Here is a 57,671-nt window from a genome sequence, read left to right on the forward strand (position 1 = left end):
GGAGCTGGGCGACGTGGTGCGCCCGCGCCTCGACGGCGCCCCGGTGCCGGCGAACGGATTCGTCCCGGCGAGCGAGCCCGCCTTCCTGGCGAGCCGCCGTGCCGTGCTGGCCACCGCCCCGGACATCACCGTGGTGGTCTGCACCCGGGAGCGGCCCGGCGCGCTGGCCCGCTGCCTGGACAGCCTGCTCACCCAGCACTACATGCCGGCCCGGATCCTGGTGGTGGACAACGCCCCGGTGACCGACGCGACCGCCGAGGTGGCCCGGTCGGCGGCCCGCCGCGGCCCGGTCGACTACCTGCTGGAGCCGAAGCCGGGCCTGTCGTTCGCCCGCAACACGGCCGAGGCCGCGACCCGGGGCGAGATCGTCGCCTGGATCGACGACGACGAGCTGGCCGACCGGTACTGGCTGGCCGAGGTGGCCCGGGCGCTGGTCGAGAACCCGGAGGCCGACGTGGTCTCCGGCGTGATCGTCCCGGCCGAGCTGGAGACCCGCGCGCAGATCTGGTTCGAGCAGTTCGGCGGGCACAGCAAGGGCCGCGGTTTCCGGCCGGACGTCTTCGGCCCGCACACCGCGCACCGGCAGAGCCCGCTCTACCCGCTGCCGCCGTTCGGCACCGGGGCGAACATGACCTTCCGGCCCGGTGTGATCGAGCGGATCGGCGGCTGGGACAACGCGCTCGGCGCCGGGACCCCGGCCATGGGGTCGGAGGACACCCTGGCGTTCACCCAGGTGCTGCTGGCCGGCGGGACGATCGTCTACCAGCCCACCGCGGTGACCCACCACTACCACCGGCGGGACTTCGAGGGCCTGCACAAGCAGATGGTCGGGTACGGCACGGGGCTGACCGCCGCGTACACCGGCCTGCTCCTCGGCCGCCCGGGACTGCTCTGGTCGCTGATCAGGCTGGCGCCCACCGCGCTGCGCGACCTGACCGGCTCGGACAGCCTGCGGGTGTCGACTCTGCAGGACGATTTCCCGCGAGAGCTGCTGACGGCCAACCGGCGAGGCATGATTGCCGGACCGCGTGCGTACCTCCGGGGCCGGCGCGCCGCCCGGCAGAAGCTCCGGGGAACCCGCTAACGATCAACGCGGCGTAGGCTTCCGTGGCCCCTGACCTGGGGCGACGGAAGCCTCGTCAACACTGTGGAGGCTCTTTACATGGGGGACCAGCCGACGTCCGACCGGAAACGGGCGCCGGAGGAAGCGACCGCGAAGACCGCGGAATCGCGACCCGACGAGACCGTCGTGATCACCCGGCTCGCGCCGGAGGAACGTGACGGGAGTGAAGAGGCCACCCAGAAGCTCGCGGAACCGGCGAAATCGTCGGGCGACGAGACCGTCGTGATCAGGCCGCCCAAGACGCCCTCCGCCGACGACACCGTGGTGATCCGCGCCACCGGGCCGTCGAAGAAGCGGCCGGCCGGCGACGACACCGTGATCATCCGGCTGCCGCAGGCGCCGAAGAGGCCCACCGCCACCGGCGGCGCCCGGAAGCGGCCGGCCGGCGACGACACGGTCGTCATCCGGCTGCCCGGCGGGCCCAAGCCGAGGACCCCCGGCCCGAACGCGCTGAGCACCGCCCGCAAGCGGGCGGCCGGCGACGACACCGTCATCATCCGGCTGCCGCAGGCGCCGAAGAAGAAGGTCGCCGGCCGGGTCGTCGTCGACAAGAAGGTCGCCCACGACGAGACGGTCATCATCCGGCTCCCGGCCGAGGCGAAACCCGAACCGCGTACCGCCCTCGACTTCGGCTGGGCCCCCTGGGTCATCGCCGTCTCCACCCTCGGTGTGGTGCTGATGGCCCTGGCGTACGCCGGTGGCCGGGCCGTTGCCCCCTGGGCCATGTCCGCCTACTGGGCGGGCCAGATCATCGTCTTCTCCCCGGTCGTGTTCCGGCTGCTCAGCCGGCTGGCCGGGGTCGCCGAGTCGTTCGTCCTGGTGATGGGCCTGGCGCTGAACCAGTACATGCTGAAGTGGATGTACAGCCCGGACCAGTTCCGCTTCCCCGACGAGTTGCAGCACTGGCTGGCCACCACCCTGATCACCGAGTCCGGTGACCTGTTCCGGCAGAACAACGCGCTGCCACCGGCCGTGCACTTCCCCGGCCTGGCCGAGATGGGCGCCGGGCTGGCGCTGCTCACCGGCCTGCCGGTGACCGCGGCCGGCACCATCGTGGCCGGCGTCGCCCACCTGATCTTCGTGGGCCTGCTCTTCGCCACGGTGCTGCGCGCCAGCAACTCGCCGGCGATGGCCGGTGTGGCCTGCGTGACCTACGCGACGGCCATGCACTACCTGTTCTTCAACTCGATGTTCCTGTACCAGACGGCCGCGCTGCCGTTCTTCATGCTGGCGGTCTGGGCGTACCGTCGCTGGCGCACCGGCGGCGGCCGCAAATTCTTCGCGCTCGCCGTGGTGGGCATCGCGATGACCACGGTGAGCCACCACGTCACCGCGTTCGCCCTGGTCGCGACGCTGCTACTGCTCGCGCTCGCCGAGCTGGCGCTGGAGCGGCCGCGGCCCTGGGAGACGCTGATCCTGCCGGCCGTCGCGCTGGCGGTGGTGTGCTGCTGGATCGGCTTCGTCGCGCAGGACGTCATCGCCTACCTGGAAGCGCCGGTGGAGCGGCTCGCCGCCTCGCTGAACCAGATGTTCGGCGGCGCCGCCAGCGAGGAGGCCGGTGCCACCAAACCGGTGCCACTGGTGCAGCTCGCCGTACAGGGAATGGGTCTGCTCGGTCTGCTCGTGCTCTTCCTGGCGGTGGCCCGGGACATGATCCTGCGCAAGGACCGGGACACCTGGCGGTGGGCCGCGCTGGCCGGCGGCGCGGTGTTCTTCGCCGGCAACGGCGCCCGGTTCCTCGGCACCAACGGCCCGGAGATCGCCGGCCGGCTCTCCACCTTCACCTACATCCCGATGTCGATCATCGCGGCCATCGCGATCGTGTACGCCGTGCAGATCATCCCGGCCAAGGACGCCGACGGCCGCCGCTGGCTGTCGGTGCCGCCGCCGGGTGTCGCGGTCACCACCGGCCGCCGGCTGGCCGGTCAGGTGTACATCGGCACGGCGCTGATCACGCTGCTGATGATCGGCGCGCGGACCGGCGGGTGGCCCCCGGTGTCCGCGCTGCTGCCGGGTCCGTACCTGGCCGCCGCGTACGAGCGGTCGGTCGACTCGTTCGGCGTGGACGCGGCCCGCTGGCAGGAGCGCACGCTGCCCCGGGAGGCCCGGGTCGGCGGCGACATCACGGCGGTGGCGCTCTCCTCGACGTACGGGCGGATCGACCCGGTCCGTGAGGTGGGCGAGCTGTTCTACGCCACGTCGTGGACCTCGGCCGAGGACCAGCGGGCGCAGGAGCTGGCGGTGAACTACCTGGTCGTCGACGAGCGGCTGGGCGACATGCTGCCGTCGAACGACGCGTACTTCCAGGACGACCCGATGGCCGGCCGGATCACCGAGCCGCTGAGCGAGACCCAGCTCGGCAAGTTCGACCAGGTCAACTCGATCTCCCGGCTCTACGACAACGGCACCGTACGGATCTATCAGATGGGACCCTCGTGAACCCGGTACGCGCCGGTGTCCTCGCCGGCCTGACGGTCGTGTCCGCGCTCGCCGTCGAGTTCGGCCCGCTCGCCCTCTCCGTGCCGGGCGGCCTGCTGCTCGCCTTCGTGCTGCCCGGCCTGGCGATCAACGACGCCCTGTTCCGGCCCGGCCGCCGGGACATCGGCGTCGTCGAGCGGACCATCCTGGTGCCGGCGCTGAGCCTGGCCGTGCTGGTGCTCGGCGGCCTGCTGCTGTGGGGCGCCGGCGGCAACCTGAACCGGACGAGCTGGATGCTGGTGTGCGCGATGGGCACGCTGATCGCCATCGGCGTGGCGGTCTACCGCACCCACACCGGCGCGACCGTGGCGGCGTCCCCCGGCAAGGCCGGCGGTGAGCGGCGGGCGGTCTCGAAGCAGCGCCTGATCCGGGACGTGCTGCCGCTGGCCCTGGCCGCCGTGATGCTGGCCGGCGTCGGGATCTGGTCGTTCGCCGACTCGGAGCAGACCTACGACATCGCGGTCACCTCGCTGTCGGCGGCCCCGCCCGGGGCGGTGGACCCGGCCGGCAACCGGCCGGTGCAGGTCACCGCGGCCGGGCTGAGCGCCTCCGCCGGGCCGTACACCATGGTCGTGACCGGCACCTCCGGCGAGGAGCTCAGCAGGCACGACATCACCCCGGACACCGACGGCGACTGGACCGGGCGCCTCACCGTCCCGGCCGACGAGCGGGTCACGGTCAACCTCTTCCGCGGCGGCGAGACGGCCGCCTTCCGTACGCTGATCATCGCCGCCGCCGCTTAGGACTCGCCTGCATGCCGGACGTTCCCCCCACCGCGCCCCGGCGCGGCCGCCTCTGGCTGGCCGCGGCCGGGGTGGCCGTTCTCGCCCTCACGATCATCATGAAGGTCGATCCGGAAAGCTCGGCGACTCCGGCGCCCGCGAAGAGCCCGGCCCCGCACGGGATCGACGCCGACCCCCGCTCGGCCCGGGCCCAGATCGCCCTGCCCCGCGAGCCGGGCGCCTGGCCCGGGCCCTACGGCCTGTCCGGCGTCAACGGCTTCCCGGTTCTGAACAGCGCCTCGGTCCGGGAGTTCTGCTCCAGCCGGGGCCGCGACTGCAAGGTGGCGCACACCTACACCGACCGGACCAGCTACGACTCGATGACCAGCGGCTCGGGCTGGACCTTCGAGTACTTCGCCGACTTCGACGGCGTCCTGGTGATCTCCCAGGCGCTGGTGCCGGACCGGGGCGAGAACCTGGCCGCCGACTGCGCGGCCGGAAAACACGACCAGAACTGGCGGGACTTCGGCGCGCTCATGGTGCGGCACGGCCGGGGCGACTCGATCGTCCGCCTGGGCTGGGAGATGAACGAGCCGACGATGGCCTGGCGGGGCCTGAACGCGACCGACTACATCGCCTGCTACCGCAAGGCCGCCGGCGCGCTGCGCTCGGCCAACCCCCAGGTCGTGCTGGACTGGACGATCAACGCGCACAACACCCCGGCGGACCTGTGCGGCGGGCTGAGCACCAACTGCTACCCGGGTGACGAGTACGTCGACATCATCGGCATCGACAACTACGACCACCACCCGTGGTCGCCCACGAAGGCCGACTTCGACCGGACCGCGGCCGCGCCGGAGGGCCTGAACTGGCTCTTCGACTTCGCCCGCGAGCACGGCAAGCTGTTCTCGGTGGGCGAGTGGGGCGTCATGCCGACCGCCGACGCCGGTAAGGACAATCCGGAGTTCATCCGGTGGATGCACGCCTGGTTCGCCGAGCACGCCCCGTACCTGGCGTACGAGGCGTACTTCCAGCGCTGCGACGGCGACTTCTCCCAGTCGGCGATCCTGCGCCCGGACGACCCGAAGTGCCTGCCGAACACCGGGTCGTCGGAGCTCTACACGGAGCTGTTCAAGCGCTGAACCGAGGGCTGGTGGCCATCGCCCGGTACGCCGCCGCCGACTGCGGATCGGTGTCGAACCGCCACGCCTCCGGGTAGTTGGGGTGGGTGTCGGTGTCGAACCACACCGACGCGCCGATCGCCGGGCGCTGGGCCACGTACTCGGAGAAGTCGGTGATCCAGTCGGCCTTGCTGGTGCCGCCGTGGTCCTTCGCGCCGATCTCGGTGATCATCAGCGGTTTGCGGGGCGCGTACCGCTGGTAGACGGGGTCGAAGAGGGTGGCCGGGCTCTCCTGTTGGAGGTTGTAGCCGGAGACGCCCACCCAGTCGACGAAATCGTCGCCCGGGTAGTACGCCTCCATCCGGTTCCAGTCCTCGTCCGGGCTGGAGTTCCAGTTCGGGCTCCACACCCAGGAGACGTTGCCGGCGCCCTGGTCGTCGAAGATCTCCCGCAGGTAGCGGAAGCACTTGACGTACCCCTCGGGGTTCCGCTTGTTCTGGAAGCCGCCCCACTCGTACCAGCGGCCGTTCATCTCCCAGCCCCAGCGCAGCAGGGTCGGCCGGTCCAGCTCCTTGATGCGGCGGGCGGCGGCGGCGATCAGGTCGTCGGAGTCACCGCTGAGGATCTTGTCGTACTTGGGGCCGCGCCAGGACACCATCGGGATGGCCTTCTTCGGCATGCCCTCGATCGAGGTGGGAAGCCGGTCCGGCCAGGCGTAGAAGACGTGCGCGATCCGGTGGTCGCGGCCGAGCTGCTTGCGGCGGTACCTGACCGCCTCGGGGTAGCTCATTCCCTTCAGGCCCAGGTACGACCCGAGCAGCGCCTTCCCGGCCGTGAACGGGACCGCGCCGCCCAGCTTCGTGAGGTTGCCGGCGGCCGCGAACGGGCTCGGCGTGGCGGACGGCGGCGCCGGTTCGACCGGGCCGGTGGCCGTCGGCGTACCGGAGACGGTGTTCGTGGCCCCACCGGAGGCGGCCTTCCACATGCCGACGGCGCCGGCCGCGGACACGGCGCCGAGGGCGCCCAGCCCGAGCAGGCCCCGGCGGGTCAGGCCCTGCTCCCCCTGGCTGCGGTGCCCGGCCGTCACGTCAGGTTCCGGCCGGCCTTGCGGGCCATCCTGCGCACCAGCCGCCAGCCCGGCTGGGCCAGCTGCTTGATCTGCGAGACCAGCCTGGGGCCACCACCCTCGACCAGGGCGACCAGGTCGGCGCCGGTGTGGTCGGGGGTGGGCTGGAAGCGGGGCACGGCGAACCGTCGCTCCGACGGGGTGTGCAGACGGCGGCCCACCTCGGTGGCGTTGTCGTGCCCGGACGACTCGACCACCCGGCGGACCCGGTCGCTGTTGTAGCCGTGCGGGTAGGCGAACGACCGCACCTTCCGCTGCAACCGCTGTTCGAGCTGGTCGTGGCTGCTGACCACCTCCTCACGCAGCTGCGCCCCGGAGAGCACGTCGAGCGGGTGGTGGATGAGGCTGTGGTTGCCGATCTCGATGCCGGTGGAGGCGACCTCCTCCAGCTCGGACCAGGTGAGCATCGGGCCGAAGTCGGGCGACCACTGGCCCAGCCAGCCGGCGTGACCGCCGAGGTGGCCGACCGACGCGTACAGGGTGGCGCCGGCGCCGGCGGCCTGCAGGGCGGGCACGCCCGCGGTGAGGAAGTCCCGGTAGCCGTCGTCGAAGGTGACCGCCACCATCTTCTCGGTGCTGCCGGCGGCCAGCTCGTCGAGCGCCTCGGTGAGGCCGACCAGCCGGTACCCTGCGGCGCTGAGCGCGGCCAGCTGCTCGGCCAGCCGCTCCGGCGGCACCGCGAGGTCGCGCAGCGGACCACCGACGGCGGAGACCGAGTGGTACATCAGCGCGGGCAGCGTGGTCCAGGCCTGGGCCACCGAAGCGGTCACCGCATCTCCCCCAATTACTTCCAGACAGTCCGGCCGGGAACCTTACCAATGTGCGGGATCTTCCCCACTCCCCCGTTCGCACAGTGCCTGGTCACTAGCCATCCAACACTACAGCGAGTAACCTTCGAGGCCTTCCGATCCGGTAGCCAGCGCGAACACAGTCACCTATCGGCTACGCACAGTGACAGGTGAACCTTTGTCGCACCGGAGACGTATCGGAGGACGACACCGAAACCGCTCTAACCCCGGGAGCGCGCACCATGTTCCGCCTCATTCAGCTGCACACCGAGAGCGGTGTGCCACGCATCGGCGTCGAACCCGACGGCTACGTCAGCGCCCGCGCCGCACTGGCCCACTACCGCACCGCCCCGGCGACCTACTTCGCCGTCGGCCGATTCGACAACGAGGGCACCCTCACCGAGGTGATCCTCGACCCGATCTGCGGGCTCGACGGAGCCTGCCAGCGCCCGGCTTCGGTCATCCACTCCACCACCTACGAACGCCTCTGCGAGCGGTGCGCCTCCGGCCTCGACGTGCTCACCGTGCCCCAGCTGGCCCGCCGCCTCGGCATCGCCTGCCGGCTCGCTCCCCCGGTCGCCCGCTTCCGGCAGACCGGGATCGCCGGGCTGCGCGCGCCCTCCGGCAACCGGATCGCCCGGGAATTCCCCGACCACATCCACGACCCGTCCTGGCGCCGAGAGCTCTGCGACGACCTCGCCCGCAGCACCACCGCCCTGAACGGCCTGCTCATCGGTGTCGGCGCGCTCAGCCACCGGCAGGTGCTCGACCTCTTCCCGGCGCTCTGCGCGCTCGGCGACGAGCTCCCGGCCGGCATCCGCTCCGACCTGGCCCGGGCCACGGCACGGCCGCTTTCCCCGGCCGGCGTCACCGGCCTCCGCCTGGGCCTCAACCAGCTTTCTTAAGACCATTCCTTCGTACGCTCACCGTCGCGATCTCCTGCCCCCTCCGGCCTTTGCCGCGAGCGCCGGGCGGAGATCGGTGGCCCGGGCCTACAGCCGGATACGGAGGACAGCGCCGGTGCCGCCGCACGTGGCGCAGGTGGACACATAGGCGTCGCGGCCACGTAGTGCCAGACCGCCCGGGGCGGTCAGGCCGGCCGTTACCACCGTCCGCGTTCCCCGCCTGCCCAGGCGCAGCAGGTCGGTGCCGTCCAGGACGTACAGGTCCCCGGACGGCGACCAGGCCAGGTCGACGACGCCGCGGAGGCCGGAGGCGTACATCCGCGGGTCCCGGCCGGGCTCGATCCGCCAGATGCGGCCGGCCCGCTCACCGACGTAGTAGGCACCGTCCGGTCCCTCCGCCACCGAGGTGGCCTCGGTGGCCGGTGTGCGCTGCGGCAACGTGGCGATCGTCTGCACCCGGCCCCGCCGGCCGACCCGGATCAGGGCGTCGCCGGCGGCGTCCACGACCAGGTAGCCCTGCGCGGTGGCGAGCACCGCGACCGGATCGCCCGGGGTCTCCTGGGCGCCGAGGTCGGCCAGCACCGCCCCGCGCCGGTTGACCTGCGCCATCCCGGCCCGCGGCGCCGGGCCGCCGTCCCGCCGGACGGTGTGCACCGGGTCGCCCTCCGCCGTGACCGTGACGTCCGAGGGGCCGAGCGCGTACGCCCCGGCCGGGGAGGCCACCGACGGCAGTCCCGCCTCCACCCGCCACTGCCGCCCGAACCCGGCCACAGTGATGGCCCCGGATCTCCCGGAACACGTTCGTCCCCGGGCATCGGCACGGCAGGGCCCGGGGCCGCCGCGACCGCCCTCCGCGATGTAGAGCTCACCCCGCGGCCCGAACGCCAGGCCCCGCGGATTGTCCAGCCCATGGGCGACGACCTCCACCCCCGGGCGCACCGGCGCCGTCGGCCCCGGCTCGGCGGCCCGGATCAGACTTCCGCCGGACAACAGCCCGACAACGGCCACGACGACAGCCTGACGGGACCGGAACATGATCAACTAAACCCCCGTGTAGTCGTTTTGTCCCTCCGACACACTCTCCGGCAGGGAGGTCCACCGGGGCGGCTCAGTCGGAGATCCGACCAGAAGACCGACCGGTACGGTCGGGCCATGACGCTGACCTTCCCCGCCCTCGTGGAACGGGCCCGGAGCCTGGCCGGTGACGGGCGGCGCGCGGTCCTGGGCATCACCGGGCCGCCGGCCGCCGGCAAGACCACCCTCGCCTCCGAGCTGGTCGCGGCCCTGGCGGCCCCCGGGTGGGTGGCGCACGTGCCGATGGACGGCTTCCACCTCGCCGACGTGGAGCTGGACCGGCTCGGCCTGCGCGATCGCAAGGGCGCCCCGGACACCTTCGACGCGTACGGCTACGCCGGCCTGCTGCGGCGCCTGCACGAGGACCGGGACGAGATGATCTACGCGCCCGGGTTCGAGAGGGTCCTGGAGCAGCCGATCGCCGGCAGCATCGGCGTCCCCCGGTCCGCCCGCCTGATCGTGACCGAGGGCAACTACCTGCTGCTCGACGAGCCCCGCTGGGCGCCGGTGCGGACCCTGCTGACCGAGGTCTGGTACACCGACCTGGACGATCGCGTTCGCCTGCGCCGGCTGATCGACCGGCACATCCGGTTCGGCAAGACCCCGGACGCGGCGGAGGCGTGGGCGACCGGCACCGACGAGCGCAACGCTCGCCTGATCGCGGCGACCCGGGACCGGGCCGACCTGATCGTCGACCTCGCCTGAGCCTGTTCTCAGGTCCTGTCGTACCCGGGTGGCATGCTTGCCCTCATGTCGGTGGATGAGGCGGTCGAGACCGAGCCGCGCAGGCGTGGCCCACGGGTCGCCCGGTTCGGCGTGATCCTGTTCGTGGTGCTGGGGCTGCTGTTCGGCGTCCCGCTGGTGACCCTGTTCTGGTCCGGCAACGACTGGCCCGGTGTGGTCGCCGCGGCCGGCACGATGCTGTTCGTGGCCGTCGTCGCGCTGTTCCCGTGGCTGATGTTCCGGGGTCACGGCGGTCACGACGACCGGGCCGCGCGGATCGCCGACACGCTGCTCGGCGTGATCTGGGTGCTGTTCACCTGGTCGGCGCTCGGGCAGCTGTTCGAGCTGGCCCTGCTCGCCGCCGGGGTCGCCGACCCGCTGCGCTCCCGGGTGGTCACCGGCCTGGTGCTGGTGATCTCCACCGGTCTGCTGCTCTGGGGCCACCGCGAGGCGATGCGGGTCTCCCGGGTGCGCGAGGTCGAGGTGACGCTGCCCCGGCTGGGCCGCGGCCTCGACGGGCTGCGCGTGGTGCTGATCACCGACACCCACTACGGGCCGATCGACCGGGCCGCCTGGTCCCGCGGCGTCACCGAGGTGATCAACTCGCTGGACGCGGACATCGTGGCGCACACCGGCGACATCGCCGACGGCACCGTCGAGCAGCGGCTCGAGATGGCCGCCCCGCTGGCCGACGTCCGCGCCCGCCACGCGCGGGTCTACGTGACCGGCAACCACGAGTACCACAGCGGCGCCCTGGGCTGGGTCGAGCACATGGAGAACCTGGGCTGGGAGACCCTGCACAACCGGCACGTCGTGGTCACCCGGGACGGCGACTCGCTGGTCGTGGCGGGCGTCGACGACCGCACGGCCGGCGGCTCCGGCCTGCCCGGCCACCGCACCGACCACGAGGCCGCCCTGGCCGGCGCCGACCCGTCGCTGCCCGTCCTGCTGCTGGCCCACCAGCCGCAGCAGATCAAGGACGCGGTCGCCCACGGCATCGACCTCCAGCTGTCCGGCCACACCCACGGCGGCCAGATGTGGCCGTTCCACTACCTCGTCCGCACCGACCAGCCGGCCCTGCAGGGCCTGTCGCGTCACTCCGAGCGGACCCAGCTCTACACCAGCCGGGGCACCGGCTTCTGGGGCCCGCCGTTCCGCGTCTTCGCCCCCAGCGAGATCACCCTGCTGACCCTGCGGTCCGCGTCGTGAGGCCGTCCTCCTTCGACGAATTCGAACGCTCCATGTGGTCGGGCCAGGCCGAGATCTTCAACGAGACCATGGCCCACCTGTGCGGCCACACCGCCCCCGCCCTCCTGTCCGCCGCCGGTGACCGTGACCTGGCCGGGCTCCGGCTGCTGGACGTGGGCACCGGTTCGGGGACGGTCGCCGGGCTGGCCGACGCGCGCGGGGCGCGGGTCACCGCCGTCGACGCCGAGCCGAGCATGGTGGAGCTGACGGCGAAACGGGTGCCCGGCGCCGAGGTCCGGCAGGCGATCCTGCCCGAGCTGCCGTTCGCGGACGCCACGTTCGACGCCGCGGTCGCCAACTTCGTGATCAACCACGTCGGCGACCCGGCGGCCGCCATCGCCGGGATGCGGCGTGTGGTGCGTCCCGGCGGCCGGATCGCCGTGACGATCTGGCCGCACCCGAAGCCGGAGGCCCAGCGCCTCTGGGACGAGATCTTCGACGCCGCCGGGGCGGTCCGCCCGGCCGATCTGCCCCGCCTCGACCCGGCTCTGGACTTCCGCCGCGACCAGGCGGGCCTGACCGCCCTGCTGGCGGGAGCCGGCCTGACCGGCGTGACCGGCACGACGATCTCCTGGACCATGCGCATCGACGCCGCCGCCTGGTGGTCCGGCCCGGCCGCCGGCATCGGTTTGACCGGCCTGATCCTGGCCGCCCAGGACGAGCCGACCGCCATCCGCGTCCGCCAGGAGTTCGAGCGGCGCACCGCCCCCTACCGCGGCCCCGACGGCATCCTCGCCGTCCCGACCGCGGCCCTGCTCGCCGCCGGCACCGTCTGACCCCGGCCGGCTCCCACGGCTGTCTCAACGGCCGTGGGACAGCGCTCAGGACCAGCCGGAGTGTCCTGACTCGACCGTGACGGCGCGGGCGGAATGCCGGGAATAAACCCGTTGAGCCACCGTCTCCCCGCCGAGCAGGATGGGAGCACCGCCGCCTACCCCTATCGTTCCGAGGACTCTTCATGCGCCTGCTCCGCGACCTGTGGGCCACAAGCCGAAGTCGCACCGCTCTCGTCGGCTTCCTGATCGTGCTCGGCGCGTCCGGTTCGGCCTGTGCGTTAGCCCTGGCCGGCCCGGTCCTCGTCGACCGGTCCGGCCCGCTCTTCACCGTGTTGGCCGCCGCGCTCGTCGCCTCGGTGTTCAGCGACGTCATCGTCGGCCTGCTGGCGGCCCGCCTGACCGCCGACTGGGCGGCCCGCGCCCGCCGCCGCCTTAACCGGGTCGCCTTCGGCCAGGACATCCCCACCCTGGAGAACACCCCGGTCGGCGAGCTGCTCGACCGCATCGACTCGGACGTCTACCAGGTCGGCGCCGAGCTGCGCGGCAGCGGTGTGCGCCTGGCCCAGTCCGTGGCGGTGGCCTCCCTCTCGGTGCTGACCACGTTCTTCGTCTGGTGGCCGGCCGCGATCGCGATGATCCTGGTCAGCCTGCTGCTGTTCACGGTGATGAACAAGCCGATCCAGCGGATCGGCCCGGTCCGCATCGCCGAGGAGGAGGCCTGGTCCGATCTGGCCGCGGTGATGGAGGAGGCCATCCACGGGCAGGACGACGTGCGCACCAGCCTGGCCGCGCCGTACGTGCTGCGCCTCTTCGCCCAGCGCTCGGCCGAGGTGCTGCGCCGCGGCCGCCGGGTGTGGCGGTCCTCCGCCCGGGTCACCATGGCGGCCGGCTCGATCACCCGCTCGCTGATCGCCTTCCTGGTGGTGGCCGGCGCCTGGGCGCTGTACGCGGGACAGATCGACGCCGCCCGCCTGACCGCGGTGTGGCTGCTGGCGCTCGGTTTCGGCGGCACCCTGGAGCACCTGACCCGGATGGTCCCCGAGATGCAGAACGCGCTCGGCGCCTGGGGCCGGGTGCAGCTGCTGACCCAGGTGCCGCAGGAGCCGGTCGAGGGTGTCCCGCCGGTCGAGGGCGACCTGGTCGTCCGCAACCTCACCTTCCGGTACGGCGAGGCCGACAGCGGCCGGCCCCCGGCGTTGCGCGATGTGAGCGTCACCTTCGCCCGCGGCCGGTCGTACGCGCTGATCGGTCGCACCGGCTCCGGCAAGTCCACCCTGGCCAAGGTGCTGACCCGGGCCGTGGACGTGCCCCGCGGCACGGTCTTCCTGGGCGGCGTCGACATCAACGACATCGGCGTGGAGGGTCTGCGCCGGTGGACCGCGATCGTCCCGCAGCGCACCGAGATCCTGGCCGGCACCCTGGCGGAGAACATCGCCCTGTTCGACCGGGAGCTGCTGCCCCGGGCCGGCGCGGCGCTGGACGAGCTGGGCCTGACCGCCTGGGCCGAGGGGTTGCCCGACGGGCTGGACACCAAGCTGGGCGAGGGCGGCTACAAGCTCTCGGCCGGCCAGGAGCAGCTGGTGGCGTTCGCCCGGATCCTGGTCCGCGACCCGCAGGTGGTGATCCTCGACGAGGCCACCGCCCGGATGGACCCGGTCACCGAGTCCTGGGTGCAGCGGGCCACCGACCGGCTGTTGCAGGGCCGGATCGGTGTGATCGTGGCGCACCGGCTCTCCTCGGTGCAGCGGTGCGACGAGGTGGTGGTGCTCGCCGACGGTCAGGTCATGGAGGCCGGGCCGCTGCGCGAGTCACGCCGTTTCGCCGAGCTGATGGCCAGCAGCAACCTGTCGGTCCCGGCGGCCCAGCCGGCCGCCGGCGGGGTGCTGCTCGCCGAACGCGACTGGGACGCCGCGATGCGGGAGGAGCTCGGCCCGGACGCCCTGGCCAATCCGCTGCCCACGGTGGATCCGCCGGCGCTGCCCGAGCCGCCGCCCATCCGCACCATGCGGGAGATCGTCCGGCTGGCGCTGAACGACAAACGCTACGGGCTGGCCGCGTGCGGCTTCTTCGTGTTCCTGGTGCTGCTCGGGTTCGACGGGGCGATCCTGCCGCTGTTGTGGTCCAACGTGGTCGACGGTGTCGGCAACCCGCTCTACCCGGCGTTCGGGCTCGCGGCGGCGCTGCTGGTGCTGATCCCGACGCTCTACTACACCGGGGCCTGGTTCCCGGAGTGGTGGGTGCGGCAGATGCTGCGGATCAGCCTGCGCCTGGTGCACGGCCAGATCGGCCCGCGCCGGGTCAGCAAGCACACCCCGGCCGAGGTGGTGGCCCAGGGCGGCGACACCGAGCGGGTGGTCATGCTCGCCGACAACGTGATCGACAACTCGGTGGCGATCTTCGCGCTGGTGTCGATGACGGTGTTCTCCCAGTCGTTCGTGCCGGGGCTGCTCTTCGCCGGGACGATGATCCTCTCCGGGCTGGCCGCGACCCTGTTCGGGCCACGGCTGGAGCGGGCGGCCCGCCGGACCGTGGCGGCACGGGCGGCGTTCGCCACCTCGCTGGTGTCGTCGCTGTCCGCGGCGCGCACGGTCAAGCTGGCCGGCGCGACCGAGCCGGTGCTCACGCACCTGGCCGGGCTCGACGAGGTTCGCAGCGACCTGCAGCGGCGGGAGATCGCGATTCAGGTGTGGGCGCGGTCCACGCCGTCGGTCGCGAGCGGTCTGCTGCCGATCGCGGCGTGGGCGCTCTACCTGAACGGCCACATCACCGCGGCGGCGGCGCTGATCGCGGTGTCGGTGCTCGGCGCGGCCCGCTGGTTCGCGTGGACCACGGCGTCGCTGGTGTCGCACTACCCGTCGGCGAAGGTGTGGACCCGGCGAACCGCCGCCATGACCGGCGTCTCCGAGTACACGGCGGAGGTCCCCGGGGTGGACATCTCCGCCGGGACGGCGCCGGCGCCCCCGACGGCGCCGCGCAACCCGCTGCGCACGCTGGAGCTGTCCGGCTTCAGTGCGGTGCACGAGAACGGCGCCTTGGGCGTACGGGATGTCGATCTGACCGTGCGCCGCGGCGAGCTGGTGCTGGTGGTCGGCCCGGTCGGCTCCGGCAAGTCGTCGCTGCTGCGGGCCCTGGCCGGGATCGTGCACCACACCGGCGAGCTGCGGTGGAACGACGAGCCGGTCGGTGAGCCGCACGTGTTCCTGCGGCCCAACCAGGTGGGCTACGTGGCCCAGCTGCCGCGGGTGCTGTCCGGGACGGTGGCCGACAACATCCAGCTCGGGCACGAGGTGGACGCGGCCGACGCGGTGTCGGTGGCGCAGCTGGAGCACGACCTGGCGGCCGCCGGTGGTGGCCTCCAGCTGCTGATCGGGCACAAGGGCACCCGGCTCTCCGGTGGTCAGCTGCAACGGCTGGCCCTGGCCCGGGCCCTGGCGCCACGGACCGAGCTGCTGATCGCCGACGACGTCTCGTCCGCGCTGGACGTGACGACGGAGCTCGCGCTGTGGGAGGCGCTGCGCTCGCACGGGGTGACCGTGGTCGGCTCGACGTCGAAGCGGGCGGCGCTGGCCCAGGCCGACCGGGTGGTCGTGCTGATCGGCGGTCAGGTCGAGGACCAGGGCGCCTGGGACGAGCTGGCCGACCGCTGGGGTCACCTGGCCGGCTGAGCCGCGAATGTGGGTTCCGGATCCCTCCGGAACCCACATTGCGCCGGTTCCCTAGGGTTTACCTGGTGGATCACCCCAGGGCCTTTCTGCTGCTCAAGCCGGACTGTCTGCGGCTCGGGCTGAGCGGGCCGGTGGAGCGGGCGATCACCCGGGCGGGGCTGCGGATCGTCTGCCGCCACCGGGTCACGCTGTCGCCCGCCGACGTCCGCTGCCTGTGGCCGGAGTACCACGACGCCGGCCACCCCCTGGCCCTCGCCTTCCTGGACCGCTATCTGACCGGCGCACCGTCCGAGGTTCTGCACCTCCGCGGGCCGGACGCGTTCGAGGCGGCCCGCCGGGTCAAGCGGGAGGTGCGGTCGCGGCACGCCGACGGCCCGTTCGCCAACGTGGTGCACGGCGCGGAGCGGCGCGGCGAGATGGCCCGGCAGGCCGATCACCTGCTCGGCCGCTGTGACGCCTGCGCGGAGCCGTTCCGCTCGGACGAGCCGCCGCTCGTCCCGGCACGGCCGCCGGGCCGGGACTTCCGGGATGACGCCGACCTCACCGCCCTGGTGGACGAGCTGTGGCCGCTCGTCCAGGGCGTGCCGACCCCGACCTACCCCGGCCCGGTGCGCCTGGAAGGCGACGACACCGGGCAGGCGGTCTATCTGGGGTCGGACCGGGAGAACACCCTCGACTCGACGGTCACCGCGCTGTGGCACGCGCTGCCCGGGATCGAGCTGCGCCACGCGGTGCTGCTCGCGCTGCACGCCGGCTGGTCCGGCGGCACCCCGATCGCGGTCGGCGGCCGCCGGGCCCTCGACGACTGCCTACGGTCGCTGCGCGCACACGGCGTCCACGCCTGCGGGCAGGGGATCACCTGAGCAGGCGGTTCGCCAGCCACTCGACGGCCATCGGGTAGCGGAAGTCGATGCCGCCGTGCTTGGCCGGGAACAGCTCGAACGCGATCTTCTCCTCGGGTACGCCGATCCGCCGCAGACCGTCCCGGAACGCCTCGGCGCCCAGGTCCAGGAACCATTCGTCGCGGGTGCCGGCGTCGATCCAGACGGCGCGCAGGGAACGCAGTTCGTCGGCGTACCGGTCGATCATCCGGATCGGGTCCCACGCCAGCCAGCGCTCCCACAGCTCCGGTTTGATCTGCCCGGTCCGGGAGTCGAACGGCAGCCGCGGGGTGCCGTCCGGGTCGGCGGAGAACGCCGCGGTGCAGCCCAGCAGGAGGCAGAGCGACATGTCCTCCTCCTTGGTGAACGACACCCGCGACTGGAAGTCCTTCCACCAGGCGAGGATGTCGCCGTCGTAGTCGCGCAGGTAGCGGACGCTCTTGCCGAAATCGGGGAGGTAGCAGTACTCGTACAGGGCGTCGCCGGCGTGGGTGGCCAGGGCGCCGAACAGGTCGGGCCGCAGCATCGGGGTGATCATCGCGCCGAAGCCGCCGGACGACTTGCCGGTGATGGCCCGCGACTCACGGTTCTGGAGGGTCCGGTAGTGGGCGTCTACGTACGGCACCACCTCGTCGCACAGGTAGGAGTGGTACTTCCCGGTGCCGGGCGAGTCGACGAACTGTGAGCCGCCGTACGCCGTCCACGCATCCACATAGACGAGGATGCATCCCGGCGCGCGCCCCTCGGCGAACACCCGGTCGGCGGTCTCGATGAACGGCTCCCGGAACGGCTGCCGGTTGCCCCACATGGTGACCTGGCCCGAGTAGCCCTGGATCACGTAGATGCTGGGATACCGCTGGTCACCCTGCTCGTAGCCGGGCGGGGTGTAGACCCACAGCGGCCGCACGTACGGATCGCCGAGCGGGTTGTCCCGCAGCAGCCGCGACTCGATCGTGTCGTGACGCAGGCTGCCGGCGAGTTCACTGCTCCAAATCGACATGCTGGTCAGTCAACTATCTTTTCCCGATGACCGCACCAAGGTTGGCGTGGCTCGACGGGCTGCGCGCCGTCGCCGTACTGCTGGTGGTCTATGCGCATCTGACCCGCTTCGTCTTCACCGATCTGCGCGCGGTCACCGGTGAGTGGCTGCACGCCGGCACCGCCGGGGTGATGCTGTTCTTCCTGGTCAGCGGCTACATCATTCCGGCCTCGCTGGAGCGGCACGGCGACCTGCGCGCGTTCTGGCTGAGCCGGGCCCGCCGTCTGCTGCCGCTCTACCTGGCCGTGCTCGGGGTCCTGGTGATCGCCCACCCGCCCGCGGACGCCTTCTCCACGGCCGTGGGTCACGCGACCATGCTGCCGTTCCTCCTGGGTGTGCCGCTGGTCACGCCGGTGTTCTGGACGCTCTCCTTCGAGATGGCCTTCTACCTTCTCGTGACAACCCTTTTCACGGTACGGGCGCAGCGTTCCCTCCTCCCCCCGGTGATCCTGGCCGTACTCGGCGCGGCGACGGCCCCGCTGGTCCCGCTGCGGCTGGGCGAGATCCCGGTGGCCGGCGCGGTGCTCCTGGCGGCCGGGCTGGCCGGGGTGCTGTCCCGCCGCCGCCGGGCGCAGGTCGCGGGCGGCCTGCTGCTGGGCGCGCTGGCGCTCGGCCTGCTGCTGTTCGACATGGACCCGGCGCACGCCCGCGACGGCCTGCTGATCGTGGCCGTGATGTTCGCCGGCTCGGTGATCCACCGCGCCGACCACGGCCGCACGTCGTGGCGGCGGGCGACCGTGGTGATCGCCGTGGTGGCGGCCGCGCTGCTGACCGTCTGGCTCGGCGAGCTGGCCGCCCTGCACGCGCTCACCCCGCGTTACGTGACCCGCTCGGTGCTCACCCTCCTGACCTTCGCCGGCGCCTTCGCCGCGGGCAGGCTGCTACGACATCGGCGTACGCCCCACTGGCTGGCCCGGATCGGCGTGCTCAGCTATTCGGTCTACCTGGTGCACTTCGTGGTGCTCGACCTGGCCGGCCCGGTCCTCCGCTCCCGTGTGCCCGATCCCCTGCTCGCGATCGGCTACCTGACCGTGGTCCTGGGGATCTCGTGGCTCACCCACCGCTACATCGAGGTCCCCAGCCAGCGTCTCGGGCCGCGCCACACCCGCCACCGTCCCTCCCTGGAACCCAGCCGACGGTGAAAGGTCCAAATTCCACTTCCAGCCCATTCCGGTACGCCTGACCCCGCCCCGCATCATTCAGGGCAGTCCCGCCCTGCCACGCGGGCTTCTGCCCACTCCGGCCCGTGCCGCGCCCGCCGGGCGTAGATCGGTGGCCCGGCAGGCCAGGCTCGGTGCCCATCAAGCCCATCTCCGCCGGTCACCCACGACATCAGGGACGCCGCCCCGGTGCCGACGGCTGCGCTGGCCGGTGGCCGCGGTCGTGCTCGCCAGACTCCCGGCCTGCTCACTCCGGACGGTAACGCCGCTCAAGATCCGTCTTGGTCCGCCTCGCAGTGCGCTCGAAGCCGGCGCCTCGCTCACCCAACCCGATGATCAAGAACGGCCGGTTCCATCATGGACGGACGCACACGGTCCGGATTCACCATGGGCAGGCGCACACGGTCCGGATTCGTCGCCGGCAGGCGCACACGGTCAGGCGATCGAAGGCGTGGTGGCCGCACACGGAGGACGCCGCGTGCGTGGCCGCCACGGCCATATGCCTCGTAGGCGACCACGACACCGCCACCGTGTGCACCCATCCACTCGCGCGGAACCGCACCCACCCGCCCGGGCGACCGGCGTCACGGCTGGGAGCGGGCAGCGCGAGTGCCCGGCAAGCAGGACCGCGACCACCCGCCCAGCCCGGCCGAAAGCAGGGGCGGCGAGTCGACCGTGACCGGCGACACACGAGGAAGTGGTGGCCGGGCCCGGCCTGCCCGAGCACCGATCTACGCCCGGCGGGCGCGGCACAGGCCGGAGTCGGCAGAGAGGTCGCGGGGCGGGGCGGGACTGTCCTGAAAGGAACGGGACGGCCCCACCCGTACCAGAAAGGGGCCTGGAAGTTGATCTTGAAGGTTTCTAGAGGTGTTCGCCGAGCCAGGTGAAGGCGTCGTCCTGCATCTCGGCGGTGAAGATGTGGCCGAGGCCGGGCCATGTCCTCGTGCGCAGGCGGGATCCGGCGCGCTGGGAGGACCAGACGGCGGCCATCTTGGCGTAGGCGACGGCGATGCCCTCGGGGGTGAAGAGGGGGTCGAGTTCGCCGTCGGTCAGGTACATCGGGCGCGGGGCGGCGAGGCTGGCCACGTCGGGGATGTCGAGGTGGCGACAGAGGCCGGGATGCAGCATGTAGAACGCCGATTGGCCACGCAGCGTGTTGTTGCCGGGCACCATCATCTCCCTCAGGCCGGTCATCCAGCAGGCGGAGACGGTCGCCGCGATGTGGTCGGAGAGGGCGGCCACCTGCCACGCGCGGTAACCGCCCATGGAGAAGCCGACCGCGGCGATCCGGCGCGGGTCGACCTCGGGCAGGGTGGCCAGCAGGGCGGCGGCACGGACGTCCTCGCGGGCCATCAGACCGGCCGGCGACGAGCCGAGGTTGTAGAGGTTGCTCGCCAGCGCCTGCTGGCCCTCGTAGGTGAGGCCGCCGCGGTCGCCCCAGCCGAGGGCGTCGATGGCGAGGACGGCGTAGCCGCGGGAGGCGAGGTGGTCGCCGACGAAGCGGCCGCTGAAGTAGCGGTCGGCCCAGGCCTGGGCGGCGGCCCGGCGGGTGTCGTCGTACCAGGGTTCGATCAGCTTCTCCTTGCCGATGTCGAACCTCGCGCCGTGGTCGTGCAGCAGCAGAGCGGCCGGGAACGGGCCGTCGCCGTCGGGGATCAGCATGGTGGCGCGGACGCGACTGTTCCGGGTGACGTTGAAGATCAGCTGGCGGCGGCGGTACCCGGTCGCGGGCTGCTCGTCGACGACCTCGGGCCGGAACGGGGTGTGGTCGGCGGGTTCGCAGAGCAGCGTCTCGAACTGGGCGCGGGCGCGGCGTTTCCAGGACCGGAAGTCGTGATGGCGGGTGCGGGACCAGGCGAGGGGGAAGGTGAGCTCGTCCCTGAGGCGCTCGTGGAAGACCGGAAGGTTGCCGGTGATCACGGACGGGCCCTCGAAACCGGCCGCCGCCCGCGCCTCGGCGACATGCGGGGCGGCGAGCGCCACAGCGGGTAGGGAGATCACGGAACGCCGCTTCATCGGATTCCTCCTTGTCGATGGAATCCGAACGCTAGAAAGCCCTTTCCCGCATGTCAACAATATGGTGCCACCCTTCCCGGGGACGGCCCGGGAAGGGTGGCGGAGGGGGTCAGCGACCCTGGAGAGCCTTGACGTTGTCGCCGAAGGTCCAGCCCTTCGACCCATCCCAGTTGATCGACCAGGTCATCAGGCCCTTGAGGCCCGGGACGCTGTTGTACGCCTGCGACACCAGGGCCGGGGTCATGTAACCGCCACCGGCGCCGGTCTGGGCGGGCAGCCCGGGGACCTGCTTGTCGACCGGGATCCGGATGGTCGTGCCCTGGATGGTGAGGCCGTTGGCGAGGCACTGGGTCTGGACGGTGAAGCCCTGCACGGTGCCGGCCGAGTAGGAGTCACCGGCGCAGCCGTACATGCTGCCGTTGTAGTACTGCATGTTGAGCCACCACAGCCGGCCGTTGTCCAGGTACTTCTTGATGATCGGCAGGTACGAGCCCCAGATCGAGCCGTAGACCACCGAACCGCCGGTCACATACGCCGTCTCCGGCGCCATGGTGAGGCCGAAGTTCGACGGCATGGCCGCCAGCACCCCGTCGATGATGCGGATCAGGTTCGCCTGCGAGGTGGACAGCGAGGTGATGCTGCCGCTGCCGGTGAGCCCGGTCTCGATGTCGATGTCGATGCCGTCGAAGTTGTACTGCTTCAGGATCGGCACGATGGTCGCCACGAACCGGTCGGCGACGGCGCTGGAGCTCAGGTCGATGCCGGCGGCCGCACCGCCGATGGACATCAGGATGGTGGCGCCCTGCGCCTTGGCCGCGCAGATCTCGGCGACGGTCGGAACCTTGACCCCGGCGTCCATCCCGTTCTCCCAGAGGACGGTGCCGTCCGAGCGGATCACCGGGAAGGCGGCCATCAGCACGTTGTAGCCGTGCTGGGTGATCCGGCTGTCGTTGACCGGGATCCAGCCGAGTCCGGGGTGGACGCCGTTGGAGGCGCCGTCCCAGTTCTCCCAGTAGCCCTGGAGGACCTTGCCGGCCGGGCGGCCGCGCAGGCCGCACCCGGGGGTGGGGGTCGACGGGGAGGTGGAGGGGCTCGCCGAGACCGAAGGGGACGGGCTCGCCGAAGACGAGGAGGGCGACGGTGACGGTGTGCCACCGCCCGTGCAGGCGCCCAGCGACTTCCACAGCGACGGGGTGGCGGCCGGGTTCCACCCCGCGCCGACGTGCGCCGTGTGGGTGACGAGCGCTTGGTACAGGGCCGACTGGTAGGTGACCTGGGCGCCCGCGGTGTAGGTGTTGCCCTCCGCCCACACGGTCGTGGAGCAGGTGACGGCCGCGTTGCCGGTGGCGGTGAAGGCCACTGCCGAGCCCAGCACCACCCCCGCTCCGACGACCACGGCCAGCAACTTCCGGCGCAGCCTCATATGAACTCCTCGGCGACGTACGAGCGTGTGAGCACATCCTGGAGTTCACATACGTAAATATCAAGGGTTCTTAACAGTAATTTTGAGTGGCAGGCCCACGAACGCGGCGAACGGCTCCAGGGCCTCCCGCGCCTGGTCGAGATCGAATTCGGCCATCGGCTGCACCGTCACGGTGACCGCCGTCTTCCCCAGCGTTCGTTTCCAGGTGGCCATCACCCGGCCGTCACACACCAGCGTGGACTGGAAGACGCCGTTGCCGCCCGGCACCACCCGGGCCAGCTGGTCGGCGGTGGCCATCATCGACCGGTCCTTGTAACCCAACAGGTACTCGTCGAAGCCGGGCAGCGCCCACCAACCGGTCACCGGCCCGGCGTCGAGCACCGCCGGATCGGCCCACATCGCCACGCCCTCGACGTCGACCGCCGTCAGCCCGGCGGCCGCCACCCCGGCCCGCGCGTCGGTCATCGTCAGCCCGGTCCAGCCGGCGAAGTCCTTGATCGTGGTGGGGCCGTGCGACCGGAAGTAGCGGTGGGCCAGGATCGCCAGCGCCTCCTCCCGGGACGGGTCGTTGCGCTTCGTCGCCCAGTCGTCGAGCAGCACGAACGTCTGCTCGGCCCCCTCGTTGGGCGCGATGGCCGTCACGCCGCGCTGGGCCGCGAACCACAACAGGTGGTAGCCGCGCTGACCGGAGACCTCGACCCCGCCCTCCCGGAGAGCCGTCAGGCACCAGGACCGCGTCTGCCGGCCGCCGCCCGCCAGCGCCGACCCGAGAATCTCCACCGCCCGCTCGGCGTCGTCGCCGCTGAGGCCGATCTGCTCGCGCCGCTTGGCCGCGCCGGCCAGCATGCGCACCCCGGTCAGCTCGAGCATCCAGTGGGCGTCGGCCGAGGGGACGAGATGAACCGTGCCGCGCATCGGCCAGGTCCGCACGACGTCGCCCCGCTCGGTAGCCGCCACCACCTCGGGCAGGGTGAGGCCGGGCAGGCGGGCGCCGAGCGACCAGAGGATGCTGTTGAGATCCTGCGCCTGCATGGCGCCGAACCACTCCGCGACCCCCAGCACGTCGGGCTGGGAGCGCGGGCCGAGAAGAAGGCTGGTCATCCGAAGGCTCAGGGCCGTGTTCACGTCCACGACCCTGAGCCTAGAAGCGGGGTACGACAGAAATCAGCGGCCGCGCTGCGTCCTGTACCGCTTGATCAGCGTGTTCGTCGACGAGTCGGCGTCGTCGGCGGGCGCGGCGGAGGAGGTCAGCTTCGGCGCCAGCTGGTTGGCCATCACCTTGCCGAGCTCGACACCCCACTGGTCGAACGAGTTGATCTCCCAGATCACGCCCTGCGTGAAGGTGATGTGCTCGTAGAGCGCCACCAGCTGCCCGAACGTCGCCGGCGTCAGCTTCTCCGCCAGGATCGTGGTGGTCGGGTGGTTGCCCTGCATCACCCGGTGCGGCGCCACCTTCGGGTCGGTGCCCTCGGCCTGCACCTGCTCCAGGGTCCGCCCGAAGGCGAGCGCGCCGGTCTGGGCCAGGAAGTTCGACATGAACAGGTCGTGCATCTCGCCGATGTCGTGGTTCGGCACGCTGAAGCCGATGAAGTCCGCCGGGATCAGCTTGGTGCCCTGGTGGATCAGCTGGTAGAAGGCGTGCTGGCCGTTGGTGCCGGGCTCGCCCCAGAACACCTCGCCGGTCTGGAAGGTGACCGGCTCGCCGGACAGGCGCACCGACTTGCCGTTGCTCTCCATGGTGAGCTGCTGGAGGTAGGCGGCGAACCGGTGAAGATACTGCGCGTAGGGCAGCACGGCATGCGACTGGGCGCCCAGGAACGTGTCGTACCAGACGTTGAGCAGGCCGAGCAGGGCCGGAACGTTCTCCTCCAGCGGGGCGCTGCGGAAGTGCTCGTCGACGGCGTGGTAGCCGGAGAGCATCTCGGCGAAGCGCTCCCTGCCGATCGCGATCATGACGGAGAGGCCGACCGCGGACGGCAGCGAGTAGCGGCCGCCGACCCAGTCCCAGAAGCCGAACATGTTCGCCGTGTCGATGCCGAAGTCGGCGACCTTCGCGGCGTTGGTGCTGACCGCCACGAAGTGCTTGGCGACCGCCTCGTCCCCTGATGCGAGGCCCTTGAGCAGCCAGGATCGCGCCTCTTTGGCGTTGGTCAGCGTCTCCTGGGTGGTGAAGGTCTTGGACACCACGATGAACAGGGTGGTGGCCGGGTCCAGGTCGCGGGTCTTCTCGAACAGGTCGGTGGGGTCGATGTTGGAGACGAACCGGCACTCGATGTCGCGCTGCGCGTAGTCCTTCAGCGCCTCGTACGCCATCACGGGGCCCAGGTCGGAGCCGCCGATGCCGATGTTCACCACGGTCCTGATGCGCTGGCCGGTGGAGCCCTTCCACTCCCCGGAGCGGACCTTCTCCGCGAAGGCGCCCATCCGGTCCAGCACCTCGTGCACGTCGGCCACCACGTTCTGGCCGTCGACCACGAGGGAGGCGTCGCGCGGCAGCCGCAGCGCGGTGTGCAGGACGGCGCGGTCCTCGGTGATGTTGATGTGCTCACCGGAGAACATCGCGGTGACCCGCTCACCCAGCCTCGCCCGCCGGGCCAGCGCGAACAGGGCGCTCAGCACCTCGTCGGTGACCAGGTTCTTGCTGTAGTCGACATACAGCCCGGCGACCTCGGCGGCGTAGCGCTCGCCGCGCTGCGGGTCGCTGCCGAACAGGTCACGCAGATGCACCGCCGAGAACTTCTCGGCGAGCCCCTGAAGGCTCTGCCACTCGGCGCTGTCGGAAACGCGTTCGCTCATCTCTCCCACTCCGAACCTGGACGACGCAGAAATCGTGGCACGAACCGGTGCCCGGCACCCGCGAACCGGCCGGGTCGTCACCCTGCCCGCGAGGTTAGTCCCCGTCCAGGGCCGGTGTACCCGGGTGTCCCCCTTCTCACTCCGATGAACCGGCCGCGTCGTTTCGGCCCCTTCGAAAATGTCGTACCCGGCATCTAGGTTCTGCGGCATGGTTTCCGCGGCGTACTCGTACCTCGGCTCGTCGACCCTCGACGACGGCCTCACCCTGCAGACTTCCGGTGGCCCGGCGGCGCATCCCCGCTTCTTCACCGGCTTCCTCACCGATCCCGGCGCCGCGGCCACCGGCCTGCTGGCGGTCGCCGAGGTCGCCCGGACCCGATACTTCCGGCCCCTGCCGCCGGCCAGCCTCGACCCGGTCGTCACGGCCGGCTCCGACCGGCTGCGGTTCGAGTCGTTCTCCGGCTGCTGCGGCGTCTACGCCCGGATGGACGTGCTGCCCACCGGCCTCGACGGCGACATCGTCGCGCACGGCACCACCAATGTGGACGTCAACCTGCCCCTGCAGCGGGCGCTCACCCGGGTCGGCCGGGCCGACCCGATGCACGTGGCGGTCGGCCCCGACGACCTCACCGTCACCACCTTCGACGGCGAGCTGGTGGAGCGGAAGGTGCCGCTGCCGTCGCGCTGGCTGCGGGGCTTCGCCGAGGCGCAGGTGCTGACCGCCCGCTTCGACCCCCGGGCCGAGATCGGCGTCGCCGAGGCGCGGATCCTGCTCAACCGGCTCCCGGCCACCGACAAGTCGGTGCTCTGGGCGGTTCCGGCCGGGCGCTCGCTGCGCTTCACGTCCCGGCCCACGCCGGGCGCGGTCTGCCTGCCGGGCGCCGGGCGCCTCGCCGCCCTCAAACCCTTCCTCCGGTACGCGACACGCCTCGCCGTCTACGGTCCGGCCGTCGCGGCGGGCAGCGGTCCGGTCGCCAGCACCTGGGAGCTGAGCATGCCGTCGCTGCGGCTGTCGCTGACCCTGTCGCCGGAGCCGTACCGGGGCTTCTCCGGCGAGGGCGCCGTCCTCGACTCGCTGGCCAGTGACGAGGCGGCCGACGACGCCGACCTGGTCAGCGCCCTGCTCTCCTGGGACCCGACGATCGACGTGGACGCGCTCGCCGGTGCCTCCGGGCTGGACGCCCGCCGGGTTCGTGACGCGCTCACCCAGCTCGGCACGTCCGGGCGGGTCGGCTACGACGTGGCCGAGGCGGGCTATTTCCACCGCACGCTGCCCTACTCGGCCGACGTCGTGGAGAAGATGAATCCCCGTCTGGCCGGTGCCCGCGCCCTGGTCGCCGCCGGGGCGGTCACCCCGGGCCCGGAGGTGTCGGTGGTGCTCAGCGGCACCGAGACCTACCACGTCCGGGACGCCACCTCCTGCACCTGCCCGTGGTGGGCCAAGCACCGTGGCGACCGCGGCCCGTGCAAGCACGCCCTCGCCGTCCGGATGGTCCTCGCCGGCGAGACCGCCGACCAGGACGCCGTCGAGGCCACGGCATGAGGCTCGACTGGGAGATGCTCGACCGGCGGGCCCGCTGCGGCGACCACGCCGGAGTGGCGCGGCTGCTGTTGCACGCGAGCGAAGCGGACCGGCTCGCCTTCGGCAAAGCGGTCGAGGCCGGCATCAAGGGCGCCGACCCGAATGTGTGGTGGCGCTCGGACACCAACCCCGCCCCGAGCTATGCGCTGGCGGTCATCGGCACGGCGCCCACCGCCGCCAAGGCCGCGACCCTGCTGATGCGCCGCGAGCTGCGGGCCATGTGGCGGATGATCCCGGTCGACCGGTTCCTCGCGGTCGCGCTGGCACGTGAGCTGGACTGGCTCGGCGACCTGGGCGCCCGGCTGTCCCGGCGGCTGCCGACCCGCAACAACTGGGACAACGGGGAGTGGGCGTTCACCACCTCGGTCATGCGGGCCGGCGGGGTCGAGCCACCGGTCACCGAGGGCATCGTGCACGGCTGGCTGCTCAGCCTCCTCCAGTCCTACGGTGACCGGGGCCAGAAGCGCCCCCCGCTGAACGTGCGGATGCGGGAGGACCCGTACCTCGATCTCCTCCTGCCCGCCGTCTTCGAGATGGACGGCCTCGGCGCCGACGTCACCCACTCCTCGTGGGGTGAGCCGGAGGGCCGGCCGAGCCCCGCCCACCACTTTCCCGCCGCGATCGTGTCGCTGGTCGCCGAGGGCCGGCTGGAGCGCAAGGACATCCTGACCGCGGTCGTCGACCGGCTGGTCCGCGGCGACAAGCCCAACGCGCTGCGCCCGTTCGTGCTGCTGCACGACGAGCTGGCGCCGACGGTCGACGAGATCGCCGGGCACGCGCTCGACTACGCGCGCATGCTCGCCGAGGGGGCCGGCCCGGTGGCGGCGCTGTCCCAGCGGGCTCTGCGCACTGTGGACGACGCCGGGCGCCTCGATCTGGAAACGCTGCTCGACACCGGCGCCACGGCTCTCCTGCGTAAGGAGAAAACGCTCGTCAAGGCACAGATCTCCTGGTTGGAGAAGGTGGCCCGGCGGGAGCCGGGCCGGGCCGGCGAGGTGTTCGAGACGATCGCCGTCGCGTTCGGCCACCCGGCCCTCGACATCCAGGAGCGGGCGCTGACCCTGATCGGCAAGCAGGTGCCACGCCTCGGCCCGGAGCTGCTCGCCCGGCTGGCGGACGCCGCCCAGGTCCTCGCCAGCGACCTTCCGGCCCGTGCCGCGGAGCTGTTCGGCGTCGCCGCCCCGGTGGCCGGGTCCACCGGTGTGCCGTCGCTGCCGCCGCCGGCCGGGCCCGCGCTGATGCCGCCGCCCATCGCGACCGCCGCCGAGCTGGCCGAGGAGGTCGTGGCGCTGCTGCACGAGCAGTCCGGCGTCCGCTGGGAGCGGGTCCTCGCCGCGCTCGTCACGCTGCACGCCCGCGACGGGCGGGGCGCGCTGGCGACCGCCCTCCGCCCGGTGATGGAACGGTACCCGGCCTGGTTCTCCGAGAGCCGGTGGAACTCCGGGTCGCCGTTCGTCTGCCTGGCCACCGCCATCCGGATGGTGATCGACGCTCCCCGCCACGACAGCACCCACCAGCGGCTGCACAGCGCCGTGCGGGTCGCCTGGCAGGAGGGCCGCCGCGGGGGCGTCAACTCGAAGCTGTCCGATCGGCCCGACGGCGTGCTGGCCCTGCGTGCCGCCGAGGTCGCCGTGCACCTCAACGGGTCGATGATGCCGATGCTGGTCGCCACCCCGACCCGGGTGAACGGCAGCCTCGACCCGGCGGTCCTGCTGGAGCGGCTGTCCCGGGCCGAGGCGGAGGGCTGGCAGCCGTGGCCCTTCGACCTGGAGCAGGCGCTGTTGCGGCTGCCTCGCACGCCCGTCCCGGCCGAGGTGACCGCCGGCGCCGCGGCGCTGACCTCCGCCGCCGGGCGGCAGTTCGCCCAGTGGCTGGCCTCCGGCGGCCTGCCCGATCCGGTCAGCGAGCCCTTCACCCAGTTCGGCGACCGGAAGGCCAACGGCGGCTACACCTGGGACGCCCCGGTGCCCCGCCGGCTGGCCGCCCGGCTGCGCCCGTCCCGCGACGGCGGCCTGCGCCTGGAGCGGCAGCTGCTGACGCTCGACCCGTTGAAGTACCCGGTCTACATGCCGGACGACTTCAAGGGCGTCGAGGAGGTGCTGGCCATGGTCCTGCCGCACCATCGGGAGGCGGCCGCGGCCTGGGCGCTGGGCGAGGTGGCGTCGATGGCCGACCAGGACCAGAAGGGCCCCGGCCGGCTGCTGCCCCTGCTGGCCGACGGCACCGGCCCGATCGGCCCGGCCCTGGTCACGGCGCTGGCCTACACGTTCGGCGCCAAGCAGGAGCCCGACCGCGCCGCCGCCGTCGACGCCTTCCTGACCCTCGCGGCCGCCGAGGGACCCACCGTCACCGCCACCGAGGGCCCCACCCCCGGGAGCGGCGCGACCTTCGCCGGCTCGGTCGGGGCCGTGCTGGGCGATCTCTGTTCGGACGGCACGGTCAAGCTGAGCCGGGTCGTCCCCGGACTGGCCGACGCCCACCGGGCCGGCGCCTCGGTGGCCGTCTGGGAGCTGCTCACCGCGGCGCTGCCCGAGTTGTTGGCGGCCAAGCCTCGGTCGCTGCCCGACCTGCTGGAGCTGGCGACCCAGGTGGCCGTCACGATCGGCGCCCGCGACGAGATCCCCGGTCTCGCCGCGGAGGCGGCCCGACCAGGCTCGTCCCGCCTGGTCCAGGAGGCGAAGCGCCTGCGTTCCCTGCTGACGCCGTAACCGGCCGACCGGACGGGCCTCGCTCCCCCGGCGCCCGTCCGGCCCGGCACCCCACAAACCGCCCGGCCCACTCACGGCCCGCCCGGCCGCTGTCCGCCGGGCCATGCCATGAGTGGGCCGGCCGCTGTCCGCCGGGCCATGAGTGGCCCGGCTAGCTGTGAGAGCTGTTTCAGCGCTGGTGAGACAGCCCTGCTGGGCAATTGGTCCTCTGTCCGTCCCTCCGGCTCGTTTGCGCCGGCCAGCACACACGTAACGGTTTCCGTGGTCGCCCACCCGCGTCATGGCGGCAGGCCGGGCACACGGACGGCGCGACGTGAGCGCCCACCGGGCCGGAATAGCACGGACAGCGGATGGCGGGGGAAATTGACCAGCAGGGTCAGCCCTGAGAGCCAGGCGCATGGGTCAGCGGGGCCAGAGTGGGTCGGTCGCGTGTTCCTCGGCGTCGCGCAGTGCGCGGAGGATGTTGCGGTTGGCGAGTTTCTCCAGGTCGAGGTCGGACCAGCCGCGATCGCGCAGTTCGGCGAGCAGGCGGGGGTAGGCGGAGACGTCGGAGAGTCCGGTGGGGACCTCCAGGGTTCCGTCGAAGTCGCCACCGATGCCGATGTGGTCGGCGCCGGCCACCTCGCGGGCGTGTTCGACGTGGTCGGCCACCTGGGCGACGGTGGCGGTGGGCTTCGGGTTGGCCGCCAGCCACGCGTGGAAGGCCGGTTCGTCGGCGTAGTCGGTGATCGGCGACGTGGGTACCCGGGCCGGATCCTCGTCCGGATGCGGGCCGCGCGGCCAGTCCTCGGCCAGCGGCGGCAGGCCGAGGCGCTCCCATTCGGCGTCGGCGGCCCGCGCCCAGTCGCGGACGGCCGCGGAGACGAAGAACGAGACGAAGGTGAGCTGGATGACGCCGCCGTTGGCGGGCAGACGGGACAGCACGTCGTCGGGGACGTTGCGGGGGTGGTCGGTGACGGCCCGGGCGCCGGAGTGACTGAAGATCACCGGTGCGACCGCCTCGTCGAGGGCGTCGCGCATGGTGTCCGCGGAGACGTGCGACAGGTCGACGAGCACGCCCAGACGCTGCATCTCCCGTACGATCGCCCGCCCTTCGGCCGTCAGGCCGCCGTGCACCGGGCCCTGGGTCGCCGAGTCCGCCCACGACGTGTGGTGATTGTGGGTGAGGGTCACGTAGCGGATGCCGAGGCGGGCCAGCGAGCGCAGCACGCCGAGCGAACCGCCGAGGCAGTGCCCACCCTCGACGCCGATCAGCGAGGCGATCCGCCCGCTGGTCATGGCCCGTTGCACGTCCGCTGACGTGTAGGCGATCGCGAGGTCGTCCGGGTAGGCGGCGACCATCCGGTGTACCAGGTCGATCTGTTCGAGGGTGCTGGTGACCGCCTCCGGCTCGGACAGGTCGGACGGCACGTAGACGGACCAGAACTGGCCGCCCACCCCGCCGGCCCGCAGCCGTGGCAGGTCGGTGTGCAGCGGTGGTCGTTCCTTCTCCAGCCCGGCCACGGCCGATCCGTGCCACTCACGCAGGCGCATCGGCAGGTCGTTGTGGCCGTCGATGATCAAGTTCATCCCCTCTGGCTACCGGCCCGGGCCGATCGGTGCAAGCGGATCACCCGATCGGGGCCGGTGAACCCGCAACCGGCCGGCACCTGCGCGGGCACCGGCGCACAACCGCCCTCCTGGAATCTCTTTCACATGCCCGGCAGACAAAAGCCGGACAGATGCCCGGCCGACAACCCGCTGGGCGCCATGCCCGGTCGACGACGTCCCGGGCGCCATGCCCGGCCGCCAACCCGCCGGGCGCCATGCCCGGCCGACGACGTCCCGGGCGCCATGCCCGGCCCACGACGTGCCGGGACAACCAGGGGAGGCATTTTGCGACGCGCCAAGCTGCCGACGTCTCTGACAGCTCTGACCGCCGTATTCGCGGGAACCGCCGCCGTTGTCGTGACGCCGAACGCCGCGTCAGCGGCCGGCTCCGAACTCACGATCCAGGCCGCCGACGACACGTACATCTCGAGCACCCGCACGTCCACGGTGTTCGGGTCGGAGGAGAAGCTCGCCGTCGGCAAGATCGGCAAAGAGACCAAGACCGCCCTCCTGAAGTTCACCGTCCCGGCGGGCACCAAGATCAAGAGCGCGACGCTGTTCCTGACCCCGGAGAACAAGCCGTCCGGCAAGCTCACCGTGTCCCGTGTGGTCAGCGACTCCTGGACCGAGGCCAAGACGACCGGCGCAAACGCGCCGAAGCTGGGCCCGGCCATCGCGTCGGTCACCCCGTACCCGACGGACACCCGGGTCGGCTTCAACCTGAACGCCGAGATCACCGGCTCGGGCACCTACTCGCTCGCGCTGTCCTCGGCGCTGACCGACGGCGCCGTCCGTTTCCAGTCGGCCGAGAACAAGGCCGGCGGCGGCCCGAAGCTGATCATCGCCACCGAATCCGCGACCGCGCCCACGCCGCCGGTCACGGCCAAGGACTGTGTCACCGGCGCCAAGCTGGTGCCGTCCTGTGGCGTGCTGTGGGGTGGCGCGGCCGGCGGGTTCACCAGCAATCCCCGTGACGCGGAGCACAAGAACTGGGAGAAGCTGTCCGGGCGGACCGCGACGATCTTCCACACCTATCACAAGGGTGACGAGGCGTTCCCGACCAAGGCCGAGATCGCGATGACCGAGGACGCGGCCAACCCGCGGGTGCTGCTGCTGAACTGGAAGATCGCCTACGGCTCCACCTGGGCCAAGGTCGCCAAGGGTGAGCAGGACGCCCGGATCGACGCGTTCGCCAAGCGGATCAAGGCGTACGACAAGCCGGTCTTCCTCGCCCTCCACCACGAGCCCGAGAACGACGTCAAGGCCACCGCCGGCTCCGGCTGGGAGGCCAAGGACTACGCCGCCATGTACCGGCACACCATCGAGCGTCTCCGCAAGCAGGGCGCCGACAACGTGGTGAACGTGATGGCCTACATGGGCAACGAGAAGTGGATGGCCCAGTCCTGGTGGAAGGACCTCTACCCGGGCGACGACGTCGTCGACTGGATCGGCCTGGACTCCTACGTCTCGGTCGAGAAGGGCTACTACCACTACGGCACGTTCGCCGACCTGCTCGACCGTAAGCCCACGGGCGGCGGCACCGGCTTCTACGAGTGGGCCACCACCAAGCACAAGAACAAGCCGATCATGGTCGCCGAGTGGGGTGGCTACCACCGGATCGGCAAGAACACCGACAAGTCCGCCGTCTACAACAGCGTGGTGCCGGAGCTGGCCAAGCGTCCCGCGATCAAGGCCATCGTCCACTTCGACACCAAGGCCGACGACGAGGGCAACCGCGACATCAGCATCGACAGCACCCCGGCCGGCCTGGCCTCGTTCAAGAAGCTGGCCGCCAACCCGATCTTCAACGTCAAGCTGAAGTGACGAGGTGAGAGAGCGCCGCCCGGTCCCCGCCGGGCGGCGCTTTTCGTTGTGAGTTGGCTGTGTGGTCACTTGGTGTTCACGGTGGCCTGGTGCAATCCGCCGTGTCGTCGATCCTGATCACTACGCCGCGGCCCGTCCCCGCCGCGGCCGCCCCGGCATCCGGGCACTCCCGGTTCCGTCCCGACATCGAGGGGTTACGCGCGGTAGCCGTCACCCTGGTCGTCCTCTCGCACGCCGGCGCCGGCCGGTTCGCGGGCGGCTACGTCGGCGTGGACGTCTTCTTCGTCATCTCCGGCTTCCTGATCACCACGCTGTTGTTGGCCGAGCGGACCCGGGCCGGCCGGATCTCGCTGCGCCGCTTCTACGCCCGCCGGGCCCTGCGGCTGCTGCCGGTCGCCACCGTGGTGGTGCTGTCCACGGTGGCCGGCGCCTGGTTCCTGCTGCCGGCCACCCGGTTCCACGAGATCACCGTGGACGCGCTGTACAGCACCTTCTACGGGATCAACTGGCGGCTCGCCGGCCAGGGCGTCGACTACATGGCCGCCGCCGCGGAGCCGTCGCCGTTGCAGCACCTCTGGTCGCTCGCCGTCGAGGAGCAGTTCTATCTCGTCTGGCCGCTGCTGATTCTGATCACCGCGCGCAGCCGCCGGCTCCTGGTGGCCGCACTGTCCGTCCTGGTCGCCGGTTCGCTGGCGCTGAGCGTGTGGCAGACCGGGGAGTCCGCGCCGTGGGCCTATTTCGGTTCGCACACCCGGGCCTGGGAACTCGGGGCCGGCGCGCTGGTCGCGGTCGGCTCGGCCCGGCTCGCCACGCTGCCGCGCGGCCTCGCCGCGGCGCTGTCCTGGGTGGGCCTGGCCGCGGTGGGTGCGGCGGCGCTGACCTTCACCGAGGAGACCTCCTTCCCGGGGTACGCCGCGCTGCTCCCGGTGCTGGGCACGACGGTCGTGATCGCGGCCGGGCTACGGCTGACGCGCTGGGGCGCCGGGTCGCTGCTGGGGCTCCGGCCGTTGCGGGAGATCGGCAAGCTCTCGTACGGCTGGTACCTGTGGCACTGGCCGATCCTGATCATCGGTGCGGTGGCGTGGCCGGAGCACCCGTACGCGCTGGCCGCCGGTTCCCTGCTGCTCGCCCTGGTCACCTACCACCTGGTGGAGAACCCGCTGCGGTCGCATCCGCGGTTGCGGGGCCGGGCCCGTACCGGTCTGCTCGCGGGTCTGGCGTTCTCCCTGCTCACCGTCACGGTCGCGGCGGTCGGTGGACGGTTCACGCCGGCCGTCCCGTACGGGCCGCCCGCACCCGGCCTGGCCGCCGAACTCGCCGCCGCCCGAGACCCGCAGACCCGCCTCACCGCGCTGATCGACGAGTCGGCGCGCCGGGGCCGGATGCCGTCCAACCTCACTCCGCCGGTCACCAGCCCGCGCCAGGAGCCGGCCCACGACGCCGACGGCTGCCATGTGGACTTCATCGACACCGAGGTCCGCGGTTGCGTCTACGGTGACCGGACCGCGAAACGGACCGTGTTCCTGGTCGGCGACTCCCGGGCCGGGCACTGGTTCGCGGCGGTCGACAACGCGGCCCGCAACCAGCACTGGCGGCTGGTGGCGCTGACCAAGTCGGCCTGCCAGATCCCGCAGGTGCTGGTCTACAACGTGGTGCTGAAGCGCCCGTACACCGAATGCGTCCAATGGCGGGACGCGGTCTTCGCCCGGATCGCCCGGGAACGGCCGCAGATGGTGGTGGTCGCCTCCAACGACCTGGACAACGGCGGCTTCTACGACGAGTCCGGGAAACTGGTCCCGACCGAGGGCCGCGCCGACGACGTACGGTGGGCGCAGCGCTGGGAACAGTCGTTCCGGAGGCTGGCCGGCATCCCGGCGGTGCTGCTCCAGGACACCCCGTGGCCGGCCGGGATCGCCCCCGCCTGCCTGGCCGCGCACGCCCGGAAGACCCGTGCCTGCGTCCGTCCGGTGACGAAGGCGATCTACGAGCCGAACCGCCGCGCCCTGATCGCCGAAAAGGCGCGGGCCGCCGGCATCCGGGTGGTCGACCCGACACCCTGGCTGTGCACCGCGGTCTGCCCACCGGTCATCGGCGACACCCTGGTCTACCGCGACAAGAGCCACCTGACCCAGACGTACGCCGCCGCGGTGACCCCACTGGTCGAGAAGGCCCTGTTCCCGGCGGGATGACCGGCCCCGGGGCGGCGTCTCACGACGTCGCCCCCGTATTCGAAAAAATCGAAAGGGCAGACGCGTGATGCGCGGATCCGCCGGCGTCCGGATCGTGGGGTGGGGTATCTGGGCATCCGGCGGATCTGCCGGCCGGGTCGCGCCGCCTTCTGGGCGGTGCGGAGGTGCGGCCGGTCGCTGAGCGGGGATGGCCGCACAACGCGAGGATCCTACGCATTGGCCGGATCCGCGGACTCGCAGGGGTCCGCGGAGATGCGAGAACCCCGGGCGCGACCAGCGCGCCCGGGGTTTCACGTGGGCGGTCCCGGGACGGTCGGAACCAGCCCGCCGAGCCGGCCCTAGCGGCCCGGAACTCCGGCGGCGTGCACCGCGGAGGCGTAGCGGCGCTCGGCGTCCTGGCGGCTGAGGATCGCGTGGATCTCGGCGGTCTCCTCGGCGCTGTGCCGGCCGAGCATCAGGTCGAGTTCGGTGCGCTCGGCGGCGGTGCGGAAGGTCGCGAGCTCTTCGGCGAGGCGGCGGTGGGCACGGCGCTCGGCGAGTCGGTTGAGGATGGTGGTCCGGGCGTCACGAATGAACTGCATGGCAACTCCTCGACGGATAGTGACGGAGAAAGCCTCGTCGCTTCCGGGTGCAACAATCCTCCGTTCGTGCGTCATCCCCAAATCCACCAGGTAAAACCCGGAAGACGAAAGTGACGGCCACCACCGGAATCCGGTAACCCGCGTCACTCTCCGCTACTGACGCGCAGGTCAGGAGGGGTTGGTGATCTCCCCCACCGCGAGGACCGTCAAGAGCTGGGTCCGGGACCGTACGCCGAGCTTGCGGTAGACCCGGGTCAGCGTCGCCTCCACGGTCTTGACGCTGAGGTAGAGCCGGGTGGCGATCTCCCGGTTGCTGGCCCCGTCCCGCACCATCCCGGCGATCCGCAGCTCGGTCGAGGTGAGCCCCTGGTCCGGGGTCCCCTCGGTCCGGGCCAGCGCCAGTTCCGCCTCGCGCGCCCACGGCCGGGCCCCGGTGGTGCGGAAGAGCTTGTGCGCCGCCCCGACCGCCTGCCGGGCGGCCGCGTACCGGCGCCGCCGCCGTTCCGCCCCGCCGGCCACCAGCAGGGCGTGCGCCTGTTCGACCGGCTGCCGCAGCCGCTCGAAGTGCCGGGCCGCGGCGGTCGCCAGGTCGGCGGCCAGGTCGGCCTGCCCGGATTCGGAGCTGACGATGGCGGCCGCCCGGTCCAGGTAGCCGGCCAGCGCCGGGCTGCTGCCCAGCCCCTCGGCCGCCTGCCGGGCCAGCGCCAGGGTGGTGGCGGCCTCGGCGTGCTCGCCGACCGACGCCAGCGCGGCGGCCAGGTCGGCCCGCCAGCGCACGATCATCGGGTCGGCGCTGCCCGCCTCGGCCTCGGAGTCGCGCAGCCGGCGCAGGGTGGCCACCCCGGCCCGGGTGTCGCCGGAGCGGACCTCGGCCTGGCCCAGGGCGTGCAGGTTGCGCCGCAGGTAGAGGCCGTCGCCCTCCTGGCGGGAGGCGCGGATGCCCCGGCGGGCGAATCCGGCGGCCGCCTCCAGGCTGCCGCCGGCCAGTTCGGCCACCGCGGCGGTGTACCACGTCGGGCCGGGACTCAGGCCCGCCTCCTGGGCCGCCCGGACCGCGCGATGGGCGTACCGTAATGCCTCCTGGCACCGGCCCGCCCGGGTGGCCACCTCGGAGAGGCTGCGGAGCACCTCGACCCGGGCCTCGCCGATCCGGTCGTGCTCGGCCACCGCGAGCAGGTTGAGCAGATCGGCGCGGGCCTCGTCGAGCCGATCGTCGAAGAGCGCGAAGCGTGCGGCGAAGTAGTGCGGGCCATAGTGCAGCCAGTCCGGGGCCGGGGTGGCGGGCAGCCGCAGCGCCCGTTCCAGCGTGTCGCGCCAGCCGGGCTCGCCCTGGACCCGCTGGATCTGGGCGAGCGCGGTGAGCGCCATCGACTCGGTGGTCGGGTCGCCGGCGAGACGGGCCGCTCGTTCCGCCTCGCGGGCCTCGGCGACCCCGCCCTCCAGGTCGCCGGTGAGCAGCGCGGTCCAGGTGAGCCGCAGCCGGACCGGGGCGGCCAGCGCCGGGTCGTCGCCGGCTTCGGCGAGCGCCGCCGCGAAGGTCTCGCCCATGTCGGCCAGCGCCTGCCCGGCCAGGTCGAGCAGCACGAGACGGGCCCGCACCCGGTGGGCGGGCGGCGCGTCGGCGGCCAGGACCGCCTCCGCGGCCCGCCCGGCGACCAGCGGCACGCCTCCGGTGATGGCGGTGCGGGCGGCGGTGACCAGCCAGTCGAGGCGGTCGGCGGACCGGTCCGGCGGGCAGCGGTCGGCGGCGAGCAGGTACAGCTCGGCGGCGGTGCGCTCGGCGCCGCGTTCCGCGCAGCGGCGGGCCGCGGCGGCCAGATCGGCTGCCACGTCGGGGTCCGGCCGGGCGGTCCGCAGCGCCTGCTGCCGCAGGGCCTCCACCGGGTCGTACGCCGCCGCGGCGAGATCCGCGTGCACCCGCCCGCGGTCGGCGGCCGGGGTCTCGTCGGCGAGCACCCGCGCGAGCAGCGGCGGGGTGAACCGGATCCGCTCGCCGGCGAGTTCGACGACCCCGGCGTCGGCGGCCGACCGCAGGTCCCGGACCGCGTCGTCGCGCCCGGCACGCAGCAGCAGGGTGACCGTCGGCTCGGTGGCCAGCGCCGCCACCAGCAGGGTGTCCCGGGTCTCGGCGGGCAGTTCGGCGAGCCGTTCGCGGGCCAGCTCCCGGACCGGCTCGGGCAGCGACGCCGGGCGCCAGGTGGGCCCGGCCGCGACCGCACCGCCCAGGGCGAGGGCCAGGAACGGGTTGCCGGCGCTGGCCTGGTGCAGCTGGCTGGCGGCACGGCAGGGCAGCCCGTGGGCTTCGAGCAGCGCGGTGAGGTCGTCCGGGGAGAGCGGCGGCACCTCCAGCTCGGTGACCGGTGCGGGGCAGAGCCGGGCGGCGCGGGTCCGGCCGGGCCGGCGTTCGGCGGCGAGCATCCGGACCCGGGGCCCGGGGCGGCGGCGCATGGCGTAGCCGATCAGCTCGGCGGACTCCGGGTCGAGCCACTGGGCGTCGTCGAGGACCAGCAGCAACGGGGAGCTGCGGGCGCAGTGGGCCAGCAGCTCGGGCATGACCAGGCGCCGGGCCAGGGCCGGCGCGCCGGTGCGGGACGGCCGGCCCTGGCGGAGCGCGATGAGAGCGTGCCGTGGCGCGGGCGCCAGGGCGGCGACCGCCTCCGCCGGGACCTGGCGGACGAGGTCGGCCACCCCGGCGTAGGCGAGCGCCCGTTCGCCGCGGGCCGGGCGCAGGCGGAGCACGAGTTCCCCGCGCGCCGCGGCTTGATCGGCGACGGTGTCGAGCAGCGCGGTCCGGCCGATGCCGGGCGGTCCGTGGAGGACCACCCCGCCACCGGCCGCGAGCCGGGCGTCGATGGCCGCGAGTAGTTCCTCCCGGCCGTGCAGAGCGGGAACCACCTCCGGCATCACCCCCAGCATCGAAGGGCTCAGCCTAGGGATCCGTTCACACCGTCATCAATATGTTCAACTTCACTTGGTCGCGGTGACCGATTTCGCGGTCACCGTGCCGTCGTCGGCGGCCTCGCCCTGGACGGTCACCGACTGCCCGGCCTTGACGTCGCTCAGCTTGCCCTTGCTCGCCGTACTGATCGTCGTCGAGCCGTCGGTCTTGACCGTGACCACCGTGCCGTCCTCGGTCTCCACGTAGATGGTCTTGCCGTTGACCAGCTTGACCTTGCCCGTCGTGCCGCTGGTCGCCGCCTCGCTCGTGGTGCTCTGCGGCTGCTGACCGAACCCGCCACCGCCGCGCATTCCGCCGCCTCCGCTGGGGAAGCCGCCGGCCGTGGCGGCCGACGACGGACCCCACTGCTTCTGGGCCTGCACCCCGCCGAGGAAGCCGCCCAGCAACAGCGCCGCCACCCCGAGGCCGACGGTGCCCTTGTTCCACCACTTCCGGGGCGCCGCGGCGGCCAGCTCCGCGGAGAGGCCCTCGTTGCCGGGCACCTTCGCGATGACCGCGGTCTCGTCGTTCATCGTTGTCACAGCAGGGTCCTCACTCGTAGCGCAGCGCGTCGATGGGACGCAGGCGGGCGGCGCGGGCGGCGGGCAGCCCGCCGAAGAACAGCCCGATCGCGATGGAGACGCCCAGGGCGTACCCGATCGAACTGGGCACGATCACCGGTTTCACCCCGACGATCGCGAACTGGGAGCCGATCAGCGCGGCGGCCACCCCGAGGGCGCCGCCGAGCACGCTCAACAGGCTCGCCTCGATCAGGAACTGGGTCAGGATCACCCGCCGGGGCGCGCCGAGCGCCTTGCGGATGCCGATCTCCCGGGTCCGCTCGGTGACCGTGACAAGCATGATGTTGGTGATGCCGATGCCGCCGACCAGCAGACTGATCGCGGCCACCGCCCCGAGCAGGGTGGTGAACGTGGCCGCTGTCTCGCTCTGCGTCTCCAGCAGCGACGACGCGTTCTGGATCCGGTACGGCGTGCTGGTCGACGACGAGTCCACGTCCAGTTTCTGGTTGAGGATCGTGGAGACCTGCCCCTGTACGGCGTCCACCTTGTCCGGGTCGGCCGCCTCGACGACGATCGAGGTCAGCGCGCCGTACCCGGTGAGCACCTGCTGCACCGCGGTGAGCGGGGCGACCGCCCTGTCGTTGGCGTCGTCGAATCCGGTGGAACTCTTGTCCTCCAGCACCCCGACGATGGTGAACAGCGCCCCGCCGACGGTGACCTGCTTGTCGAGCGGGTCGACGCCGGGGAAGAGCTCCTCGGCGACGGTCTTGCCGATCACCACGACCCGCCGGCCCTGGGCGACGTCGTCATCGGTGAAGGCCGAGCCCCGCCCGACCGGGGTGGTGGAGGCGGTGAACCAGGCCGGGGTGGTGCCGACGAAGGTGCCCACCGAGTGGTCGGTGCCCTCGTACGTCATGGTCGCCGACGAGCTGACCACCGGCGACACCGACTTGACGTCCGGCGCCATCTCCTCGTCGATCAGCGCGTCGGCCATGTCCTTGGTCAGCGACGTGCTGCTCGACCCGCCGCGGCCGGTGCTCATCACGGTGATCGTGTTGGTGCCCAGCGCCTCGATCCGGTCGCTGATCGCCTTGGCCGAGCCGTTGCCGACCGCGACCAGCAGGATCACCGCGGCGACACCGATCAGGATGCCGAGCATGGTGAGCGCGGAGCGCAGCTTGTTGGCGCTCAGGCCGCGCAGGGAGAAGCGAATGACCTCGAAGAAGTTCATCGCGTGTGCCGCCCGGCCACCATCGCGCGGCCCTGTGCCACCGGTGCGGCGCCGACCGGGGGCAGGTGCAGCGGGGACTGCCGTGTGTCGGTGACGATGCCACCGTCGACCAGGCGGATCAGCCGCTTGGCGCGGTCGCCGACCTCCCTCTCGTGCGTGATGATCACGATGGTCCGGCCGGCCGCGCTCAGGTCGTCGAAGACCTGGAGCACGTCGTCGGTGGACTTGGAGTCCAGGTTGCCGGTCGGCTCGTCGGCCAGCAGCAGGGCCGGCTCGGTGACCAGGGCCCGGGCCACCGCGACACGCTGCTGCTGGCCGCCGGAGAGCTGGTTCGGCTCGTGGCCGGCCCGGTCCGCGAGCCCGACCACCTCGAGCGCCGCCATCGCCCGGCGGCGGCGCTCCTTCGGCTTGACCCCGGCGTACGCCAGCGGCAGCTCGACGTTGGCCACCGCGCTGGTGCGCGGGATCAGGTTGAACGCCTGGAAGATGAAGCCGATCAGGCGGTTCCGGGCCAGCGCGAGCTGGCCGTCGGAGAGCCGGCTGACGTCCACGCCGTCCAGCAGGTACTGCCCCGAGCTGGGGATGTCCAGCGCGCCCAGGATGTTCATCAGGGTCGACTTGCCGGAGCCGGACGAGCCCATGATCGCCAGGTAGTCGCCGCGCTCGACGGTGAGGGATACCCCGCGCAGCGCGTGCACGGTCGCCTCACCCTGTCCGTAGATCTTCTTCAGGTCGGTGACCTGCAGGACCGGCCGGCTCACTGCGGCCTCCCGCCGCCACCCTGAGGACCGCCGCCGCCACCGGTGAAGCCGCCGCCGCCGAAACCGCTGCCGCCGCCCGGGAAGCCGCCGCCGCCCTGCTGGCTGCCGCTGGTGCTGGTCGAGGTGGTCTTGACGACGACCTGCTCGCCGGCGGTCAGACCGGAGGTGATCTCGGTGGCCGAGTCGCCCTCCAGGCCGATCTCCACCGACCGGGTCTCCTGGACGCCGTTCGCGACCACCGTGACGGTGTGCCGGTTGCCGACCGTGGTGATCGCGGCCGCGTTGACCAGCACGACGTTCTCCTTGGAGCCGGTGGTGACCGACACCGAGACGGTCTGGCCGACCTTCGCGCCGGTCGGCACCTTGTCCAGGGTCAGCGTCACGCCGTAGGTGACCACGCTGTTCGAGGTGGTGGCCGACGGGTCGATGGCCGCGACCTTGGCGCTCTGCGAGACGCCGCTGAGCGCGTTCCAGGTGACCGTGGCGGCCTGCTTCTCCTTGAGGCTTGTCGCGTCCGCCTCGGCGAAGCTCGCCGCGACCTGCATCTTCGTGAGGTCGGCGATCTCGATGAACCCGCTCGACGACGAGGACGACGAACTGCTGGAGGAGGAGGAGCCGCCGCCCTGCGAGTCGCCACCGGAGGAGCCGCTGGAGGAGGACGAGCTGCCGGAGGCCGAGCCGCCGAGCGTGCCGTTGACGGCGGTGACCGTGCCGGCCATCGGGGCGGTCAGCACCGTTCCGTCGACGCCGGCCTCGGCCTCGTCGACGGCCAGGTTCGCCTCGGTGACCTGGTTGGCGGCCTCGGTGGTGTCCGATCCGGCGTCCTCGGCCCGGGCCAGGGAGTCCTGGGCCGCGTCCAGGTCGGCCTCGGCGGCGTCCAGGGCGCGCTGTGCGGCGGCCGGGTCGACCTTGGCCAGCACCTGGCCCTTCTTGACCTTGTCACCGACCTTCACGCTGATCGCGGTGACCGTGCCGCTGGTCTCGAACGTGGCACTCGCGGTGCTGGCGCTCTCCAGGGTCCCGTCCGCGGTCGCGGTCTTGGTGACCGTGCCCTGCTGGACGTTGACCGTGCGCTCGGCGGCCGTCACGGCCGTACCCCCGTCGTCGGTTCCGGAAAATGTCTCGTACACCGTCCAGGCCCCGGCGACGAGCGCTACGCCGATGACGGCGTTGACCACCAACGACGGGTGGCGGCTCAGGCGTACCTTCATGGCTGCACACTCTGCGGCCGTGGGCTATGAGGAGCTTCGGCGAAACCTGGGAGCCAGCTCAAAACCTCACGCCGAGTCACCGACCGCCGGAAGTTCCACCCGGAAGGTGGCCCCGCCGCCCGGCGTCTCGCGGTAGTCCGCGGCGCCGCCGTGCCCCTCCACGATGGCCGCCACGATCGCCAGGCCCAGCCCGGAACCGCCGCCCATGGAGCGGGAACGGCTGGAGTCGGCCCGGTAGAGCCGCTCGAAGATGCGGTCCACGTGCTCCGGCGGCACCCCCGGCCCGTTGTCGCACACCTCGAGGACCGCCACCGGGAAGCCGTCGTCGGAAGTGGCCAGTCCGACACGTACCGTGACGATGGTCTCGGACGGGGTGTGGTTGAGCGCGTTGGCCACCAGGTTGGTGACCACCTGCCGCAGCCCGTGGTCGTCGCCCAGCACGGTGGGCGGCTCGAAGGTGTCCTCGTCGTCGCTGAGCCCGGCGAGCAGCACCTGCCGGCCCGGCATCCGGGCGTGCGCGTCCCGGATGGTGTCGGCGGCGATCTCCAGCAGGTCCACCCGGCGCAGGTCGAGGGTGCGCTGCTGGTCCATCCGGGCCAGCCGGAGCAGGTCCTCGACCAGCACCGCCATCCGGGCCGACTCGGCCTCGATCCGGGCAAGCGTCTCGTCCAGCTGCGGGCCGGGCGGCGCCCCGCCCCGCCGGTACAGCTCGGCCCAGCCGCGGATCGAGGTGAGCGGGGTGCGCAGCTCGTGCGAGGCGTCCGCGACGAACTGGCGCAGCCGCTGCTCCGAGGCGGTACGCGCGCTGACCTCACCCTCGATCCGGGTGAGCATGGCGTTCAGGGCCAGGCCCAGACGGCCCGGCTCGGTGTGCGGGTCGGTGTCCGGGATCCGGCCGGACAGGTTGCCGCCGGAGATCTCCGCGGCCACCGCCTCCATCTCGGTGAGCGGCCGCAACCCGAGCCGCACCACGAACGCGGCCCCGAGCCCGAGCGCCGTCAGCACCAGCAGCATCACTCCGGCGTCGATCAGCATCAGCTGCTGGGTGAGCTGCTCCACCTCCAGCATCGAGGAGCCGATCAGCACGTACCCGCCGCTGTCCCCGGCCGGGACGGCCATCACCCGCCAGTCCGATCCGGCGGCCGTCGAGACGGTGTACGGCCGTCCGGTGCCGGCCCGCTCGGCGACCTCGGCGAGCGGCGCCACCGCGGGGCGCTTGTCGTCGGTGGGCGTGCTGTTGGCGGTGTCCAGGGTCCCGTCGGCGCGGTAGAAGTACATGATCTGGTCGGGCCCGAGGCCACGGAACCGGCCGGGGCGGGGCCCGAAGCGCAGCGGGTTGGCGTCGGCGAGCGGCCGGCTGATGCCGATCAGCTGCTCGTCGATCCGGTCCTGCTGGTACTTGCGGATCAGCAGCAGGCCGGTGATGTTGGCGACCACCACGGCGATCGCGGACAGCACGCCGACGACCAGGACCAGCCTGGACTTGAGAGTCCAAAAGCGCCAGGGGGTCACCCGTCGTCGCGGGGCAGCCGCAGGGCGTACCCGACTCCGCGCACGGTGTGGATCAGCGGTGGCTCGGTCCGGTCGATCTTCCGTCGCAGGTAGTAGACGTAGGACTCCACGATGCGGCCGTCGCCCCCGAAGTCGTACTTCCACACCCGGTCCAGGATCTGCGCCTTGCTGACCACCCGGCCCGCGTTGATCATCAGGTAGCGCAGCAGGTTGAACTCGGTCGGGGACAGCTCGATCAGACGCCCCGACCGGCGTACCTCGTGAGCGTCCTCGTCCATCTCCAGGTCCGCGTACCGCAGCACGCCGGTGTCCTCCTGCGGTTCCTCCGGCTGGCTGCGGCGCAGGATCGCGCGTATCCGTAGCACGACCTCCTCGAGACTGAACGGCTTGGTGACGTAGTCGTCCGCGCCGGCTGACAGTCCCAGGATGCGATCCTCCACCGCGTCCCTGGCGGTCAGGAACAGGACCGGGACCCGATGCCCGGCAGCCCGCAGACGCTGGGCCACCTCGATCCCGTCCACGTCCGGAAGCATCACGTCGAGGACGATCAGATCCGGCTCGAACTCCTGCACCGCGATCAGGGCGGCGTTACCCGACTCGGCCACCCGCACATCGAAGGCGACCAGCCGCAACGTCGCGCTGAGCAGCGCGGAGATGTTCGGCTCGTCGTCGACGACCAGGACACGGGCGGGCCGTGCCGCGGGGTCGAGCGTGGTCACGGAACCTCGGGTATCGGAAAGCACCGCATAGAACTATCAGCGATTTCTTTGAAGAACCTATGAGCGGGAAGGGAGGAACCTACCAGGAACGGGCCACCGGGTCGCCCACGGCGAGACCGGACACGATCTCCGTGTACTGGTCGCCGCGCAGGCCCAGCTTCACCTGCGTGGCGGTCCCGTCCCTGAGCACCGTGCCGTCCTCCCCGGACACGTCGTGCACCGCGGTACTGGGCACCCGCAGCACGTCGTCCTTGCTGCCGGTGGTCACCCGTACGCTGGCGCTCTGCCCGACCAGCAGCTCGTCCGGGGCGTCGTCGAAGGAGAGCACGACGCCGAAACGGGTGAGCGTGCCGTCGCTGGTGCCGACCGGGTCGACCTGCACCACCGTTGCGTCGAACGTCTCGCCGGCCCGGTCGGCGAGAGTGATCACCGCCTTCTGGGCGACCGCCAGACGGTCCGCGTCGGCCTCCGGGAAGTCGGCGCTGATCTGCATGTCGTAGACGTCGGCCAGGGTGATGAAGGTGGACCCGGACTTGGCGCTGCTGCCCACCTTGCCGCTCACCGAGATGACCTTCCCGGCGATCGGGGCGGTGATGGTGGCGCCGTCCAGGGCCTCCTCGGCCTCCTCCAGGTTCACCTCGGCCGCGTTCACCCGCTGCTGCGCGCTCAGGATCGAGTCACCACCGGAGGACCCGCCCCGCGAGGAGCAGGCGGCGGCGCTCTTCGTACCGGTGGGGCTCGGTTTCGAGGTCTTGGTCCTGGTCGGCGTGGGCGACGTGGTCGCGGTGGCCGAGGGAGAAGCCGTCGCCGAGGCCGAAGGCGAGGCGGAAGCGGACGCCGTGTAGGCGGCCGCCACGTCGCAACCGGACGAGGAGGAGGACGTGGACGACGCCTTCGTCAGCGCCTGCTGCGCGTCGTCGAGCGCGTCCCGCGCGCCGTCGACCGCCTCGGCCGCATCCGTGTCGTCGACGGTCGCCAGCACCTGCCCGGCGGTCACCGCCGTGCCGGCCCGCACCTTGACCGTCTCCACCGTCCCCGACACCGCGAACGACAGGCTGCGCGTCTGCGCCGGCTGCAACGTGCCGGTGGTGGCGACCTCGGTGGTCACCTCACCCTTGTCCACCTCGACGGTCTCGGCCGCCTTCGATTCCTCCCGCGCGGCGCCGGCCGTCAGCGCCCGCACCACGCCGAAGGCGACAAGTGCGAGCACGACGACCGCCACGCCGAGCCGGATCAAACGCCGGCGACCGGCCAGTGCAACACCCATGGTCGCCGAGTGTGACCACCGGTCCTCGCCGCGGGCTCGGTCCTACCTGGGAGTTCGCTCGGAGCACGTTCTTAGGTAATTCCTAGGGTCGTCCGACCTCCCGCATAGGTGGGGCGGCTTTCCTTCACACATTCCCGCCCGTTGACATTTACCTAAGGAGTCCGGTGATCAGTTCGAAGCGCGTCGCGGCCATCTTCGCGGTCTCGGTGGCCATGCTGTTCACGGCGGCCTGCGGCGGCTCGGAAGAGGCGAGCACCGACAGCGGCACCACCGGGCAGAACGGCGGTGGCGGCAACAACGCGTTCGCCGCGTACATCAGCTGTCTGAACGAGAACGGCGTCACCATCACGATGCCCTCCGGCGGCCCCGGCGGCGGTGGCGCCCGCCCGTCCGGCGCACCCGACGGCGTCCGTCCCTCCGGCGCGCCCGACGGCGTCCGCCCGTCCGGCGAGCCGCGTCCCTCCGGCAGCGCCGGTCAGCGCGGCGGCGGCTTCCCCGGCGGTGGCGGCGGTTTCGGCAAGCCCGAGGGCGTCGACGACGCGACCTGGCAGAAGGCCCAGGAGGCGTGCGCCTCGGTCCGCCCGAGCATGGGCGCCGGCCGCGGCAACCAGGGCGGCGGCACTGCTCCGGGTGGCGGCACTGCTCCGGGTGGCGGCAACGCCAACGCCGCCTACGAGAACTGTCTCAAGGAGAACGGCGTCACCGACCCGGCCAAGGTCGACACCACCGACGCCACCGCGAAGAAGGCCGTCGAGACCTGCTCGGTGCTCAAGCCCACCTCCTGAACTCCGTGCCGGCGCCGCCGTCCCCCGTCGTTGCGGCGCCGGCACGGTCGAACTCGGGCACCCGCGCCGCACTCACTCCGGGCGCGGGTCGTTCCTTTTCAGACCCGGATCTCGTACGCGGCAAACCGCCCCCGAAAAATCCACCCCGTCCCCGGAAGCTCCCGCGAGCCAGGCGTCACTCCCGCCTTTGCCGCGCCCGCCGGGCTGAGCTCGGTGGTCCGGCTGGCTCCCGGCGCTGACCCCGCTGGTCGATTTGCCCCACCGCCATCCACCGCCCGCGCTGTCCGGCCCGGCGGCCACTCACGTCGCGCCGTCCGGCCCGGCGGCCACTCACGTCGCGCCGTTCGTGTGCCCGGCCTGCCGCCATGACACGGGCGGGCGACCACGGAAACCGTTACGTGTGCGCTAGCCTGGCGCAAACGCGCCGGAGGGGCGGACAGCGGGGCAATCGGCCAGCGGGGTCAGCGCTGTCTCGGCGGCCGTGCGCCGGCAGCCGGCCGGGGTGCGCCCGTCGTGCCGCGGACGACCAGGCGGGGTGGGACGACCATCTCGCGGGGACCGGCCGGGGTGCCCTCGATTCGCGCTACCGCCCGCTCGATCGCGCCCGCCGCCATGGTGTCGATGTCCTGGCCGATGGTGGTCAGGTCGATGTGCGCGAGCCGGCTCAGGCCGGTGTCGTCGTAACCCACCACGCTGATGTCCCCGGGCACGCCCAGCCCGTTGCGGCGCAGGACGTCGAGCAGCCCGGTCGCGCTCAGGTCGTTGAAGACGGTCACCGCGGTCGGCGGGTCCCCCAGCAGCCGCTCCGCGGCCCGGGCGCCGTCCTCCTCACCGGCCCCGCCGGACACCACCCGGATGTGCTCGGCCAGCCCGTGCCGCCGCATCGCCTCCTGGTAGCCGGCCCGCCGCTCGGCCGACCCGTGCCACTCCCCGCCGTCGACGTGGGCGATCCGCCGGTGCCCGAGCCCGACCAGGTGATCGACGGCCTGGTGGGAGCCGAGCGCGTCATCGTTGTGCACCACGTCGACGTCGCGCCGCCGGGCCGCGCGCATCATCGCCACCACCGGGAGGCGGGCCGCGATCGACGCCAGCTCGGAGGCCCGCAACTGGCCGCCGAACAGCACCAGCGCCTCGCACCGGTCCTGCAGAAGGTCGCCGACGGCCGTACGCTCGCCGCGCAGTGGTGTCACCGCGCTCAGGGTGAGTTGATATCCGGCCTTGCCGGCCGCGTCGTAGAGCCCGGTGAGCAGGTCGTGATGGAACGGGTGCCGCACGTCGAAGACGACCCCGAGCAGCCGGCTGCGACCGCTGCGCAACAGCCGGGCCCGGCTGTCCGGCTGGTATCCGAGCCGGCGCGCCACCTCCAGCACCCGCTCCCGGGTGGCGGCCCCGGCCCCGGGCGCGCCGCGCATCACGATCGACACCAGTGCCACCGACACGCCGGCCTCGGCCGCGACGTCGGCGAGGGTAGTCCGCCGCTCCGCTGACTGCATGGCGGCATCCTACGTTGTGATCACTAGAACGTTCTATTCGCTCCGGAACTAGAACGTTCTAGAGTCTCCGGACGTGGAGACACTGACCGACGGCCGCCGCTGGGCGGCCCTGCTCGCCCTGTCCCTGGGCGGTTTCGGGCTCGGCCTGACCGAGTTCGTCGCCATGGGGCTGCTACCCGACATGGCACGCGACCTGATGCCCGAGTCGTACGCCGCCTCGGTGCCGGACGCACTGGCCCACACCGGCTGGATGATCACGATCTACGCGCTCGGCGTCGTCGTGGGCGCGCCGACGATCGCCGTGATCACCGCCCGGCAGCCCCGCCGGCGGCTGGTGCTCGGCCTGCTCGCCGTCTTCGTCGTCTTCACCACGGCGTCCGCGCTGGCGCCCACGTTCGAGCTGGTCCTGGCCGCCCGGTTCGGCGCGGCCCTGGCGCACGGCGCCTACTTCGGGGCGGCCGGTCTGCTCGCCGCCGCCATCCTGGGACCCGGAAACCAGGGACGCGGGGTCTCCATCGTGATCGGCGGGCTGACCGCGGCCAACCTCGCCGGCGTCCCGCTGATCACCGTGCTCGGGCAGAACCACGGTTGGCGGGCCGCGTACCTCGCCGTCGCCGCCGTTTTCGCCCTCAGCCTGCTCGCCGTCCTGGTCACCGTGCCCACCGTGGCGGCCGACCCCGGCGGCTCGCCCCGCGCCGAGTTGCGTGCCTTCCGCAACCCGCAGGTGTGGCTGGTCGCCGCGGCCGTCGCCGTCGGAACCAGCGGCTTCTTCGCGGTGAACAGCTACGTCGCACCGATCACCACGCACGTGGCCGGCCTGTCCGAAGCGGCCGTCCCGTGGGTGCTCGCCTGCATGGGCCTGGGCATGACCGTCGGCATCGCCCTCGGCGGGGTCGCCGCCGACCGCGATCTGCGGCGCGCCGTCCTGATCGGTTTCGCCGGCCTGATCGGCTCGGTCACCATGTTCGGCCTGACCGCCGTGCACCCGGCCGGCCTGTTCCCGGCCGCCTTCCTGGTCGGCGCCGCCAGCCTCTTCATCGTCCCGGCGCTGCAGTCCCGCCTCATCGCGGTGGCCCCGGGCGCCCAGCTGATGGGCGCCGCGGTCAACCAGTCCTCCCTGAACATCGCCAACGCCACCGGCGCCGCCCTCGGTGGTGCCGTCATCGCCGCGGGCTGGGGTTACCTGGCGTCCGCGTGGCTGGGCGTCGCCCTGTCCCTCGCCGGCCTGCTCCTGACCCTGCTCAGCTTCCGCCTCGACACCCGCACCCCGGCCCCGGCTCCCACTCCCGTCCCCGCCTGATACCCCCTCCCCGAACGCCCCCAACGCACCCCCAAAGCCCCCGAACCACCGCCAAGCCGGGCCCCACCGCCGGCACCTGCCCTCCACCGCAGCCAACCCGCGCTCACACGCGCGGCGCTCAACGCACCTCCACCTCCAAACCAGCCGATCTTGGACGATCACCCACCGAATCCGGTGACAAAACGTCCAAGATCGCGGCCGGGAACAGCGCAATCACGACCAGCCACCCAAGCAACAGACAGCCACACCAACAAAGACCCCGAACGGCCACGATCTTGGACGATCACCCACCGGATTCGGTGGCAAAGCGTCCAAGATCGGCAGCGGGAGCGGCGGCACGAGGACGGAGGCAGCGGGAACGGCGGCACGAGGACGGAGGCAGCGCGGACGTGGGAGCCGCCGGGCGGCCGGAGGTCAGAGGTCGGCCTCGGCGAGGATGCGGAGGATCTGGGAGTGCGGAAGGTTGGGGTTGGCGGCGGCCCGCCCGTGGATCTCCGGGTCCGCCAGCAACTCGACGACCCGGGCCGCTGACAGGCGCGGGTCGTCGGCCAGGAAGGCGCGGACGTACGGATCGGGGTCGCGGCTGAGCCGGTCGATCAGAGCGGCCGGCGCCTCCGGGTCGAGGCGCGCCAGGGCCCTAGCTTGCCCGGAAGGGTGGTCCGCGTAGCCGGCCAGACCGGCCTGCCCGGAAGGGGGGTCCGCATGCACGGCCAGACCGTCCCGCCCCGAGGGAGGGTCCGCATGCACGGCCAGACCGTCCCGCTCCGAAGGGGGGTCCGCATAGCCGGCCAGACCGGTCCGGTCGGAAGGGGGGTTCGTGTGGGCGGCGAGGCCGGCGCGTGGGAACGCCGGGTGCGCGAGCAAGTCCTCCTCGCCGGTTTCCAGGTAGGTGCGGAGCACCAGATCACCGGGCGCCGCCGCCTGATGCGAGCAGAGCGCCAACCGCACGAGCGGATCCCCGTCCCCCGCCAGCAGGGCGATCAGATCGGCGGGCAGGTCCGGATGACCGGCGGCGCCGCGCCGGAGCAGGGGATGCCGCGAATGGGCGCAGCGCCGCAGCTCCGAGGGCCCGGCCGCGATCACCCACCCCGGTACGGAGGCGTCCGCCGGAACCGGGCAGTCGATGGCCGCCCGCTCGTCCTCGTCGAGTTCCGGCCGCACCGACACGGCGAGCCGGACCCTCGGCGACGGATCGGCCGCCAGCCGCCGCACCCACGATTCCGGTAGTTCCGGGTCGGCGGCGGCCTGGGCCCGGTTCCACGGCGAGTCGCCGGAGGCGTAGGCGACGGCCTGGTCACGGCCCATCGTCGGTTCCTGGAACGGTTTGCGTTCGAGCAGTTCCCGGGCGGCTTCGGCGATCCGGGGGTACGGGTCGCGGGTGAGCCGGTTCAGCACGTCGGGGGGTGTGCCGGGCAGGAAGGTCAGCATGTCCCGTACCAGTCGCTCGGGGTGTTCGGCGAGCCGGCGGTGGACCCAGTGCGGAAGCGGACCGGCCCAGCGGGTGCGCGGGCCTTCCAGGAGGGCGTGCAGCACGTCGATGCTGAGGTCGCCGGCGAGCCGGGCGCGCTGTTCGCCGGTCGCGCCGGGGCTCTGGGCGAGGGCTTCACGGACGGCCGGGTCGGGGTGGGTGACGAGCGCGTCGAACGCCTCGTCGGTCCATTCCCGGCGGGCGGTGACGTGCCGCGGCCCGACCCGTTCGTCACCGGCCAGGACGAGCAGCGTCTCGGCCGGGAGTGCGGGATTGCACGCCAGAGCACGGAGCCGGTCGCGGACGGGATCGGCGGTCAGGGCGTCCTCCACAGCGGCGATCGGTGCGGGCGAGCCGCGTGAGCATAATCCGGCGGCGCGCATGCGAGAAACCCGACAGGAGCGGGGCCATCGGCCTCCGCCCCCGCGGGTCGAACGATCAGCCGATCGGGCAGGAACTGCGGTAATCGGAGATGGACGTGCTGCTCGGGCCGGGGCAGATGAACTGGGTGTAGCGGGTGTCGTCGTCGACGAACCGCTTCAGCCAGGAGACCATCTGCACCGCGGTCGGCGTGTTGGTGCTCTGCGGGAAGAAGTGGCTGGCGTTGTTGAGCTCCAGGTACGACTTCTCCGCCGAGGCCGGGATGCTGTTGTAGAACGGGATCGAGTGGCTCGACACCGCGGCGATGGTGTCGCTCTCCCCGCCGACGATCAGCGTCGGCACCCGCAGCTCGCTCCACGACTTGTCCGTGTTCCACGGCGCCAGCGGCACGGCGGCCTGCAGGGACGGCCGGTCGCTGGCCGCCTCGAGGCTGCCGCCGCCGCCCATCGAGTGCCCGGCCACGGCGAGCCGGCTCGCGTCGATACGGGAGCGCACCGAGCTGCGCTGGGTCAGGTAGTCGAGCGCGGCCAGCAGCTGTGTGCCGCGGGAGGCGGGCTGGTCGGCGGTGGTGTTGGTCTCGATGCCGATGACCACGAAGCCGTGCGAGGCCAGGCGCGGTCCGAGCCAGGAGATGCTGGACCAGTAGGCGGTGAATCCGGGCGAGATGGCGATCGCCCCGAAGGTGCCGTCGGCGGTCGTGGTCGGGTAGTAGATCTCGCCACCGCCGAAGCCGGTCGCGGAGAGGCGGGAGACGGAGGTCTGACTGACCGCGTACGGCCCGCGGGAGGCCTGGAGCGCGGAGAGCGTGGGCGCGGGGCCCCGCTCGTACGGGTTGTCGGCGGCCTGGGCCACAGCGGCGCCCGGACCGACGACGAGGGCTACCGTGGCCGCCGCGGTGAGCAGCGCCCGGCGTGCCCGGCCGGGAACGGTTCTCTGGTGCACGTCGACTCTCCTAACTGGGGGATCGGATCGACGAGCGTCAGTTTCAACAGCTCACCGGCGGTCACGCATCGGCGAAATCACCTGCGTCGCGTCATCGCCCGGCAACATCCCGGAAATTTCATCAGCCGAAATGGTCTTCCGCGCGGACCCCCGGCACGGAACACTCGCCGCATGTTTGATGCACCGGCAGTGCAGAAAGTTCGGCCGGCCGCGCACACCGAGATCGGCCGCCTCCTGTCCGCCGCCGCGTCCGGCCGGGGCGGCGTCCTCGTCGTCTCCGGCGCGCCCGGCGAGGGCCGGTCCACCCTGCTGCGCACGTTCACGTCCGAACCCGGCTGGACGGTCCTCACCGCGTGCGGCCATCCCGACGAGCGCGAATACGCGTACGCCGGCCTGCGCGGCCTGATCACCGGAATCGGCGACCGGCTCGCCGAGCTCGCTCCCGCGCCACGCGAAGCGCTGGCGCACGCTCTCCGCGGCGCCGGCCCCGGCGATCCGGTCACCCTCGGACTCGCCACCCTCGCCCTGCTGCGTACGGCGACGCGCACCCGCCCCCTGCTGTGCCTGATCGACGACGCCCACCTGCTGGACCGGGCGTCCTGGCAGGCGCTCACGTTCGCCGCCCGCCGCCTCGGCCCGGAGCGGGTCGCCATGCTCTGGTCGTTCCCGGCCGGCGCCGAACCGCCCGGCCCGCCGGTGCACCGACTCACCCCGCTGGACCCGGTGGAGTCCCGCGCGATCCTCGCCGGTCACGCCCCCGACCTGGCCGAGGACGTCGCCGGCACGCTGACCGAGCTGGCCGCCGGCAACCCGGCCGCCCTGGTCGACCTGGCCGCCGCCCTCACCCCGCAACAGCGCCGCGGGTACGCCCCGCCGCCGGAGTCACTGCCCCCGGACAGCCCACTGCGCCGCCGCCTGGCCGCCGAACTGAACGCCCTGCCGCCCCGGACCCGCCACCTGCTGCACCTCGCGGCCGCGGCCCCGGACGCCTCCCCGGACACGTTGCTGGCCGCCGCGTTCCCGTCCGGCGACGCGACCGGGCCGGCGCTCGGGGACTTCGCGGCGGCCGAGCGGGCGGGGCTGGTCAGCGTCACGGCGGCGGGCGTGCGGTTCCGGAGTCCGTTGATGCGCGCGGTGGCGTACACGGAAATGACCGCGGCCCGGAGGCGGACCGCCCACGCCGCGGTGGCCGGGGTTCTCCAGGCGCGTGGCGCGACCCTGCCCGCGCTGCTGCATCGCGCCGCGGCCGCCTCCGGGCCGGACGACCGGCTGGCGAGCGAGCTGGCCGAGGCGGCCCGCTCGGCGGATCCGGCGGTGGCCGCCGAGGCCCGCCGGTACGCCGCGGCCCTCTCCCCCACCCCCGGCGGAAGGGCCGGCCTGCTGTTGGACGCGGCCCGCTCGGCGTGGCTGGCCGGCCGCCCGCACGAGGCCGGCCAGCTGATCCGCCGGATCCCGCCGGCCGGCGGCAACGCCCGGGTCCGGGCCCGCGGTCTGACCGCCGAGATGAGCCTGCCGGAGGGCCGGCCGGGCGCCCGGGACGTGCTGCTGGACGTGGCCGCCGAACTGGCCGAGACCGATCCGGGCACGGCCCTGGAGGCGCTCGCCCTGGCCGGCGAGTCGGCCTGCCGGTCCGGGGAGCAGAGCCGCTACTCGGCGCTGGCCCGCCGGGTCGCCGCCGGGCAGCGCGGTGACGAGCCGCCCGCCGTGGCGCTGGCCTTCCACCATGTCGCCGGGCTGGCGCGGATCGCCGACGGTGACGAGCCGGGCGCGTTCGTACGGCTGCGGGAGGCGGTGGCGCTGGCCGACCGGGTCGCCGAACCGGGCCCGCTGCTACGTGCCGCGACCGCCGGCATCCTGGTGGGCGACCCCCGCCGGGCCGGTGCGCTGGCCGGGCGCGCGGCGGTGCTGGCCCGCGAGGCCGGGGCGGCCGTGCTGGTTCCGCAGGCACTGGAGCTGGCCGCGCTCTCCGGGATGGCGGCCGGCGACTACCCGGCCGCGAACGAGGCCGCCCTGGACGGCGCGGCGGTGGCCCGCGGCACCGGGCAGCCGGTCCTGGCCGGCGCCCATCTGGCCGTGCTGGCGGTGCTGGCCGCCCTGGTCGGTGACCGGGAGACGGCGCTGACCCGGATCGCGGCGGTCGGTGACGGCCCGTCCCGGCCGCTGTGCGAGTGGGCGCTGGCATTGCTCGACCTGGTCGACGGGAGGTGCCCGGCGGCCGCCGAACGACTGCTGGCCGTGGTGACCGGGCCACCCGGGCCGGGGTCGGCGCTGCTGCGGGTGGCGGTGGTGCCGCACCTGCTGGAGGCGGCCGCGCAGATCGGCCTGCGGGAGCCGGTGGAGCCGGTCGCGGTGGCCTTCGACCGCTGGTCGGGGCGGACCGGGCAGCCGGGCTGGCTGGCGCTGCGGGACCGGTGCCGGGCGCTGCGGGCCGACGACGGCGAGGCCGCGGCCGGGCACTTCGACGCGGCGCTGGCCCACGACGGGGAGGCCGGCTTCCCGCGGGCGCACACCGAGCTGCTCTACGGCCGGCTGCTGCGCCGGCAGCGGCGGCACGTGGCGGCACGCACCCATCTGCGCCGGGCCGCCGAGACGTTCCGGCTGATGGACGCCGGGCCGTGGGCGGCGCAGAGCGTACGTGAGCTGCGCGCCGCCGGCGAACGGGTTGAGGCGCCGGCGGCCACCGGCCCGGCGCTGACCGCCCAGCAGGAACGGATCGCGTCGCTGGTGGCCGGTGGCGCCACCAATCGGGAGGTGGCGCAGGAGCTGCACCTGAGCCCGCGGACGGTGGACCACCATCTGCGCAACGTCTTCGCCCGCCTGGGGGTCCGCTCCCGCACCGAGATGGCCCGCCTGATCACGGCCCGCTGAGCCGGGGTCAGCGGCCCGCGTTCCAGGAGAGCAGCACCGGGTCGGCGTCGTGTTCGAACCCGAGGACCGAGATCGTGCCGGTGTCCAGGCGCAGCAGCCCGCCGCCGGCCGGCGGCAGCCCGATCCAGCGGGCGCCGGCCACCCGCAGACAGTGCCCGTGGGCCACCAGGGCCACATCGCCGCCGAACTCGCGGGCGCGGGCCAGAACCCGGTCCAGCCGCGCGCCGACCCGGTCCGGGGACTCCCCGCCCGGGCATCCGTCGGTCCACAGCGACCACCCCGGCCGCCGGGCCCGGATGCCGGCCGTGGTGACGCCCTCGTACTCGCCGTAGTCCCACTCGGCCAGATCGTCGATCACCTCGGTCACGGTGAGCCCGGCCAGTTCGGCGGTGCGCAGCGCCCGCTGCCGTGGGCTGGCGAGCACCGCGCCGAAACTCCGCCCGGCGATCCGTTCCCCGGCGGCACGCGCCTGCCGCTCACCCTCCGCGGTCAACGGCAGATCGGTGTACGACGTGTGCCTGCCGTCGGCGCTCCACTCGGTCTGCCCGTGCCGGATCAGCACGATCTCCGCCATCCCGCCCGCCTCTCTGCTCCGGCAGCGGATGCCGGTTCTTCGATACCCCGGGGATCCCGGTCTCATGCCAGGCGGTCGTCCCACGGCACGGCTAGCGGGTGCCGCTCCTCGTCCCGGGCGGCCAGCCGTTCGATGGCCCGCTGGTACTGCGGGCGGGTGATGTCGCCGCCGACCAGTTGGGCGGCGAGGACGCCCTCGAGGCAGGTCGGCCTGGCGGTCTCCGCGGGTTCCGCGATCGCGGCGGCCGGTGTCCGGTGGGCCCGGTCGCCCGGTGCGGGCCACAGGGCCAGAATCGCGGCGGCGATCAGACCGAGTGTCGCCACCAGGAGAATCATCATCGGTTACCACCTCCCTACGTAACATCCTCGTCACTCAAAGCAATGATCAGCAGGTGAAGCCCGAAAGATCCGTTTCGACACACCGGGCGCCCCTCGTACGGGAGACGCGTTCACGACGCCGTTCGGTTGCCGCGAAGGTCCCGGCCGGAAGGGACCGATTCCCCTGACCCGGGCCGGCCGGCCGGAGTGGGATGGAGAGGCAGGAACCCACCGAGGAGGAGCCATGCGGACCGCAACCATCGTCGTCGCCACCGACGGCACCGCGTCGAGCCGGGCGGCGATCCGCTGGGCGGCCCGGGAGGCCGCACGGCGTGCCGCCACTCTCCGGGTCACCCACGTCCTCGACTGGCAGCACGGCGAGGCCCGCTACGACCTCGACGGCGGCGGCTTCGCGGCGGCCCGGCAGATCGCCGAGGGGGTGGCGCGCACCGGCGCCGCGCTGGCCCGCGAGGTCGTCCCGGAACTGTCCACCGAGATCGACATCCTGGTCGGCAACCCGGCCGCCCGGCTGCTGTCCCAGGCGGGCGACGCCGACCTGCTGGTGCTCGGCAGCCGCGGCCGGGGCGGCTTCGCCAGCCTCGTGCTCGGCTCGGTCAGCCAGCGGGTCGCCATGCACGCCGGAGTCCCGGTGGTCGTGGTCCGGGGCCGCGGCGACGTCACCGACGGCCCGGTCGCGGTCGGCTTCGACGAGTCCGAGCAGTCCCGGCACACCCTGCGGACCGCCTTCGAGCTGGCCGCCGCCCGGGGCGCCCCGCTCGCCGTGATCCGCACCTACCTGCCGGTGCTGTCGCTCTACATGGGCGTCGCCGTGGCGAATGTGCCCACCCCCGAGGAGGACGCCGCCGAACGCCTGCGCCTCGATGAGCAGCTCGCCCCGTGGCGGGAGCGGTTCCCGGCCGTCCAGGTGGAGGCGCTGCTCTCGCACGACAGCGCCGCGGCCGTGCTGTCCGGCGTCTCACACGGGGCCCAGCTGGTCGTCGTCGGCAGCCGCGGCCACGGCGCCCTCGCCGGCACCCTGCTCGGCTCCACCGGCCTCCAGCTTCTGCACCACGCCGACAGCCCGGTCTACCTCGACCGGCAGGCCGCCTGACGCCACTCCCGGCGGCCGCTCACCCTCGCCGCGCGCGGCCGCCGGCTCCGTGCCACCGCAAAATCAACCCATCGGGGTACGCCGTGAGTAAACCGGCGCATCCAGGGCAAAGAATCCCACCGAGGAGGCAAGGATGAGCACCGGATATCTGATCGTGGTGGGCGTCGACGGCTCCGAAGGCGGCCGCCGAGCCCTGCGCTGGGCCGCCACCGAGGCCGCCGCACGCGGTGGCGCCGTACGGGCGGTGACCGCCTGGTCCTGGGACGGGCTCGACTACGGCCCGGCCCCGGCCGAATCCCCCGGCGAGGAGCGGGAACGCGCCGTCTGGATGATCGACGCCGAGATCCGGGAACTGGTCCGGGAACGCGGCTCGCACCTGCCGGTGACCGGCGAGGCCGTCGAGGGCTCCCCCGCCGAGGTGCTGTCGGCCGCCTCCCGTGGCGCCGACATGCTGGTCCTCGGCAGTCACGGCCACAGCCGGGTGCGGCACACCGTACTGGGCTCGGTGAGCGAGTCCTGCGTACGCATGGCCTGCTGCCCGGTCGTGGTCATCCCGGTGCCGGCCCGTGAGCCGGCCGCCGTCTGACCCCGCTCGATCCGCAACGGGACGTGCCCCTGGGGGCGCGTCCCGTTGCCGTCTTCAGCGGCGGGCGGCGCCGTGCCGCCGGTGGCCTTCGGGCGGCCAGATCCGGTCGATGATCGACTCCAGCAGCGGCCCGGCCAGGATCAGGACC

Annotated in this window: 44 protein-coding genes (2 of these 44 cut by a window edge); 20 read left to right on the top strand and 24 right to left on the bottom strand. The window is 72.7% G+C overall.

The window, feature by feature from the left end:
* From IEZ13_RS07420 to IEZ13_RS07435, 4 genes are all read left to right on the top strand, one after another.
* Window positions 1-1,084: the 3' portion of a glycosyltransferase family 2 protein gene (locus IEZ13_RS07420; RefSeq protein ID WP_183218986.1), read on the top strand. The gene continues 242 nt to the left of window position 1, outside the view; the window shows 1,084 of its 1,326 coding nt (coding positions 243-1,326); its start codon lies beyond the left edge, outside the window; it ends in the stop codon at window positions 1,082-1,084.
* A 78-nt stretch (window positions 1,085-1,162) separates the two neighbouring features.
* Complete coding sequence (locus tag IEZ13_RS07425; protein WP_183218987.1) at window positions 1,163-3,562, top strand: hypothetical protein; 2,400 nt, start codon at window positions 1,163-1,165, stop codon at window positions 3,560-3,562.
* Window positions 3,559-4,344: a DUF1616 domain-containing protein gene (locus IEZ13_RS07430; protein WP_183218988.1), complete on the top strand. Its 786-nt coding sequence runs from the start codon at window positions 3,559-3,561 to the stop codon at window positions 4,342-4,344. The genes IEZ13_RS07425 and IEZ13_RS07430 overlap by 4 nt, the downstream gene beginning before the upstream one ends.
* A gap of 11 nt (window positions 4,345-4,355) precedes the next feature.
* Window positions 4,356-5,465: a glycoside hydrolase family 26 protein gene (locus IEZ13_RS07435; RefSeq protein ID WP_183218989.1), complete on the top strand. Its 1,110-nt coding sequence runs from the start codon at window positions 4,356-4,358 to the stop codon at window positions 5,463-5,465.
* Here IEZ13_RS07435 and IEZ13_RS07440 read toward each other — a convergent pair.
* Entirely contained in the window at window positions 5,455-6,531 is a 1,077-nt protein-coding gene (locus tag IEZ13_RS07440; RefSeq protein WP_183218990.1) for a glycoside hydrolase family 26 protein, read from the bottom strand. The genes IEZ13_RS07435 and IEZ13_RS07440 overlap by 11 nt on opposite strands.
* Window positions 6,528-7,340, bottom strand: coding sequence for a polysaccharide deacetylase family protein (locus tag IEZ13_RS07445; RefSeq protein ID WP_183218991.1), 813 nt, complete (start codon window positions 7,338-7,340; stop codon window positions 6,528-6,530). The genes IEZ13_RS07440 and IEZ13_RS07445 overlap by 4 nt, the downstream gene beginning before the upstream one ends.
* A gap of 260 nt (window positions 7,341-7,600) precedes the next feature.
* Between IEZ13_RS07445 and IEZ13_RS07450 the strand changes: the two genes are divergently transcribed.
* Window positions 7,601-8,263: a hypothetical protein gene (locus tag IEZ13_RS07450; RefSeq protein WP_183218992.1), complete on the top strand. Its 663-nt coding sequence runs from the start codon at window positions 7,601-7,603 to the stop codon at window positions 8,261-8,263.
* Window positions 8,264-8,350: 87 nt separating this feature from the next.
* Here IEZ13_RS07450 and IEZ13_RS07455 read toward each other — a convergent pair whose 3' ends face one another.
* A complete protein-coding gene (locus IEZ13_RS07455) occupies window positions 8,351-9,271 on the bottom strand; it encodes a ScyD/ScyE family protein (RefSeq protein ID WP_183218993.1) in 921 nt (306 codons plus the stop codon).
* A gap of 144 nt (window positions 9,272-9,415) precedes the next feature.
* Between IEZ13_RS07455 and IEZ13_RS07460 the strand changes: the two genes are divergently transcribed.
* From IEZ13_RS07460 to IEZ13_RS07480, 5 genes are all read left to right on the top strand, one after another.
* Window positions 9,416-10,042 (top strand): nucleoside/nucleotide kinase family protein, encoded by a 627-nt coding sequence (locus IEZ13_RS07460; RefSeq protein WP_183218994.1) that lies wholly within the window; start codon window positions 9,416-9,418, stop codon window positions 10,040-10,042.
* A 45-nt stretch (window positions 10,043-10,087) separates the two neighbouring features.
* Window positions 10,088-11,269 carry a metallophosphoesterase gene (locus IEZ13_RS07465; protein WP_183218995.1) on the top strand — a complete coding sequence of 394 codons (1,182 nt, stop codon included), beginning with the start codon at window positions 10,088-10,090 and terminating at the stop codon, window positions 11,267-11,269.
* Window positions 11,266-12,084, top strand: a complete 819-nt coding sequence (locus tag IEZ13_RS07470; protein WP_203833724.1) for a class I SAM-dependent methyltransferase — start codon at window positions 11,266-11,268, stop codon at window positions 12,082-12,084. The genes IEZ13_RS07465 and IEZ13_RS07470 overlap by 4 nt, the downstream gene beginning before the upstream one ends.
* 182 nt (window positions 12,085-12,266) lie before the next feature.
* Entirely contained in the window at window positions 12,267-15,749 is a 3,483-nt protein-coding gene (locus tag IEZ13_RS07475; protein WP_183218996.1) for an ATP-binding cassette domain-containing protein, read from the top strand.
* Window positions 15,750-15,814: 65 nt separating this feature from the next.
* The gene (locus IEZ13_RS07480; protein ID WP_183218997.1) at window positions 15,815-16,612 is read left to right on the top strand and encodes a nucleoside-diphosphate kinase; all 798 of its coding nucleotides are present in this window, start codon (window positions 15,815-15,817) and stop codon (window positions 16,610-16,612) included.
* On the opposite strand, the gene IEZ13_RS07485 is transcribed toward IEZ13_RS07480, so the two are convergent.
* Window positions 16,605-17,630, bottom strand: coding sequence for an alpha/beta hydrolase (locus tag IEZ13_RS07485; protein WP_183218998.1), 1,026 nt, complete (start codon window positions 17,628-17,630; stop codon window positions 16,605-16,607). The genes IEZ13_RS07480 and IEZ13_RS07485 overlap by 8 nt on opposite strands.
* A 26-nt stretch (window positions 17,631-17,656) precedes the next feature.
* Here IEZ13_RS07485 and IEZ13_RS07490 point away from each other — a divergent pair, with 26 nt between their 5' ends.
* A complete protein-coding gene (locus IEZ13_RS07490) occupies window positions 17,657-18,811 on the top strand; it encodes an acyltransferase family protein (protein WP_183218999.1) in 1,155 nt (384 codons plus the stop codon).
* A gap of 879 nt (window positions 18,812-19,690) precedes the next feature.
* Here IEZ13_RS07490 and IEZ13_RS07495 read toward each other — a convergent pair.
* From IEZ13_RS07495 to pgi, 4 genes are all read right to left on the bottom strand, one after another.
* Entirely contained in the window at window positions 19,691-20,845 is a 1,155-nt protein-coding gene (locus IEZ13_RS07495; protein WP_183219000.1) for a dienelactone hydrolase family protein, read from the bottom strand.
* A gap of 109 nt (window positions 20,846-20,954) precedes the next feature.
* Window positions 20,955-22,268, bottom strand: a complete 1,314-nt coding sequence (locus IEZ13_RS07500) for a carbohydrate-binding protein (protein ID WP_183219001.1) — start codon at window positions 22,266-22,268, stop codon at window positions 20,955-20,957.
* Window positions 22,269-22,328: 60 nt separating this feature from the next.
* Window positions 22,329-23,399 carry a winged helix DNA-binding domain-containing protein gene (locus IEZ13_RS07505; protein ID WP_229794533.1) on the bottom strand — a complete coding sequence of 357 codons (1,071 nt, stop codon included), beginning with the start codon at window positions 23,397-23,399 and terminating at the stop codon, window positions 22,329-22,331.
* A 33-nt stretch (window positions 23,400-23,432) separates the two neighbouring features.
* Window positions 23,433-25,064 (bottom strand): glucose-6-phosphate isomerase, encoded by a 1,632-nt coding sequence (gene pgi / locus IEZ13_RS07510; protein ID WP_183219002.1) that lies wholly within the window; start codon window positions 25,062-25,064, stop codon window positions 23,433-23,435.
* Window positions 25,065-25,272: 208 nt separating this feature from the next.
* Between pgi and IEZ13_RS07515 the strand changes: the two genes are divergently transcribed.
* Complete coding sequence (locus IEZ13_RS07515) at window positions 25,273-26,607, top strand: SWIM zinc finger family protein (RefSeq protein ID WP_183219003.1); 1,335 nt, start codon at window positions 25,273-25,275, stop codon at window positions 26,605-26,607.
* Window positions 26,604-29,354, top strand: a complete 2,751-nt coding sequence (locus IEZ13_RS07520; RefSeq protein WP_183219004.1) for a DUF6493 family protein — start codon at window positions 26,604-26,606, stop codon at window positions 29,352-29,354. Before IEZ13_RS07515 ends, IEZ13_RS07520 begins: the two co-directional genes overlap by 4 nt.
* Window positions 29,355-29,756: 402 nt before the next feature.
* Here IEZ13_RS07520 and IEZ13_RS07525 read toward each other — a convergent pair whose 3' ends face one another.
* Window positions 29,757-30,923 carry a dipeptidase gene (locus IEZ13_RS07525; protein ID WP_183219005.1) on the bottom strand — a complete coding sequence of 389 codons (1,167 nt, stop codon included), beginning with the start codon at window positions 30,921-30,923 and terminating at the stop codon, window positions 29,757-29,759.
* Window positions 30,924-31,301: 378 nt separating this feature from the next.
* Between IEZ13_RS07525 and IEZ13_RS07530 the strand changes: the two genes are divergently transcribed.
* Both IEZ13_RS07530 and IEZ13_RS07535 read left to right on the top strand, forming a co-directional pair.
* A complete protein-coding gene (locus IEZ13_RS07530; RefSeq protein ID WP_229794534.1) occupies window positions 31,302-32,768 on the top strand; it encodes a CBM96 family carbohydrate-binding protein in 1,467 nt (488 codons plus the stop codon).
* 89 nt (window positions 32,769-32,857) lie between these two features.
* Window positions 32,858-34,957 (top strand): acyltransferase family protein, encoded by a 2,100-nt coding sequence (locus IEZ13_RS07535; protein ID WP_229794535.1) that lies wholly within the window; start codon window positions 32,858-32,860, stop codon window positions 34,955-34,957.
* A 338-nt stretch (window positions 34,958-35,295) separates the two neighbouring features.
* On the opposite strand, the gene IEZ13_RS07540 is transcribed toward IEZ13_RS07535, so the two are convergent.
* From IEZ13_RS07540 to IEZ13_RS07580, 9 genes are all read right to left on the bottom strand, one after another.
* Complete coding sequence (locus IEZ13_RS07540) at window positions 35,296-35,538, bottom strand: hypothetical protein (RefSeq protein ID WP_183219006.1); 243 nt, start codon at window positions 35,536-35,538, stop codon at window positions 35,296-35,298.
* 168 nt (window positions 35,539-35,706) lie between these two features.
* Window positions 35,707-38,442: a helix-turn-helix transcriptional regulator gene (locus IEZ13_RS07545; RefSeq protein ID WP_183219007.1), complete on the bottom strand. Its 2,736-nt coding sequence runs from the start codon at window positions 38,440-38,442 to the stop codon at window positions 35,707-35,709.
* 63 nt (window positions 38,443-38,505) lie between these two features.
* Window positions 38,506-39,009 carry a hypothetical protein gene (locus IEZ13_RS07550; RefSeq protein ID WP_183219357.1) on the bottom strand — a complete coding sequence of 168 codons (504 nt, stop codon included), beginning with the start codon at window positions 39,007-39,009 and terminating at the stop codon, window positions 38,506-38,508.
* A 19-nt stretch (window positions 39,010-39,028) separates the two neighbouring features.
* The gene (locus IEZ13_RS07555) at window positions 39,029-40,228 is read right to left on the bottom strand and encodes an ABC transporter permease (protein ID WP_183219008.1); all 1,200 of its coding nucleotides are present in this window, start codon (window positions 40,226-40,228) and stop codon (window positions 39,029-39,031) included.
* On the bottom strand, window positions 40,225-40,989 hold the full coding sequence (locus IEZ13_RS07560) for an ABC transporter ATP-binding protein (protein WP_183219009.1): 765 nt from the start codon (window positions 40,987-40,989) through the stop codon (window positions 40,225-40,227). The genes IEZ13_RS07555 and IEZ13_RS07560 overlap by 4 nt, the downstream gene beginning before the upstream one ends.
* A complete protein-coding gene (locus IEZ13_RS07565) occupies window positions 40,986-42,200 on the bottom strand; it encodes an efflux RND transporter periplasmic adaptor subunit (protein WP_183219010.1) in 1,215 nt (404 codons plus the stop codon). The genes IEZ13_RS07560 and IEZ13_RS07565 overlap by 4 nt, the downstream gene beginning before the upstream one ends.
* 66 nt (window positions 42,201-42,266) lie before the next feature.
* A complete protein-coding gene (locus tag IEZ13_RS07570) occupies window positions 42,267-43,712 on the bottom strand; it encodes a sensor histidine kinase (RefSeq protein WP_203833725.1) in 1,446 nt (481 codons plus the stop codon).
* A complete protein-coding gene (locus tag IEZ13_RS07575) occupies window positions 43,709-44,431 on the bottom strand; it encodes a response regulator transcription factor (protein WP_183219011.1) in 723 nt (240 codons plus the stop codon). Before IEZ13_RS07575 ends, IEZ13_RS07570 begins: the two co-directional genes overlap by 4 nt.
* Window positions 44,432-44,510: 79 nt before the next feature.
* Entirely contained in the window at window positions 44,511-45,698 is a 1,188-nt protein-coding gene (locus tag IEZ13_RS07580; protein ID WP_183219012.1) for an efflux RND transporter periplasmic adaptor subunit, read from the bottom strand.
* A gap of 164 nt (window positions 45,699-45,862) precedes the next feature.
* On the opposite strand from IEZ13_RS07580, the gene IEZ13_RS07585 reads away from it, so the two are divergent.
* The gene (locus tag IEZ13_RS07585; protein WP_229794536.1) at window positions 45,863-46,483 is read left to right on the top strand and encodes a hypothetical protein; all 621 of its coding nucleotides are present in this window, start codon (window positions 45,863-45,865) and stop codon (window positions 46,481-46,483) included.
* 461 nt (window positions 46,484-46,944) lie between these two features.
* On the opposite strand, the gene IEZ13_RS07590 is transcribed toward IEZ13_RS07585, so the two are convergent.
* Window positions 46,945-47,976 carry a LacI family DNA-binding transcriptional regulator gene (locus tag IEZ13_RS07590; protein ID WP_183219013.1) on the bottom strand — a complete coding sequence of 344 codons (1,032 nt, stop codon included), beginning with the start codon at window positions 47,974-47,976 and terminating at the stop codon, window positions 46,945-46,947.
* A gap of 73 nt (window positions 47,977-48,049) precedes the next feature.
* Here IEZ13_RS07590 and IEZ13_RS07595 point away from each other — a divergent pair, with 73 nt between their 5' ends.
* Window positions 48,050-49,276, top strand: coding sequence for an MFS transporter (locus IEZ13_RS07595; RefSeq protein WP_183219014.1), 1,227 nt, complete (start codon window positions 48,050-48,052; stop codon window positions 49,274-49,276).
* A gap of 414 nt (window positions 49,277-49,690) precedes the next feature.
* Here IEZ13_RS07595 and IEZ13_RS07600 read toward each other — a convergent pair whose 3' ends face one another.
* Both IEZ13_RS07600 and IEZ13_RS07605 read right to left on the bottom strand, forming a co-directional pair.
* Complete coding sequence (locus IEZ13_RS07600) at window positions 49,691-51,076, bottom strand: hypothetical protein (protein WP_183219015.1); 1,386 nt, start codon at window positions 51,074-51,076, stop codon at window positions 49,691-49,693.
* 106 nt (window positions 51,077-51,182) lie between these two features.
* Entirely contained in the window at window positions 51,183-52,067 is an 885-nt protein-coding gene (locus tag IEZ13_RS07605; protein WP_183219016.1) for an alpha/beta hydrolase family protein, read from the bottom strand.
* 189 nt (window positions 52,068-52,256) lie between these two features.
* On the opposite strand from IEZ13_RS07605, the gene IEZ13_RS07610 reads away from it, so the two are divergent.
* Window positions 52,257-54,935, top strand: coding sequence for a helix-turn-helix transcriptional regulator (locus IEZ13_RS07610; protein ID WP_183219017.1), 2,679 nt, complete (start codon window positions 52,257-52,259; stop codon window positions 54,933-54,935).
* 7 nt (window positions 54,936-54,942) lie between these two features.
* On the opposite strand, the gene IEZ13_RS07615 is transcribed toward IEZ13_RS07610, so the two are convergent.
* Both IEZ13_RS07615 and IEZ13_RS07620 read right to left on the bottom strand, forming a co-directional pair.
* Complete coding sequence (locus IEZ13_RS07615) at window positions 54,943-55,509, bottom strand: histidine phosphatase family protein (protein ID WP_183219018.1); 567 nt, start codon at window positions 55,507-55,509, stop codon at window positions 54,943-54,945.
* Between the two features lie 62 nt (window positions 55,510-55,571).
* Complete coding sequence (locus tag IEZ13_RS07620) at window positions 55,572-55,847, bottom strand: hypothetical protein (RefSeq protein WP_183219019.1); 276 nt, start codon at window positions 55,845-55,847, stop codon at window positions 55,572-55,574.
* Window positions 55,848-56,070: 223 nt separating this feature from the next.
* Here IEZ13_RS07620 and IEZ13_RS07625 point away from each other — a divergent pair, with 223 nt between their 5' ends.
* On the top strand, window positions 56,071-56,937 hold the full coding sequence (locus IEZ13_RS07625; RefSeq protein ID WP_183219020.1) for a universal stress protein: 867 nt from the start codon (window positions 56,071-56,073) through the stop codon (window positions 56,935-56,937).
* A 133-nt stretch (window positions 56,938-57,070) separates the two neighbouring features.
* Complete coding sequence (locus tag IEZ13_RS07630; protein ID WP_183219021.1) at window positions 57,071-57,523, top strand: universal stress protein; 453 nt, start codon at window positions 57,071-57,073, stop codon at window positions 57,521-57,523.
* A 54-nt stretch (window positions 57,524-57,577) separates the two neighbouring features.
* On the opposite strand, the gene IEZ13_RS47440 is transcribed toward IEZ13_RS07630, so the two are convergent.
* On the bottom strand, window positions 57,578-57,671 hold the 3' portion of the coding sequence (locus tag IEZ13_RS47440) for a hypothetical protein (RefSeq protein WP_260178990.1). 38 nt of this gene lie beyond the right edge of the window; the window shows 94 of its 132 coding nt (coding positions 39-132); its start codon lies beyond the right edge, outside the window; the stop codon is at window positions 57,578-57,580.

It is taken from the genome of Actinoplanes campanulatus, from assembly GCF_014647795.1.
In the GTDB taxonomy this organism is placed as follows: Bacteria; Actinomycetota; Actinomycetes; order Mycobacteriales; family Micromonosporaceae; genus Actinoplanes; species Actinoplanes campanulatus.

Coding starts and splice junctions, on each gene's coding strand:
- IEZ13_RS07435 (WP_183218989.1), top strand. CDS start 4,356: ATGCCGGACGTTCCCCCCACCGCGCCCCGGCGCGGCCGCCTCTGGCTG.
- IEZ13_RS07620 (WP_183219019.1), bottom strand. CDS start 55,847: ATGATGATTCTCCTGGTGGCGACACTCGGTCTGATCGCCGCCGCGATT.
- IEZ13_RS07630 (WP_183219021.1), top strand. CDS start 57,071: ATGAGCACCGGATATCTGATCGTGGTGGGCGTCGACGGCTCCGAAGGC.
- IEZ13_RS07525 (WP_183219005.1), bottom strand. CDS start 30,923: ATGAACTTGATCATCGACGGCCACAACGACCTGCCGATGCGCCTGCGT.
- IEZ13_RS07425 (WP_183218987.1), top strand. CDS start 1,163: ATGGGGGACCAGCCGACGTCCGACCGGAAACGGGCGCCGGAGGAAGCG.
- IEZ13_RS07495 (WP_183219000.1), bottom strand. CDS start 20,845: ATGAAGCGGCGTTCCGTGATCTCCCTACCCGCTGTGGCGCTCGCCGCC.
- IEZ13_RS07555 (WP_183219008.1), bottom strand. CDS start 40,228: ATGAACTTCTTCGAGGTCATTCGCTTCTCCCTGCGCGGCCTGAGCGCC.
- IEZ13_RS07540 (WP_183219006.1), bottom strand. CDS start 35,538: ATGCAGTTCATTCGTGACGCCCGGACCACCATCCTCAACCGACTCGCC.
- pgi (WP_183219002.1), bottom strand. CDS start 25,064: ATGAGCGAACGCGTTTCCGACAGCGCCGAGTGGCAGAGCCTTCAGGGG.
- IEZ13_RS07615 (WP_183219018.1), bottom strand. CDS start 55,509: ATGGCGGAGATCGTGCTGATCCGGCACGGGCAGACCGAGTGGAGCGCC.
- IEZ13_RS07590 (WP_183219013.1), bottom strand. CDS start 47,976: ATGCAGTCAGCGGAGCGGCGGACTACCCTCGCCGACGTCGCGGCCGAG.
- IEZ13_RS07520 (WP_183219004.1), top strand. CDS start 26,604: ATGAGGCTCGACTGGGAGATGCTCGACCGGCGGGCCCGCTGCGGCGAC.
- IEZ13_RS07475 (WP_183218996.1), top strand. CDS start 12,267: ATGCGCCTGCTCCGCGACCTGTGGGCCACAAGCCGAAGTCGCACCGCT.
- IEZ13_RS07625 (WP_183219020.1), top strand. CDS start 56,071: ATGCGGACCGCAACCATCGTCGTCGCCACCGACGGCACCGCGTCGAGC.
- IEZ13_RS07460 (WP_183218994.1), top strand. CDS start 9,416: ATGACGCTGACCTTCCCCGCCCTCGTGGAACGGGCCCGGAGCCTGGCC.
- IEZ13_RS07500 (WP_183219001.1), bottom strand. CDS start 22,268: ATGAGGCTGCGCCGGAAGTTGCTGGCCGTGGTCGTCGGAGCGGGGGTG.
- IEZ13_RS07465 (WP_183218995.1), top strand. CDS start 10,088: ATGTCGGTGGATGAGGCGGTCGAGACCGAGCCGCGCAGGCGTGGCCCA.
- IEZ13_RS07545 (WP_183219007.1), bottom strand. CDS start 38,442: ATGCCGGAGGTGGTTCCCGCTCTGCACGGCCGGGAGGAACTACTCGCG.
- IEZ13_RS07515 (WP_183219003.1), top strand. CDS start 25,273: ATGGTTTCCGCGGCGTACTCGTACCTCGGCTCGTCGACCCTCGACGAC.
- IEZ13_RS07550 (WP_183219357.1), bottom strand. CDS start 39,009: ATGAACGACGAGACCGCGGTCATCGCGAAGGTGCCCGGCAACGAGGGC.
- IEZ13_RS07580 (WP_183219012.1), bottom strand. CDS start 45,698: ATGGGTGTTGCACTGGCCGGTCGCCGGCGTTTGATCCGGCTCGGCGTG.
- IEZ13_RS07450 (WP_183218992.1), top strand. CDS start 7,601: ATGTTCCGCCTCATTCAGCTGCACACCGAGAGCGGTGTGCCACGCATC.
- IEZ13_RS07565 (WP_183219010.1), bottom strand. CDS start 42,200: ATGAAGGTACGCCTGAGCCGCCACCCGTCGTTGGTGGTCAACGCCGTC.
- IEZ13_RS07485 (WP_183218998.1), bottom strand. CDS start 17,630: ATGTCGATTTGGAGCAGTGAACTCGCCGGCAGCCTGCGTCACGACACG.
- IEZ13_RS07490 (WP_183218999.1), top strand. CDS start 17,657: ATGACCGCACCAAGGTTGGCGTGGCTCGACGGGCTGCGCGCCGTCGCC.